We start from the raw sequence: 57,671 nt of genomic DNA, 5'->3' as shown, positions 1-57,671 counted from the left end.
ATGGCCTTTGCGCCGGGGCAGCATGTTCCGGTGCAAGTCCAGCTCGACGGCGAAGCGGCGCTGATCCGCACCTACAGCCTGTCCAGCGCGCCTTCCGACGGTTATCTGCGCATCAGCGTCAAAGCGCAGGGCCCGGCCTCGCGGCACCTGCATGAGCGCGTCGTGGCAGGCGATGTGCTGAACGTGCGCCCGCCGATGGGCAGCTTCACACTGGACCAGCAGAGCACACGGCCGCTGGTGCTGATTGGCGCGGGTGTGGGTATCACGCCGTTACTGGCCATGCTGCGCGAGCAGTTGAGCAAGGGTCAGGCACGGCGCATTCATCTGTTCCATGGTGCACGCAGCCTGGCCGACCTGCCGTTCCGTGAGGAGCTGGCAAGCTTGCGGCAACAGGCCGGCGGCCTGCTGCACGTGCACCGCGCCCTGAGCCAGCCGGAAGAGGATGCACTGGCGGGGCGTGATTACGAGTTTGCCGGTCGGCTGGGTATCGAGCAGGTCAAGGCGACGCTGGCGCTGGACGACTACGATTTCTACCTGTGCGGCCCGGGCAGTTTTACTCAGGACCTGTATGAAGGGCTGCGCGGGGTGCATGTGCCGGATGCGCGGATCCATGCCGAAGCCTTTGGCCCGTCGACGCTCCGGCGGCACACCGACGATGACCAGCCCACCCTGCAGCAGCCACCTGCTGCCAGCGAGCCGGTACCGGTGTACTTTGCGGCTTCAGCCAAGGAGGCGCGCTGGGCGCCGGGTAGCGGGACGCTGCTGGAACTGGCCGAGGCTCGCGGATTGTCGCCGGAGTTCAGTTGCCGAGGTGGGTCGTGTGGTACCTGCAAGACCCGGTTGGTCAGTGGCCAGGTGCATTACCCGACCCCGCCGGCCGAGCTGCCGGAGGCGGGCTCGGTGCTGATCTGCTGTGCCGTGCCGGCCCGGGTCGAGGAGGGGGTGCAGGCGTTGGTGCTGGATATCTGATCGTGCTCGGTCCCCTGTCCAAAACGCTCAGATGAAAGATAATTCCGGTACTTCATAGCCCCAGGAGCCCGCATGGACCAGATCCACCTGATGAAGGTGTTCGTCGCCGTAGGCGAGCTGGAAAGCTTCGCCGCCGCTGCCCGCCGCCTGGACATCTCCCCAGCCGCGGTCACCCGTGCCGTCAGCGCCCTGGAAGATCAGCTGGGGGTCAAGCTGCTGCTGCGCACCACCCGTAGCGTACGCCTGACCGAAGCCGGTGGCCGCTACCTGGAAGACACCCGGCATATCCTCGCCAGCATCAACGAGGCCAACGAAGCCGCCGCCGGCATCAACGCCACGCCCAAGGGCGACCTGGCCGTCACTGCGCCCATCCTGTTCGGCAAGAAGTTCGTCATGCCGTGCATCGTCCACTACCTGCAGCAGTACCCCGAGGTTGACGTTTCCGCCTACTTCCTCGACCGCATCGTCAACATGGTCGAAGAGGGCATGGATGTGGCTGTTCGTATCGGCCCCTTGCCTGACTCCGGGCTCAAAGCACTGCGGGTGGGCAGGGTCCGGCGCATGCTGTGCGCCTCTCCCGAGTACCTGGCGCGCCACGGCGTGCCGAAGCACCCGTCCGACCTGGCGGAGCATGCGGTGATCGGCACCACCAACCTGTCGCCGCGAGCCGGCTGGCGTTTCGGAGTAACCGATGAGCCGACTCTGGTGCGCATGAAGCCTCGCTTGACAGTGACCAGCAATGACGGGGCAATCGCCGCTGCCAGCGGCGGGTTGGGCATTGCCCGCCTGCTGTCGTATCAGGTCGCGGAAGAGGTGGCCAGTGGGCAGTTGCAGGTGATCCTTGCCGAATACGAAGAGGCGCCGTGGCCAATCCATATACTGCACCGGGAGAGCAAGTACGGTTCGGCCAAGGTCCGCGCCTTCATTGACATGCTGGCGCAGGAACTGAGGGCTCGGCAGCTGGACTGATTCAATCCAATGCCGCGCCCGAGTCTCCCCAAGGGAATGGCGTGTTGTCCAAATGGTAAATGTTGATGTGGGGCTCCTCAGCCCTGGCCGCTCTCGGGTGGTCGAAGTTGCCGATTCAGGTGAACTGAATGAAGAAGAACCCGGCGTCATCGCCTTCCTTGCCACGGCGCGCCTGCATGTCCACGAACAGGTAGCCGTTACCTTCGCCAAACAGCCCAACATGTTGCGGACTGGCTTCGGCCACGTCGGCGTCCACCAGCTGCATCATGAACATGTAGCGCGGTGGTTCATAGATCGGGTCTTGCAGCCAGCAGGGCCGGCCGCTGGGTTTGCTCAGGCCGATCCCGCTGTCCTCGTCCTCATGCTCCTCGTCATGCTCCTCGTCGGTCATTTCTTCGAAATCGATGAACGCTCGCTCCAGCAGCAAGGGCGGGTTGCTGGACTCCAATGGCTGGCTGGCGAGCTCATGCAGGATGACCCGGGCAAAGCCACTGCTGATGACCTTCTGCAGCTCCGACTGCTGATTGACCGTATAGCGGCGCTGGAGCGGGCGGCTGAAGCTACCGTCCTGCTGTTGCTCGACGGCAAGGAAAACGGTGATAGCCATGCCTGGCGGGACGAACCGGGCTGGTTGGAACTGTTCGGTCAGGGTCAGGATGGGCGTCAGCAACCCACCGGTTTGCGGGTTGGCTGGCCACAAGGAGAGGTCCTTGAGCAAAGGCGCACCGCCGATCTGACCGAAGCCGCGATCTTGTTGAGACAACACGATTTTCTTCATGGCTAGTAACACCCTTTGCTTTTGGCGAACGACTTGGCGTAACGCCGGGCCGTCCTGAGTTGTTGGATTGTGACATCTCCCTGGCTGACCAGCGATTGGTAGATAGCCTTGGACATCAAACGGATCTCAAGCTTGCCGCTCTTGAGCATCTGGTTAGGCTTGAGGCCCATTGCCTTGCGCAACCGGTTCTCTGCGGCATGCACCTGGTCATGGTGCTTAGGCGTCAGGGCAATCGAAGGGTTGCCACGCATCCTGCGGTTTTTCGGTGCCAGACCGGCATCCTGTAAGAACTTGTTACGCAGAATTTCATGGGCTTCAAGGCCATCGCCTCGGTGCACCTTGGCACCATAGCCTGCGGTTTCGCCTTCTTTGAGCAGTCCCCACGGGTCAATCCATGTGAAGGGGTTCGGGGCATACTCGTAAAGGTTCAAACCACCGGCCAGACCGATTGGGTCAGGCTGGGTAAAGCGGCCTATCTCCGGGTCATAGAAGCGGAACAGGTTGTAGTGCAGGCCGATTTCGCGGTCCAGGTACTGGCCCTGAAAGCGCAGGTTCTGTTCTTCCGGCAGGCGGGTGGCGCGCTGTTCATCCCAACCTGCGCCCCAGGTCAGGTAGCGCGCCGACCACACGACCTCGCCGGTGTCATCGGTCAACTGCTCCGGCAGGCCGTTGATGTCATTGTGGTAATGCAGCACTTGCTGGTGAGCGCCCAGGCCATCCACCCGGGCCAGCGGTTCGTGGCCATCGTCTTCATACAGGTACAACGCCTGCCGGCCATTGTGCTGCTCACCTAGCAGGCGCAGGCCACTCCAGTTGAAGCGGGTGCGGCTGACCACCTGGCCGTCGAGCGTCGATTCGATCTTCTCCGTGCGCCGGCCCATCGGGTCGTAGCGCATGTCTATGATGCGCTCCCGCCCGGCTTGCAGGTTGCGTACCTGGACCAGCCGGTGCTCGGCGTCATAGCGAAAAAGCTGCGTGCCGCGTCGGCGGCTGCGCTTTTCCACCAGGCGACCGAAGCCATCGTAGCGATAGCGCTTGTCCTCGAAGGTGAGCACGCGGTTGTGCCGGACCAGCCCGGCACTGGCCGCCACCGGGTCGAGCAGGTTGCCAGCCGGGTCGTAGCGGAACGCTTCGCGCTGGCCGGTCGGGCTGTCCTGACGGCCCAGGACATAGCCGCAGCCATCGTGCTGAAAAGTCTGTAAATACCCGTTGCCCGGGTGTTGCACCTCGCGTACGGCCAGTTGGTCGGCTGCGTCGAACTGATAACGCTGCTGGTCTGGCGCCGGCAGCCGGCTGGGTTGCGCTGTCCGGCGGCGGAGCAAGGTGCGCAGGCGCCCGCCACGGTCGTACTGGCGTTGGATCGCCAGGTTGCCCTGCAGTCGCAGTGTTTCCCGGTGAACACGGTCACGCTCGAAATCGCACACCACCTTGCCATCGAGGTTGACCTGGTGCAGGTGCCCGCTACCGTAGTACAGGCGGTTGATCCAGCGGCCGTCGGGTACTCGCGTGCGGGTGAGGTTGCCGAGCGGATCGTACTGGTACTGCACGCTGCCCTGCGCGCTGTGTTCTTCGAGCAACTGGCCCAGTGCATCGAAAGCGAAGCCCAGTTCCTCGACCTGGCCATCCACGGCGGTACGGCGGATCGCAACCACGTTGTCCAGTGGGTCGTTGCAGTAGTCGGTGCGTCCCTCATCGGTGTGGCGGGTCAGCAGGCGACGGCCTGCGTCATATGCCATGCGGTGAATGATGGGCGCGTCCTCGCTGCCCGGCGCAGGCAGGAAGGTGACCTGGACAAGGTTGTCCAGCGGGTCGTACTGGTAGCGCCTCATGCCACCGTCCAGATCGCGCTCGGCAATCAGCCGGTCGCCTGCATCCCATTCGAAACCGTAGGCCTCGCCATTTTCGTTGTACAGCGCGAGCAGGCGCCCACAGTTGTCATGGTGGTAGCGTACCTGCCGGCCGAGCGCATCAATGCGCAGCTCCAGCTGGCCACGGCAGTTACGCCGGTATTGGGTAACGTGACCTGCCGTGTCGATGTGCTGGGTCAACAGGCCGCTGGCATCGAGGGCAAACGCTTCGCTGCGGCCATCGGGCAAGGTCACGCTGCGCAAGCGACCTTTGTCGTCATGCTGGTACTCGGTGCGCTCGCCCTGGGCGTCGGTAATCGATTGCAGGTGGCCCAAGGGGTCGTAGGCGAGGCGGGTCAGGTAGCCGGAGCAGTCCCGCTGTTCGACCACCAGGCCCCGTTCGTTCCAGCGCAGGTGGCGGCTGGAACCGTTGGCATCGATGATTTCGACTGGGTTGCCCTGGCTGTCATGGCGATAGCGGGTGTGCTGGCCCAACGGGTCGGTCTGGCGCGTGCAATTGCCGCGTTGGTCATAGGTGAAGGTCCAACGCTGCCCTGCCGGGTCTGTCTGGCTGCGCGGCAGCGACCAATGCTCGAGCCACTCGGTCGACTCGCTACGCCCCAGTGGGTCGACGGTCTCGGCAAGGTTGCCCGATTCATCGTAGAAGAACTGCCAGCGTCCATCCATGGGGTCGCTGGCCGCAAGCAACTGGCGCTCGTCATTCCACTCGAAGCGCCAGGTCCGCTCAAGGGCATCGGTATAGGTGGTGATCTGGTATTGCTGGTTCCAGTGGCGCACGGCAACGCGGCCAAGACTGTCGGTCACCCGGGTGATGCCTGCGGTCACGTCGTATTCGAAGGCGTAGCTGTCGCCGCCGTTGGTCCAGTGCCGCACCACCCGCCAACCGTCCTCGTGCTGCGCCCATTCGTAGAAACAGCACAGGCCGCCGCCGGTACGGTGTTCGATCATGCGTCGGGCGGCGTCATAGGCGAAACTGCGCAACGGCTGGCCTGTGCCATCCAGCACCTGCGCGAGGTCGCCATTGGCGTCATGGCCATAGCTGGCCAGGCGTTGCGATTCGCCGCTCGCCGCATGGAAGTCGATGTGGCTCACCCGTCGTGGCCATTGTTCGCCGTAGCCCAGGCTGACACGCACCTGGTCGAAGGTGTCGCGCAACTGGCAAAGGCGGCCCTGGTTGTCGTAGTCCAGATAGATCCGGTTGTCGTTGCGATCACCGATCTGGCTCAGGCGCAGTCGATCGGGCCGCCCCGGGGTCGGCTGGAACAACCGATACTCGCCTTCGCGGCTTTCGGTCAGCAGTTCGCCGTTGTGCGCCCGGCGTACGCTCAGCCCTTCACCGACGCTGAACACCGCATCACCCAAGGTAATGATGCCCATGTCCACCCGGCGTGCCTGCTCGTCGATCAGCACCAGGTGATCGTCTGCACCAACCTGCACCGAAACTTCGTAGGGCACGCTCCAGCCCGCGCCGAACAGGCCGTCGACCCTCTCGTCATGGCTGTTGTAGAAGCGTTGCCAGGCGATTGGCAGGGTTGCCTGCACGGTGAAGTCGAGGTCTTCCTCGCCACACAGGACCTTGCCGCCGGTGGCGGCATGTACCGGGTTGGGCGAACCGGCCATGGCCTGGGTGAGGGCGCCTGTCACCTGGCCGGTAACCACGCTGCTCACGCCACCCACCAACATGCAGCCGAACTTGCTGTAGAACTTGCCGCCACGCCCGCGCAGCAGCATCAACGCGGTCACTGCCAGGCCGATGCCCGGCGTCTTGCCGCTGCGAATCTCGCGCACCACGATCGGCTCGCCGCCGATGCGCACGTTGTTCGACACCAGGCCGCCATCGACGATCACCGCTTCGCAGGTGCTGCGGTCGCCGCTGCGGCAGGCCGGGTGGCCGTTGATCAGCACTTTGCTGGACCCCTCGGCCAGGTACTGCGGTGGCATCGGCGGGTGCTTGCTGCACAGTACCTTGTCGTCCGGGGCTGGCAAGGTATTGGCAGCGGGCGTGGCTACGGTCGGCCGCCACATCTGCGAGAAGAAGCCCTTGGCCATGTCGAGGAAGGTTTCTTCCTTCGCCTCGCCAGCTTCGGCGCCGGCCTGCTCCAGCGGTGCCGGCGGGCCGGTGACGACGCCGGCGGCACGTGCCGCGCGCTTGCCGTTGGTGCGAGTGTTAGGCGAGCCACTGATGATGTTGGCCTGCACCGACGGCGGGAACAGGAAATTGCCGATGCCCTCGCATAATCGGCTCAGGCCCGTATCGGCGCCGGTCTTGGCCATGACCACACCGACCACCAGGCCGACCACTGCGCCCAGCACGAAGCAACCCAGGCCACCGGTGGCCACGGTCAGGCCGAATGCCGCCGCCACGGCAGCGGTGGCCAGGGCGCCGATGGCCACCGTGGCGGCGATTTCCAGCACACCCCCGACGATGTCGGCCAGCATCGAGGTGTGCATCAGCGCGTCGCCTTCGCGGGCGGCCCACAGAGCGTCGGACATGGTGCGCGATCAGCCCAGGTTGTCGAAGTCGAGCGACTGCTTGATGCTTGCCCAGTGCGCCGCTTCGGTCGCACCCAGCGGGCTGGCCTTGACGTAGCTCAGGGCAAACATCTTGCGCGTGCCAGGCAGCACCAGGGCCAGCTGGTACTGATAGACCTTCTCCTGGCCCTTGCTGAACTGGCTGCTCAGCTCGATGGCGGCGATCGCCTGCCCGGCGCCTACCTGCACCGCCTGGGCGGGTTGCATGCGCAGGTCCTTGACCTGCTGCTGCAGGCGCTGCAATTGGCCATCGAAATTGCTCTGCAAGGTTTCGCCTTCGGCCAGCAGGCTGCGGCTGATGATCAGCGAGGTAGCCAGCGCCTCGAAGCGCAGGATGTTGATACTGCTGTCCTGCACGGCGGCATCGGGCAAGGCCAGGCGGAATTCGTTGACGCGATAACTCATGACAGGTCTCGTTACTGGTCGGAGCCGGAGAAGATCGCCTTCACCGAGTCGTCGATGGTCTTTTTCACGCCCTGGTTGTCGGGCGCGGTCTGCGCACCACTGCCGACGTTCAGGTCGAGGGTGCCGTCGGTATTGATCTCGCCGTTCTGCCTGGCATGGAAGCTGAACTGCTCGCAGCTGATATTGATCTGGCCGCTGGCGTTGAGCTCGATCACGCTCTTGCCGCACACCAGGCGCAGGTTTTCGCCCACTTCGATCAGGTAGCTGGTGCTGACGCTATCGGTCTTGCTGGCGCCGACCAGCAACATGTCGTCGCGGCGCACGGCGCGGATGCGGTCCTGGCCTATGGTGATGGTTTCCAGCATGCCCACCGTCTGGGTACGGTTGATGCCGACGGCCAGCGTCTCGCTCTGCTCGACCACGGTGTCCATGTTGCGCTCGGCATGTACGTAGATCTGCTCGGCGCCCTTTTTGTCCTCCATGCGGATTTCATTGAAGTTGGCCGGGCTGCCACCTTTGCTCGAGCGGCTCTTCATGCCGCTTTGCGTAGCATTGGCGGGCAAGTCGTAGGGCACGCTCTGTTCGGCGTTGTAGACGCGGCCAGTGATGATGGGCCGGTCGGGGTCGCCTTCGAGGAAGCTGACAATCACCTCCTGGCCGATGCGCGGGATCTGCATCGAGCCCCAGTTCTTGCCGGCCCAGGCCTGCGATACGCGGATCCAGCAGGAACTGTTCTCGTTGGACTGGTCGTGGCGGTCCCAGTGAAAGTGCACTTTCACCCGGCCATACTGGTCGGTCCAGATCTCCTCGCCAGCGGGGCCGACCACCACGGCGGTCTGCGGGCCCTTCACGATCGGCCGCACGGTGCTGCCCTGCGGGCGGAAGCTCTGTTGTGCGTCGATGCAGCTGAGGTTGCTTTCGAATTGCGCTGCGCTGCTGCCGGTGCCGCTTTCCAGACGCTCCTGATGCACGTAGTAGCGTGCGCCGACGATCAGGTACTCGCGGTTCTGGTCCTGGCGGGTGAAACCGCTGAGGCTGAACAGGTGGCCACTGCCCAGGCCGCGGGCGTTGCCGCGCAGCTCGACCCGCTCGTGCAGGCTCTGCAGCGATTCCAGGCGGGTACGCGCATAGTGTTCGCCATCCTGGCTTTGCTGGTAGGCGCCGGGGTAGTCGTACAGTGGGTAGTCACCGGCCTGGTGCGGGCGTGGCATGGCCGAGCGCACGTCGATGCGTGCGCTGGGGCGCTGGAAGTCGTAGTCGTTGAGCTCCAGCGAACCAGGCTGGACTTCCTGGGCCAGGTGCCAGTCGTTGATGTGGTCACGCTCGCGGTGCTGCCCGTCCGGCGGGTAGTAGGGCACGCTTTCGTAACCAGGCACCTGCGGGTGAGCGCCATAGGCGTCGGCCAGCACCAGCACGTGGCGCTGCGCTTCGTGGCGGAAGAAATAGTAGATGCCTTCTTCTTCCATCAGCCGGCTGACGAAGTCGAAGCTGGTCTCGCGGTACTGCACGCAGTATTCGCGTTCGCGGTAGCTGCGGCTCAGGGCATCCTCGAAGTCGGAAAAGCCCAGGTCGCGAAACACCTGCTTGATGATCTGCGGCGCGCTCAGGTGCTGGAAGATGCGGCAGTCGCTGGTGCGGGTCAGCAGCCACAGCCAGGGGCGCAGGGTGACCCGGTAGCTGGCGAACTGGCCCTGGTCCACCGACTGGCTGCAGCGGGCGACGATGCCATGGAAGTAGCGTGAGGTGCCCAGGCCCTGCTGCACGCTCAAGCTCATCGGCTTGCCCAGCAGGGCATTGAGGTCGATGGCCGGGTCGTCGCTGGTCAGCTGCAGCTCATAGTCGAACAGGCGGCCGAGCTCGTCGCTGCCACCCATTTCGGCCAGGATCAGCTTGTCCGGCCCCAACGGGCTGTTGATCTGCGCCAGGCGCGTGAACTGCGTGAACAGCATGGTCCGTCCTGTCAGTCGGCTGCGCCGAAGTCATAGTGCAAGTCGTTTTCGCGGCGGCTGATGCGCACGCTGGCCAGCGGCTTGCCTTCGAGCATGCGGGTAAGGAACTCGCGGCTCATGTCCGGCAGCAGGCCGTTTGTGAGGATGGCGTCGATCATGCGGCCACCGCTTTCTGTTTCGGTACAGCGCGAAACGATCAGTTCCACCACCCCTTCGTCGTAGGCGAAGCCGACCTTGTGCGTGCCTTCCACGCGCTTGCGGATGCGCTCCAGTTGCAGGCGGGTGATGGCCTTGAGCATGGCGTCGCTGAGCGGGTAGTAGGGGATTGTCACCAGGCGGCCGAGCAGCGCCGGCGGGAAGATTTCCAGCAGCGGCTTGCGCAGCTGGCTGGCCACCGCGTCTGGGTCGGGCAGGGCCTGCGGGTCGCTGCAGGTGCGCGCAATGAGCTCGGTACCGGCGTTGGTGGTGAGCAGAATCAGTGTGTTGCGGAAGTCGATCTGGCGACCTTCGCCGTCCTCCATCACGCCCTTGTCGAACACCTGGAAGAAGATCTCGTGCACATCCGGGTGAGCCTTTTCCACCTCGTCCAGCAGCACCACGCTGTACGGCCGGCGGCGCACGGCCTCGGTCAGCACCCCGCCTTCGCCGTAGCCGATGTAGCCAGGTGGGGCGCCCTTGAGGGTCGAGACGGTATGGGCCTCCTGGAACTCGCTCATGTTGATGGTGATCAGGTTCTGCTCACCGCCGTACAGCGCCTCGGCCAAGGCCAGTGCGGTCTCGGTCTTGCCCACGCCAGAGGTGCCGGCGAGCATGAACACGCCAATCGGCTTGTTCGGGTTGTCGAGGCCGGCGCGGGAGGTCTGGATGCGCTTGGCGATCATTTCGAGCGCGTGGTCCTGGCCAATGATGCGCCTGGCCAGCAGGCTGTCGAGGTTGAGCACGGTCTCGATCTCGTTGCGCGCCATGCGTCCCACCGGAATCCCGGTCCAGTCGGCCACCACCGAGGCGACTGCCTGGTAATCCACGGTCGGCAGGATCAACGGGCTCTCGCCCTGCAGGGCGCTCAGGCGCCGTTGCAGGTCGGCCAGCGTTTCGCGCAGTTCAGGGTTGCCTGGCACCTGCGCGTCCTGGTCGACCACCCCGGCCTGGTCGCGCAGCTGGGCGCGGGTGGCCAGCAACTGGTCGACCAAAGCTTTCTCTTCAGCCCAGCGGCTTTCCAGCGTGGCCAGGCGTTGGCGCTCTTCGGCCAGCAGGGTGTCGGCCTGGGCCTGGCGCTGCCCGGTAGGCACGCCGATGGCGGCTTCACGAGCGATGATCGCTTGCTCGACCTCCAGCGCCTCGATACGCCGGCGGCTGTCGTCGACCTCGGCCGGCACCGCGTGCAGGCTGATGGCCACGCGCGCGCAGGCGGTATCGAGCAGGCTCACCGACTTGTCCGGCAGCTGGCGCGCCGGGATGTAGCGGTGCGACAGCTTGACTGCGGCTTCGAGTGCTTCGTCGAGGATCTGCACCTGGTGGTGCTGCTCCATGGTCGATGCCACCCCACGCATCATCAGCAGCGCCTTGGCTTCGCTCGGCTCGTCCACCTGCACCACCTGGAAGCGACGGGTCAGGGCCGGGTCCTTCTCGATGTGCTTCTTGTACTCGGCCCAGGTGGTAGCCGCCACCGTGCGCAGGCTGCCACGGGCCAGTGCCGGCTTGAGCAGGTTGGCCGCATCGCCGGTGCCGGCAGCGCCACCGGCACCGACCAGGGTATGCGCTTCATCGATGAACAGGATGATCGGTTTGGGCGAGGCCTGCACATCCTCGATCACCTGGCGCAGGCGTTGTTCGAACTCGCCTTTCATGCTGGCGCCAGCCTGCAGCAGGCCAACGTCCAGGCTGCGCAGCTCAACGTCCTTGAGCGCCGGCGGCACGTCGCCAGCGACGATGCGCAAGGCGAACCCTTCGACCACGGCGGTCTTGCCGACACCAGCTTCACCGGTAAGGATCGGATTGTTTTGCCGGCGCCGCATGAGGATATCGACCAGCTGGCGGATCTCTTCGTCACGGCCGACGATAGGGTCGAGCTTGCCGCTTCGGGCCTGTTCGGTAAGGTCGACGGTAAAGCGCTTGAGCGCCTCCTGCTTGCCCATCGCCGCAGGCGCCACGGCGCCGCTGGCCTCGCCAGGCTGCGCAGCGCTGAAGCCGTCGGTGGCGGCCAGGTGGTTCTCCGGTGAGTCTCCCACGTACTCGTCGAAGCGTTCGCTCAACGCCTCGACCTTCAGCTTGGCGAACTCGCTCGACAGCCCCAGCAGGGCATGGCGCAGGCCAGGTGTCTTGAGGATGCCGACCAGCAGGTAGCCGCTGCGCACCTGGCTCTCGCCGAACATCAGGCTGCCGTATACCCAGCCGCGCTCGACGGCTTCTTCCACCTGCGAGGAAAGGTCGGTGATCGAGGTCGAACCGCGCGGCAGCCGGTCCAGCGCATCGGTCAGGTCGCGGGCCAGGCGCGCCGGCTCGATATCGAACTGGCGCACGATACGGTGCAGGTCGCTGTCCTGCAGTTGCAGCAACTGGTGCAGCCAGTGCACCAGTTCGACATAGGGGTTGCCCCGCAGCTTGCAGAACACCGTTGCGGCCTCGATGGCCTTGTAAGCGATGCTGTTGAGTTTGCCGAACAGCGCGGCGCGGCTGATTTCACCCATGGTCCTGGTTCCTTGTATGGTGGGCGGCGGCCGGCTGGTCGGCGTAATACCGGGCCAGCTTCAGGTCGCGTGCATCGTGCGGAGGGCGGCCAAGCCAGGTATCGAAGCCCAGGCGTTGGCCGGCATTGAGTTGCAGCGCAGGCACCTGGTCCTGCGCGAGGATCAGGTTGAGGTCCCAGTCCAGTTCCTGGCCCAGGTATTCGGCGACCCATGCCGCCAGTTCGACGAAGGCCTGCCCGCCGGGCAGCAGGGCGTGGTACTGGTCGAGGCTGAGCGGGCCGAGGCACAACCGGAACTTGTGCTGGCGGTCCCAGGCGTAGCGGCCCAGGCACAGGTCCACGCCCAGGCGGTTGGCGCGCACGCCGAGCTGGCTGCGTTCGGGCAGCTCAAGCCACTGGCCGACGTATTCTTCCAGCGTCACAGGCACGCCGAAATAGCCGCTCAGTATGCTGCACAGGCCGTCCGGGTAGCGTGTTTGCGCGCTCAGGTGGCCGGACCAGTGCAGTTTGGCGGTGTCGGCCAGTGCGCCCTTGCCTTGCAGTTCGGGTTGGCCACGGCCACTGAGCGCCGCCAGGCGCGCGGCCCAGTAGTCATCCCCCGGGCGATCGTGGCTGACGGTCGGCCGGGCTTCGGCCCAGGCACGGTAGAACAGGCTCAGCAGGCGGTGATGGAAGACGTCCAGAAACGCCTTGCTGGTCGAATCGGCATGGTTGCGCTGGCGCTCGCGCATGTATTCGGTCAGGTGCAGTGGCAGCGGCCCGTTGGGGCCACCGAGGCCGAAGAAGAACTGCTCCAGGCGCGCCGGCTGGTTGCCGTCGGCGCTGACCGAGGCCAGGGTCGACGGGGCGAACCCGCAGTCCAGGCGCTGGCCCAGGCGCACAGGCTCGTCGGCCAGGCGCAGGGAATGACCGAAGCGTGGCAGCTCGGGGTATTGCGCTTCGAGGCGGCGCAGCGCCTGGAAGAAATCGTACGCCCAGGGCTCGTCCTGCATGGCCTGCAAGGTGTTCATAGGGTCGGCCTGCGCCCCGGTTTGGCCGACCAGCGCATGATCTCGCCGCGTTCGCTGGTGCGCAGTACCGTTTCGGTGAAGCTGTTGATCGACACGTAGCGGGTCAGGAAACGCTCGAACACCGCGCCGAGCAGGAACACGCCGGTGCCGCGGAAGGCGTTTTCGTCGAAGGTCAGGGTTATCTCCAGGCCACGCCCGAAAACGATCGGCCCGGGCATCGGCAGGCGTCGGGTGCAGGGCTTGCTGCTGACGTCGCGCAGGCCGTCGATCTGCAGGTTCAGGGCGCTGTCCTGCGGGTCGCCATACAGGCGCAGCAATTCGCGCAGGGCGGCGGCGCCCTGGCCGTGCTCGGCCAGCGACAGGTAGTTCAGCGACAGCTGGCTGATCAGGCGCCAGGCGCGGTTGTCATGGGCATGGCTGGCCTTGGGCCGGCTTGGGCCGGCCAGGCAACGCACGCCGGCGACCGGTGCGCTGTCGGCCAGGCTGAAGTCGCTGCGCCCGTCGCCAACACTCATGAACAGAGGCAGGTCGCGGTTGCTGCACAGGGCGCTGATACCCAGCTGGCGCAGGTCGTGGCGGTAGGGGGCCTGCTGGCCGTCGACCAGGCTGATGAACGTTTCGCTGCCCATGTAGCTGGAGCGGGTGCCATTGCGACGCTGGTCGCTGGACAACACCCGCGGCTCCCGGCGCACTATGTAGTAGGCCTGGTCGCGGCCGTAGCGCGACGGGTCGCGCACCGCGTAGAACGGCAGGAATTCCTGATCCGGCCCGGTGCCGTGGCCGGTGACCCGCTGCAGGGAATGGATCTCGAAATCGGTGGGCCGGGTGCGGTCGGCGATCACGTGGTGTTCATGCACCCGATCGGAAAGGTGCAGGCGGTCGACACGGCGCGGGAACAGGTTGATCGCCGGGGTGCAGAACGGCACGAACTGGCTCGCGCCGACGCTGCTCTCCAGGCTCTGGTCGAAGCGTTCGAACAATACCAGCACTTCCAGCGTCTGGCCGGTGCAGCGCTGTACGGCCTGCTCCAGCCCGGCAAAATCGACGAACAGGAAGCGCTGCGGCAGGGCGAAGTACTCCTGCAGCAGGCGGTAGCCCTGGAAGGCCTGGGGCACCACCGGCAACGCCGCTTCACGGTCATCGAAGCCACACGGGCGCAGGGCCTGTTCGACCGGAATACGTTCCACCCAATCGGCGCCGGGTTGGCGCACGAACACCGCACAGGCACTGCCCAGCAGTTGCTCGTAGAGACGGAACGGGGTCTCGTCGGCGCCGTTGAGGTACAACGGCAGATGGCTGAGCGGCAAGCTGGCGAACGGCAACTCGGCGCCACTGCGCAGGGTCAGGCGCAGGCCGGCGCGGGCTTGCGGTACGCTGCTGGCCAGGCGCCCGAGCACCGCGCCGGGGTTACCGAAGTACTCGGCGCGGGCTACCTGCAAGGGCCACAGGGTGACGTCCTGGGTACTGCGGAACTCGCACGGGGTCTGCGAGTTGCGCCCCAGGTTGGCGCGTAGCACGCTGTCGCGCGGCAGGCGGAACCCGGCGGCCAGGGACCCCTCGTCGGGGTCGGTCTGCAGTTGCACCACGGTCATCGACGGGGTCGGCGCCAGGTAGTGCGGGTAGGCGATCTCCAGCAGGTTGTGGGTGAAGGTCGGGTACTCGGCATCCAGCTTCAGCTGCACCCGCGCGGTGAGGTAGGCGAAGCCTTCGAGCAGGCGCTCGACATAGGGGTCGGCACACTCGATCCCGGACAGCGTCAGGCGCCCGGCGATCTTCGGGTATTCCCGGGCGAACTCCGCCGCACTCTCGCGGATGTGCTGCAGCTCCTGGTTGTACAGCTCGAGCAGGCGTGGGTTCATGCACGCCTCCGGCGTTCGGCAGGGGCGACGCGCACATGGCCGGACTCAAGGTCCACCTCGGTCTGCAGCAGCAACGGCAAGGCCGCTGGCTGGGCCCAAAGGTCGCCTTCGATTTCGAAACTCAGGGCGTTGGCATTCATCTCGCCGGGTGCGGCCTGGGCACGCACCTTCAGGGTATGGGCGAGGATACGTGGCTCGTAGGTGGCGATGGCCTGGTGGATGATGCGCTCCAGGGCGGCCAGGTCGATGTTCGAGGCGCTGTTGCCGGCCAGGGCCGGCAGGCCGTAGTTGATCACCGAAGCCCCGGCGGGGGTGCCCAGGGTGGCGGCGCTGTCGAGCAGCGAAGTGGTGTTGAGCAACCAGGCGAGGTCGCGCAGTACCGAGGCCTTGAGCTGGTGCAGGCTGAGCACGCGCTTGTCCGGTGCTTCCTGCGGGTTGCCCGGGTCGTCGTCGGTCAGGCGGTCCAGCAGCGAGGGCTGCAGACGGTCGCGGGCGGCGATTTCGGCTACCACTCGAACAGCCCCACGAAGTTCTTCTGGTCTACAGGGCCGTTCGAACAGCTGGCGCCACGTGCCAGGATGGAAGGCTCCAGACGTTCGCCCAGCTGGCGAACAGCCTGGTACTGGCTCTCGCAACGGCCGGGTTGTGACGGGTCTGGCTGCACATGGCTGACAATGATGATCTGCGCGCCATCGAACTGCTCCACGCGAGGCTTGCCGCCATCTCGCTCCGGGCTGAGCTGGCAGGGCCAGGGCATCTCCAGTTGCAACAGCGAGGCATCGGCCTTGCGCAACGCGCAGCGGCCTTCGTGGTTCACCAGTACAAGCTTTTTCCCGGCAAGGTTGACCTCCGGCGCCGCGTTCGAGGAAGGAGCGGGTGGCTGTGCACAGGCATTCAGGGCGAACGCGACCAGCAGGGCGGGCATGGCTTTGGGCGCACGTTTCATTTCAGCTCCCAGAACCAGACGGCCTTGGAACGATGGGCCTGGTCGGCGAAATAGCCTGTGACCCGGCCTCTGTCCCACAGGTCGATGTGATCGCCGGTACGGTTTTCGAATGCCTGCCCGGCACGGGCGAAGCAGTCCTTGAAGAAGATGATGCCGCGCTTTTCGCCGAGCTTGAGGCGGTCGCTTGCGCTGCCGCTCAGTTGCAGCGGGGCGCCGAGATGGTGCTTCCACAGCCAGTTGGCCAGCGACTCGGCACCCCGCGCATGGCCATGGGCACAACGTGGTTCGCTGTAGGTACCGGCGTTCACCTTGATGGTGTGCTCGCCGTTGAGCGCGATGCTCATGCGAATGGCGCACTGGTTGTCCCAGCCGCCGTCGCAAGGCGAGGAGTCGGTCGGGTAGGCATTCCAGAGGTTGATGAAAGAAGGCTTGGCCATGGGGTTCACCGTGAGCGGGTGAGGTGGGGGAAGGCGCCCGCGCCAGCCAAGGCGGCGCGGGCGCGGTCGGTCAGATCTTGACGTTGGAGCGGATGTTCCAGCCGTACTTGATCGGGCCGCCTTCCTTGGTGCCGTCGGCTTTCTGCGGCTGATAGTCGACGGTGACCTTGGCGAAGTTCAAGGTCACGTGCTCGGTCAGGCGGTCGTCGCTGCCCGAGCCACCGGTGCTCAGCGAGCTGATGATGACTTCTTCAAGGTTGATGATCAGGTACTCGACCTGGCTCTCGCCCCCGGCCTTGCGCACGGTCAGCTTGACCTTGTCGATGTGCTTGCCGCTGGAGCAGTGGGCCATCAGGTTAGGGCTGGACTTGTCGATGTACTTGGTGATCGACAGGTCCTGGATGTTGACCTTGCCCGAGCCGCCGCCGCTGCCCATGTGCATGTTGCCGGACTGGGACATGCCCCAGCTCCAGTTGAGCACGTCGATTTCGTCCTTGTGGGCCTTGTCGTGGGACTCGCCCTTGATGTCGCCGATCTTGATGAAAATATCTACAGCCATGGTGTCCTCGGTATTACATGTCAGGTTGGCGGTTGGGTGCAGTTGGGGCTGTCAGGCAGCCCCCGGGGCTGTCAGGCAGCCCCCGGGGCTGTCAGGCCCCTTTGGCCGAAGGCAGCTTCGATACCAGGCGCAGCGACACGGTCAGCCCTTCGAGCTGATAGTGCGGGCGCAGGTAGAAGCGCGAGTTGTAGTAACCCGGGTTGCCTTCGACGTCCTCGACCACAACCTCGGCCGCTGCCAGCGGGTGCTGGGCCTTGGTGGTCTCGGTGGAGTGCGCCGGGTCGCCGTCGACGTAGTTGAGGATCCAGTCCTGCAGCCAGCGCTGCATCTCGTCCTTTTCCTTGAACGAGCCGATCTTGTCGCGAACGATGCACTTGAGGTAGTGAGCGAAGCGGCAGGTGGCGAACAGGTACGGCAGGCGCGCGGCCAGGTTGGCGTTGGCGGTGGCGTCCGGGTCGTCGTACTCGGCCGGCTTCTGCAGCGACTGGGCACCAATGAAGGCAGCGAAGTCGGTGTTCTTCTTGTGCAACAGCGGCATGAACCCGTTCTTGGCCAGTTCCGCTTCGCGGCGGTCGGAAATGGCGATTTCGGTCGGGCACTTCATGTCCACGCCACCGTCGTCGGTGGGGAAAGTGTGCGCCGGCAGGCCCTGTACTTCGCCACCCGACTCAACGCCACGAATGCGCGAGCACCAGCCGTAGTACTTGAACGAGCGGTTGATGTTCACGGCCATGGCATAGGCGGCGTTGGCCCAGGTGTACTTGCTGCTGTCGGCGCCGTCGGTGTCTTCTTCGAAGGCAAACGCCTCGACCGGGTCGGTCTTTGCGCCATAAGGCAGACGCGCCAGGAAGCGCGGCATGGTCAGGCCGATGTAGCGCGAGTCTTCGGACTCACGCAGCGAGCGCCAGCCAGCGTATTCCGGGGTGGTGAAAATCTTGGTCAGGTCGCGCGGGTTGCTCAGTTCCTGCCAGGAGCCCATGCCCATCACGGTCGGCGAAGCGGCGGCAATGAACGGCGCGTGCATCGAGGCGCAGATCTTCGACATCTCGCCCAGCAGCTCGACGTCGGGTGGCGACTGGTCGAAGTAGTAGTCGCCGACCAGGCAGCCATAAGGTTCGCCGCCGAACTGGCCGTACTCTTCTTCGTACAGCTTCTTGAACACCGGGCTCTGGTCCCAGGCGGTGCCCTTGAATTTCTTCAAGGTCTTGTGCAGCTCGGTCTTCGAGACGTTGAGCACGCGGATCTTCAGCTGCTCGTCGCTCTCGGTGTTGTTGACCAGGTAGTGCAGGCCACGCCAGGCGCTTTCCAGCTGCTGGAAGTCGTTGTGATGGATGATCTGGTTGACCTGTGCGGTCAGCTTGGCGTCGATGGCGGCAATGATCTGCTCGATCGAGCCAATGGCATCGTTGGACACCAGGCTGGTCTGCGCCAGGGCCTGCTCGGCCAAGGTACGCACGGCGCTTTCCACCGCTTCCTTGGCACGTTCGGTCTTGGGCTTGAATTCCTGCAGCAGCAGGGCGGCGAACTCGCTCGGGTCCTGGGTGGCAGCTTCCGGCTGGGCCTGGGCGTCGCGCAATGGATCGTTCATGGGCTGTCTCCTCAGGCCTTGGGCTCGTTGTCGACGGGTTTCGGTGCGCTGGCCAGGGCTTGCAGCAGGGCCGGGTCCTTGATGGCCTTGAGGATGATGTCCTCGGCACCGGTCTTGCCGTCCATGTAGGTCAGCAGGTTGGCCAGTTGGGTGCGGGCCTCGAGCAGCTGGTTGAGGGCGTCGACCTTGCGTGCCACGGCGGCCGGGCTGAAGTCGTCCATGCTCTCGAAGGTGATGTCCAGGCTCAGGTTGCCTTCGCCGGTCAGTTCGTTGGGCACGTTGAAGGCCACGCGTGGCTTCATCGCCTTCAGGCGCGAGTCGAAGTTGTCGACGTCGATTTCCAGGAACTTGCGCTCGGCCACCGCTGGCAGCGGCTCGGCCGGCTTGCCGGCAAGGTCCGACAGCACGCCCATGACGAACGGCAACTGGACTTTCTTCTCGGCGCCGTAGAGCTCGACGTCATATTCGATCTGCACCCGCGGCGCACGGTTGCGCGCGATGAATTTCTGGGAGCTGTCTTTCGCCACGTTGTTCCTCCTGGTCGCCGGTACGGCGGCGCTGTTCGTTGCGGGCGTCGGTGTTGATGCGGGCCGAGGACGTCAGTTGTCCTCGGGGCCGCGCAGGTTCTCGAATTGCGACCAGCCATCGGGGATCAGGTCGCGCACAATGGTTGCGAAATCGGCATGGACCAGCTTCTTCGCCCGGTGTAGCAGTACCGGCAGTGGGCTTGATGGTTCGTGGCGGGCGTAGTACTGCAACAGGCGGTCAAGGCTCTGCTGCACGTCTTCGCGGCTGTTGACTTCGCCGGGGCGGGCAGCCGGCCGTGTGCCGGGGCCGGCGCTGGCGGTCGCCTGCTGTTCGTCATCGCGCTCCGCAGCCGGCGTGTCACCGGCTTGCGGGGCAGGGCCCGCACCGTCGGGGCAGTAGTCAGCCAGTACCTGCTGCACCAGGCGCAGCGGCTGGCGCAAGGCTGACAAGTCGATACCGCTGGCCGACCCGACCTGGTCGTTGACTCGGCTCTCGATGGCGTCCACGGCCTCGCGGGCCAGCTGTAGCGCTTCTTGGCATTGCTGCAGCTGCTCGGGGGCGGCATCACGCAGGGCGGCGGCCAGTTCCTCGGCGCTGAGCTGTTCGCTGGCGAAATGCTGAACGCCTGCGGCGTGCAGCGCCGCGCGCAGGGTAACCGGGCCGAAGGCACGCGAGCGCACCAGTACCGCGTCACGCAGCAGCGCGATGTTGGTGTCGCAGGCCAGGCCGGCCAGGGCGTTGACCCGTACCGTGGGGTCATTGTCGTCGGCGGCGTCCAGTTGCGGGTGCAGGTGCAGCCAGTACTCGCCGAGCAGATCGCGGATCAGTTCCAGGCTGGCGGCAAGCCCTGGGAGGCCGTGCAGGGCCAGGTTGGCCTGAAGCAGGAAATGGGTGATGCGCAGGTCTTTGCTGCGTTGCAGCAAGGCCGTGCTTGCCTGCTCGATATCGCGCCACTGCGGTGGCTCGGCAGGCTGGACGGCGTCGCCCATGACGCGCTCGGGGCGGCCCTGGGCGTCACGTTCCAGTTGCAGAAACTCGGCGTCATATTCCAAGTCATCGCCGCAGGGGAAGTCAGCGGAAACAGCGGCGAGCAGCGGCGATGCATTCACCAGAATTCGATCTCCATATCGGCCCTTGGTGAGGGCGTGTTGTTGTGCGAAGTTGCAAATGTGAACTGGCGCACAAACTTTCCAAAGAGTGCCGGGGTGATATCATGGTGATATTATTTTGGCACTTCGAAGTTGCGCATTTATGGTTTATTTATTCGCGCGTGTCAAGGTAAGCTACGCGCCCTCGAGTGCCAGCTGTGAATTCGTTGGCAGTAACCGGGCACCGCTCGTCCGATTCCATTCAGTTAACCTCGGCGTTAGCGTTGAATAGCCGTCGTATGTTCGGTTGCAGGCGTGAAGCCCCGTAAATCAAGGGGTTCAGCCATATTTGAGTGGCTGTTGAAAAATAACTCAAATGGATGGATCGGTGTTTTAAATGGATGCATGGAGGCGTGATGGCACTTTGCCTAACTATCACTAGTTACCACAAGATTACTCCCGGGCAATGCCCGGAGATGCGGCTGGAAACCGGTGCCATCACGCTTGGCCGTGCGGCGGATAATGACTGGGTACTTCCAGACCCCGAGCGGTTGGTATCGGCCCGGCATTGTGTGATCCAGTTCAAGGACGGGCGATATTTTTTGACCGATGACAGTACGAACGGTGTGGAATTAGTTCGTGCTGGTATTCGCTTGCGTCGCGGTAACAGTGAGCCGTTGCTGGATGGCGAAGTTATCCGTATTGGGGAATACGAGATACAGGCGCGCATCGACGCGAACCTGCCCGGCACCCTGGATGGCGAACCCCAGGCACACAGTTTCGAGGCGCTGATGGCCAACCAGGTGGCGGCCCCGGCCATTCCCGCCCCGCCGATTTCCGGTGCGCCGGCTGCGTTCCTGCAAGGCGCTTCGAACCACGACACGCTGCCTGACCTGTTCGACTTCCTTGGCCCCTCGAGTGTGCCGCCGGTCAGCCAGCCCGACCATGTGCCGGCTCAGCAGCACGACTTTCGCCCGCCAACCCCCGTGGCGGTGCCTGCCCCGACCGTCGAACCGGCTGCGCCGGAGATGATCCCGGAAGACTGGAACCTGTTCGGCTCGGCACCGGCACCGGCACCGGCACAGACCCCGACTGCGCCGCCTGCGCCAGCCATTCCGGCAGTGCCTGCACAGCCGGCTGCGAGCGCTCCGGTCGCAGCACCCACCGCTGCGCCTGCGCCAGCTGCAAGCAGCGATGCGTTGCTGCAGGCGTTCCTGCGCGGCGCCGGTGTCGAGCACTTGCGCATCGACGCCGCCGACGCCGCCGCGCAGATGGAGGCTATAGGCCAAAGCTACCGCTTGATGGTGGAGGGCCTGATCGACGTATTGCGTGCACGCAGCAGCCTGAAGGGCGAGTTCCGCATGCAGCAGACCACCATCGCCCCGGTGCAGAACAACCCGCTGAAGTTCGCCCCAAATGCCGACGAGGCGTTGCTGCTGTTGCTGCGTCACGGCAACCAGGCGTTCATGGCGCCGGACCAGGCCGTGCGTGAAAGCTTCGATGATGTGCGCGCCCACCAGCTGGCGGTGATGGCGGGCGTGCAGGCCGCCATCAAACACCTGCTTGCGTGTTTCCAGCCGGCGCGCCTGGAGCAGCGCCTGGCACCTGCGGCTGGGCTGGCCAAGTTGTTCGGTGGCTCGCGCCAGGCCCACTGCTGGCAGCAGTTCACCGAGCTTTACGGGCAGATCTCCCGTGAAGCCGAAGACGATTTCCAGGAACTGTTCGGCCGCGAATTCAGCCGCGCCTACGAGGCCCACAGCAACCGTTTGCAACGTAGTTGAGCGCACCCAGGAAGACCACGGTACGTCAAGAGGACAAGGATGAAAGCAATAAGACTGGTCGCAGCCCTGAGCCTGGTGCTGCTGGCCGCCTGCAGCAAGGACTCGCCGGTTGCCCCCGCTGCCGACAGTGCACCGGACAGCGCCGCCGTGACCCTGTATTTCAGTGCCGCCGAGGGGCTGAACCCAGGCCCTGGCGGCACGCCTGCGCCGGTACGGGTGCGCCTGTACGAGTTGAAGAACAGCGCGGCATTTGCCCGCGCCGACTACTTCGCCCTGGCCGAGCGCGCCCAGGCCACCCTCGGCGCCGACCTGATCGACCAGGACGAAGTGCTGTTGCAACCCGGCGGGCAGTTGCGCGTGGAGCGTCCGCTCGACCCTGCCACTCGCCACATCGGCCTGGTGGTCGGTTACCGCGAGATCGACCAGGCCCAGTGGCGCAGCGTGCTGCCGGTGCCGCCGCGGGACTATCAGATCAGCCTCGATGTGCGTGCCGTGCGCAGCGCCGTGGCCACCCCACAACCTGAACCTGCCCGCTAGGCAATCGGAGTCCCCATGTCCTGGAACAATCGCGTGGTGTGGTCGGAAGGCATGTTCATCACGACCCAGCATTTCCAACAGCATGATCGCTACCTCGAACACTTGGTCGACGCCCGCAACCGGCCGCTGAACGCGGCCGCCTGGGGGTTCTCCGAGCTGCTGCTCGATCAGGGCCTGCTTGCCCAGGGCAAGGTGGCGATTATCAGCGCCCGCGGCTTGCTGCCCGATGGCACGCCGTTCGACATTCCCCGCGACGACCTGCCACCCGCGCCGCTGGAAGTGCCCGACGATCTGCGCGATGGCGTTGTCCACCTGGGGCTGCCACTCAAGCGAGCAGGGGCCCGCGACACCGTCGACGAGGGCGAAGCCCTCGCTGGCGCCCGTTACATCAGCCGAGTCAGCGAAGTGCGTGACGACAACGCGCCGTTCGAGAACCGTGCCCCGCTGGCCCTCGGCAGCCGCGCCCTGCGCCTGCTGCGCAGCGAGGACGGCCTGAGCGACTACGCCGCCCTCGGCATGCTGCGCATCCGCGAAAAGCGCGCCGACCGCGCGCTGGTGGTGGATGACAGCTACATCCCGCCGGTACTCGACGTGGCGGCCAGCCAACAACTGTCCGGTTTCTGCGGCGAGCTGCTGGGCCTGTTGCACCAGCGTGGCGAAGCGCTGGCGGGCAGGGTGGTCGCCTCGGCCAATGGCGGGGCGTCGGAGATTGCCGACTTCATGCTGCTGCAACTGGTCAACCGCGCCCAGCCGCTGGTCGAGCACCTCAACCAGCTGAGCCCGCTGCACCCCGAGCGGCTGTACAGCGAGCTGGTGGCCCTGGCTGGCGAGTTCGCCACCTTCACCCGCGATGGCCGCCGACCGCACAGCTTCCCGGTCTATCAGCACGACGACCTGGCGGCGACCTTCGCGCCAGTGATGGCCGCCTTGCGCGAGGCCCTGTCGACGCTGATCGACAGCAAGGCGGTGGCCATCCCCATCGTCGAGAAGGCTTACGGCATCCACGTTGGCATGCTTGCCGACCGCAGTTTGCTCGACAGCGCCAGTTTCGTCCTGGTGGTGCGTGCCGATGTGCCCAGCGAGACGCTGCGCAGCCGCTTTGGCCAGCAGAGCAAGATCGGCTCGGTGGAGCACATCCGCGACCTGGTCAACCTGCAACTGCCGGGCATCGGCCTGTTGCCGTTGCCGGTGGCGCCCCGCCAGATCCCGTTCCATGCCGGTTCCACCTACTTCGAGCTCGACCGCGGCAGCGAGCATTGGAAGCAGTTGCAACACTCCGGTGGCTTTGCCTTCTACGTCGCCGGCGAGTTCCCCGGCCTGAGCCTGGCCTTCTGGGCCATTCGAGGATAACCCGTGATGCACCCGGACGATCCGCAGGCCAACGACCGTACCCAGTTCATGCCGCGCCCCGGTGGCCGTGCTGCCCCGCAACCCGCCGCGCCAGCGCCGCAGCCGACACCGTTGCAGGTACCGGCCGAGCCCCTGGCGCCTGGCCAGGGCGTGGGTCTCAACCCACTCGAGCAGGCGGCCGGGCCGTTGCTGGCCTTGCTTACCCGCCTGCGCAACACCATCGCTCATTCGGCGCCGGCCAGCCTGCGAGCGCAGTTGCTGGCGTATCTGCGCCAGTTCGAGACCCGTGCCGAAGCCGCCGGGGTGGTGCGCAACGAAGTGCTGCTGGCGCGCTATGCGCTGTGCACCGCGCTGGACGAGGCGGTGCTCAGCACGCCGTGGGGCAGTGCCAGCGACTGGAGCCGCCAGAGCTTGCTGATCACGGTGCACAACGAGGCCTGGGGCGGTGAGAAGGTGTTCCAGCTGATGGAGCATTGCCTGCAGAGCCCGCGCGAACGCCTCAACCTGCTGGAGCTGTTGTACCTGTGTACCAGCCTAGGCTTCGAGGGCCGCTACCGGGTCATGAACGATGGCCGCGCCCAGCTCGAAGCGCTGCGCGAGCGCACCGCTGCGGCAATTCGCAGCGCCCGTGGCGAGCGTGAGCGCGAACTCTCGCCACACTGGCGTGGGGTGGCCGTCAGCCGTGACCGCCTGGCCCAGTTCGTGCCGCCATGGGTGGGCCTGGCGGTGGCCGTGGCATTGCTGTTGCTGCTGCTGTTCGGCCTGCGCCTGAAGCTGGCCGCCGATGCCGAGCCGGTGTTCCGGGGTATCCACGCACTGGGCGAAATCCCGGTACAAGCCATGGACCGCCCGGTGCTGCAGCCCAAGCCAGTTGAGCGCCCGCGCCTGGCCGGGTTCCTCGCCGATGACATCAAGGCCGGCCGGGTTTCCGTCGAAGACGCGGTCGACCGTTCGGTGGTGACCATTCGCGGCGACGAGCTGTTCGCCAGCGCCAGCGCCAGCATCAAGGGCGATTTCCAGCCGCTGATGCTGCGCATCGCCGAGGCTGTGGCCAAGGTCAAGGGCAATGTTCGGGTCACCGGGCACAGCGACAACCAGCGCATCGCGACGTTGCGCTTCCCATCCAACTGGGCGTTGTCCCAGGCGCGCGCCGAAGAAGTCAAGGGCATCCTCGCCGCGCGCACCGGGCAACCCGAGCGCTTCAGCGCGCAAGGGCTGAGCGACACCGAACCCCTGGCGTCGAACGACACCGCGCAGGGCCGGGCGAAGAATCGCCGGGTTGAAATCACCGTTCTGGCGGAGGGCGTCGAGTGAAGGCGTTTTTCAGTTTTGTCATTCGCTGGGTTATCCCGCTGCTGGGCCTGATCGCCCTGAGCCTGATCATCTGGTTCGTCGGGCCATTGCTGGACATGCTGGCGTCGCCCACGCCACGCTGGCTGCTGATCGTCCTGTTGTTCGCCCTGTGGGGCGGCTACCGCGCCTGGCGCATCGTGCAGGCGCGCCGGCAGGCGGCCAAGGTCATGCAGAGCCTGGCCGCAGAAACCGCCCCGGACCCTGCCAGCGTGGCCACCACCGAAGAGCTGGCGGCGCTGCGCCAGCGCATGGACGAGGCCCTGGCCCTGTTGAAGAAGGCCCGCCTGGGCGGTGACGAGCGTCGCAACCTTTACGAGCTGCCGTGGTACGTGATCATCGGCCCGCCCGGCTCGGGCAAGACCACCGCGCTGGTCAACTCCGGCCTGCACTTCCCGCTGGCGGCGCAACTGGGTGAGGGCGCCATCCGCGGTGTGGGCGGCACGCGCAACTGCGACTGGTGGTTCACCGACCAGGCGGTGCTGCTCGACACTGCCGGCCGCTACACCACCCAGGACAGCCACGCCCAGGTCGACAAGGCGGCCTGGCTGGGTTTTCTCGACCTGCTCAAGACCCAGCGCTCACGCCGCCCCATCGACGGTGCATTCATCGCCATCAGCCTGTCCGACCTGCTGCTGGGCAGCGACGCCGAGCGCGCCGCCCACGCCGTGGCGATCCGTGCGCGCATCCAGGAGCTGTACAGCCAGCTGGGCGTGCGCTTCCCGGTGTACCTGATGCTGACCAAGCTCGACCTGGTGCCGGGCTTCATGGAGTTCTTCGACAACCTGGGCAAGGACGAGCGTGCCCAGGTATGGGGCATGACCTTCCCGCTGGATACCCTCGAGCAGGGCGCTGACGGCCCGTTGGCGCAGTTCGACAACGAGTTCGCATTGCTCGAACGGCGGCTCGGCGAGCGCCTGGTCGAGCGCCTGCAACAGGAACGCGACCCGGCCCGACGCGACCTTATCTACGGTTTCGTGCAACAGTTCGCCGCCTTGCGTGGCAACCTCCACGCTTTCCTCGACGGCATCTTCAAGCCCAACGCCTTCGAGGCGCGGGCGTTGCTGCGCGGTGTGTATTTCACCAGCGGTACCCAGGAAGGCAGCCCCATCGACCGACTGATCGGCAGCATGGCCCAGAGCATGGGCCTTGACCGTGCGCACCTGGCACGCCAGAGCGGTAGCGGGCGCAGCTATTTCATCGAGCGGCTGTTCACTGCCGTGGCCTTCGCCGAGCGCGGCCTGGTCGGCAGCAACCCCAAGGTGGAGCGGCGGCGCCGTTGGATCGCCCGTGGTGCGCTGGCCCTGAGCGTAGCCCTGGTGCTGCTGGTCGGGACCTTGTGGGCCCTCAGTTACCGGGCCAACCAGCAATACATCACCGAGGTCGACAGCCGCCTTCAGCCACTGGGCAAAAGCGTGCAAGGCCTCAGCCCTGCGCAGCGCAACGTGGTCGACGTGCTGCCGCTGCTCAACGCCGTCCGCCACTTGGCCGACAACCCTCCCAGCTGGGCCGAGGGCCTGGGCCTGTATCAGGGCGACATGCTCGAAAGCGAATCGCAGAGCCTGTACCGCAAGCTGCTGATCGCCATTTTCGCCCCTCGCCTGGTCACCCGTATCGAGGAACAGCTGTATGCCGGGGGGCCGTCCGACTACCTCTACGAAGGGCTCAAGGCCTACCTGATGCTCGCCGATGCCGAGCATTACGACCCAGACTTCATCAAGGCCTGGATCACCCTCGACTGGGAGCGCCAGTTACCCCGCGACCTTGCGCCTGACCTGCGTCAAGCCCTGGGGCAGCACCTGGCGGCGCTGTTCGAGAAACGTCCGCCGAACGCACGCCTGGACCAGCGCCTGATCGACGACACCCGTCGCCAGCTGCAGCAGTTGCCGGTGGCCCAGCGTGTTTACGACCGGGTCAAGCGCCAGAAGCTGCCAGGCGGGGTCGAAGACTTCCGCGTCAGCGACGCCGCCGGGCGTGATGCCGCCCTGGTGTTTCGCTTCAAGAGCGGCAAGCCGCTGAGCGAGCCGCTGCCCGGGCTGTTCACCGTTCAGGGCTACCGGCAGGCATTTCTCGCCGCCAGCCTGGCGCAGAGCACCACGCTGGCCGAGGAGCGCTGGGTGCTGGGCCGCACGCCGGGCGAAGCGGGCGATGCCAAACGCCTGGCCGATGATGTGCAACAACTCTACTACCAGGATTACATTCGTCACTGGGATGCCCTGCTCGACGACCTGGATGTCGTGCCTGTCACCAGCGTTGGCCAAGCCGCCGATGTGCTGCGGGTGCTGTCCGGGCCGACCTCGCCGCTGAAGCAGCTGCTGCAGGCGGTGGCCCGTGAAACCAACCTGGCGCAGCCGACCACGCTCGACAAGGTCCAGGACAAGGCCGAGCAGGCCGGTGTCGACCAGTTGCGCCAGCGCCTTGGCGGTCTGCTTGGCGACGCGCCGCTACCCGTTGACAGCCCAGCAGCCCGTACGCAGGACCCGGTGACCGCGCACTTCGCCGAACTGGCCGCGCTGGTTGGCAGCGGCGAAGGCCAGCCCGCCGCCATCGACGGCTTGCTCACCGACCTCAATGCGCTGTACGTGCAGGTCAGCGCCATGGTCGGTGCCAGCGGCGATGCCTTGCTCGGCGAAGCCAAGAACCAGGCCCAGGCTGCGGCGCAACGGGTAGCCCTGGGTGCTGCGCGCCAGCCCAGGGTGGTGCAGAACCTGGTCAGTTCGGTACTCGGCTCGACCCATGGCATCGTCATGGGCGGGGTGCGTAACCAGCTCAATGCCGCCTGGGCCAGCGAAGTGCTGAATGTCTACCGCCAGTCGCTCAGCGGCCGCTACCCGCTGGTGGCCGGCAGTTCGCGTGACGCCACCCTGGAAGACTTCGGCCAGTTCTTCGGGGTCGGCGGGGTGATGGACAACTACTTCCGCAAGTACCTGCAGCCCTACGTCAATACTTCCAGCACGCCCTGGAGCTGGCAGCCGGGCGCTGCGCAGAAACTCGGGATCAGCGGCAATGTGCTGTACACCTTCCAGCGCGCGGCGACCATCCGCGATGCGTTCTTCCGCAGCGGTAACGGCCTGCAGCCAAGCGTGCGTTTCGAGCTCAAGCCGGTGGCGATGGACGCCAGCATCACCCAGTTCCTGCTCGATCTGGACGGTCAGCAGGTCAGCTACGACCACGGCCCGAGCCGCCCGGTGGCGTTGCAGTGGCCCAACCCGAACAGCATCGGCGTGGTTCGCCTGTCGATCGCGCCGCCATCGGCCAGTGGCCGTTCGGGGCTGACCGTGGAGGGCCCATGGGCGTGGTTCCGCCTGCTCGACCAGGCCGACCTGGTGGCTGGCAGCTCGCCGGAGCGTTTCAACCTGCGTTTGCGCGTGGATGGCGCCAGCGTGTCGTACGAGCTGCGTGCCAGCAGCGCTTTCAACCCGTTCCGCAGCCGAGTGGTCAGCGGTTTCAGCCTGCCGGAGCATCTGTGAACGACGTGGGTTTCTACGGAAAACTGGCCTGCCGCGGCGACTTCGTCAGCCGTGGCTTGCCGCAGACCTTCATCCAGCCCTGGGACCAGTGGCTGGCCGCCGGTATCCAGGCCAGCCAGCAGGCGCTTGGCGAGGCCTGGCTGCAGGCCTACCTGGTCAGCCCGTTGTGGCGCTTTGCCCTGGCGCCTGGTGTGTGTGGCCCGGATGCGGTGGTTGGCGTGCTGATGCCGAGCATTGACCGGGTGGGGCGGTATTTTCCGCTGAGCGTGGCGCAGGTGCTGGAGCCCGGGGTGGCGATCGCAGGCATCGTTGGCGGGGCCGATGAGTGGTTCGAAGGTGTCGAGGCGGCGTTGCTGGGCACGCTTGAAGCGGATGCAGCCTTCGAGCACTTCGAGGCAGCCTTGCAGCCTTTCGACCAACCCCGGCCGCTGCTGCAGGGGGCACGTGTGGCCGTGGGCGGGTTGCAGCGGCTGGACGGCATCACACCGCAGGGCAGGGCGTTGGCACTGGCCGAATGCGCCTGCGAGGGCATGAGCCTGTGGTGGGGGCTGGGCAGCGAGCGGATCGCACCTGGCCTGCTGCGTAGCCAGGGCCTGCCGCGCAGCGACCAGTTCGCCGCGTTCCTGCTAGGCAGCGAGGCAATACCAGCATGAGCCGGGTGCACTACAGCGCGGCCAGCTACAGCCATGTAGGCATGGTCCGCAAGATCAACGAAGACGCCTGCCTGGAGCTGACCTGGGATGGCCTGTGGGCCGTTGCCGACGGCATGGGTGGGCATGCCGCCGGTGACTATGTGAGCAGCCTGGCCGTGGACAGCCTGCGCCAGTTGCCGCTCGTCGATGGGCTGGAGGATTTCACCCAGGCCCTGCGTGACACCCTGGCACGGGTAAACCGCGCCGTGCGCGAGGAGACCTTGCGCCGGGGCGTGGCGATGATGGGCAGCACGGTGGTGGTCCTGGCGGCCCGTGGGGACCGCGCCGTAGGCCTGTGGGCCGGGGACAGCCGGCTGTATCGGCTGCGCGATGGCTGCATCGAGCGACTGTCGCATGACCACAGCTACGTCCAGGAACTGCAGGACAGCGGCCTGCTCAACGAGGCCGAAGCCCGCGTGCACCCGCGCGGCAACATCGTCACCCGCGCCATCGGCGTCGAGGACCAGCTTGAGCTGCAGGCGGTGGATGTGCAGGTAAAGCCCGGCGACACCTATCTGCTGTGCAGCGACGGCTTGAACAAGACCGCCGAAGACCACGAGATCGCCGACGTGCTCGGCCACGCCGACCCCTATCAAGTGGTTCGCAGCCTGGTGCACCTGGGGCTGACCCGTGGCGCCCCTGACAACATCACCGCCGTGGTGGTGAAGGCGAATTGAAGAGCACACCGAACATGCAGATTCCCGGATTCGACATCGACAGCGAGATTGGCCAGGGCGCCATGGCCAGTGTCTATCTGGCCACCCAGCGCTCGCTGCAGCGCAAGGTGGCGCTGAAGGTGATGGCCGCGAGCCTTGCCGCCGACCCCACCTTCTGCGAGCGCTTCCTGCGCGAAGGGCGCACCTTGGCGCGGCTGGCGCACCCGCACATCGCCACCATCCATGACATCGGCAACGTCGGCGAGCTGTACTACATGGCCATGGAGTACCTGCCCAGCGGCACCCTCAAGGAGCGCATCGCCGCCGGGCTTGCCCCCGAGCAGGGCTTGCTGTACGTGCGGCAGATCGCCCAGGCGCTGGGTTATGCCCACGGCCAGGGGCTGGTGCACCGCGACGTGAAACCGGCCAACATCCTGTTCCGCGCCGACGGCACGGCAGTGCTCTCGGACTTCGGCATCGCCAAGTCGCTGGATGACCGCACCCAGTTCACCCAGGCTGGCTTCGCCGTCGGCACCCCGAGCTACATGAGCCCGGAGCAGGCGCGGGGCATGGACATCGACGGCCGCGCCGACCTGTATGCGCTTGGGGTGGTGCTGTACGAGATCCTTGTCGGCGAGCTGCCCTACCGTGGCACCGATGCGTTGTCGACCGCACTGGCCCACCTGACCGAGCCCCTGCCGGAGCTGCCCATCGAGCACGGGCGCTACCAGGACATCCTGCGCAAGCTGCTGGCCAAGGACCCCGATCAACGCTTTGCCGATGCCGACGCGTTGCTGGCTGCACTCGACCGCTTGCCTGCCGATGACCAGGACACCACGGTGATCCGGCCTTTGCCGGCCGCGATGCCGGGCAAGGCCGACCTTGGCGGGCTGACGCCGGTATCCATCGATATTCCGCAGGTCGCGGTCGAGCCGGTCGCCTCACCCGCGCCTGCAACGCAGCCGTCGCGGTCCGGGCCTGCTGCGCCGCCGAAACCAGCCTCGGGCATGCCGGCCAAGGCCTTGCTGGCCGTGGCCATCGCCGCGGCGCTGGGCCTGGGCGCGACCTTATTCTGGTTGCGCAGTGACAGCGACCAACCGGCTGCGCAGCCACCGGTGGTGCAAACCGCGAGCGACCCGCTTACGGCAACCACTCCGCCGCCAGCTGCCAGCGAAGACGGCCGGCCTTTGCTGATGCCGGGCAAGAAAACCCTGTTCCAACGCGTGCTGACCAAGCCCGAAGCGCAATTGCGGGCACTGCCCGGTGACAGCGCGGGTGAGCCACTGCCGGCGTTCTCGGTACTGTACGTGTACCAGCGCAAGGACATCGATGGCCAGCCATGGCTGGAAGTGGGCGCCTCCAGCAGCGGCCAGCGCGACGGCTGGTTGCCGGCTGCACAGACCAGCGACTGGAAGCAAAGCCTGGTACTGAAGTTCACCGAGCGTTCCGGCCGTTCACCGGTGATGTTCATGCGCCAGGCCGACGACCTGCAGCAGCTGCTCGATGACACCGGCAAGGCCCGTGCCGACCTGCTCAAGGCGCAGAACGAGCCCGATCAGGTGCCTCAGGTGCTGGCCCTGGAGCCGGCCGCCAGCGCGGTGCCGCAGAACCAGTTCTACCTGATGCCGATCTTCGACTACCGCGAAAGCTTCGGCGCCGACGGCCAGCCGGTGCAGTTGCTCAACGTCGCCTCCATCGACCCCGGCAGCAGCGTTCGCGGCCAGGCGGCCACGGCTGCTGGTGCGGCCGTGGCGACGGACAACCGCTTCCGTACCGGCATCGTCCTGGTGGTCGACACGTCCGTGTCGATGCAACCCTACATCGACCGCGTGCGCCAGGTGGTCAGCGAACTGCAGGCGCAACTGGCTGCGCAGGGCGAGCTGGACAACGTCAGCTTCGGCCTGGTGGGCTTTCGCAACAGCGTCAAGCGCACCCCGGGCCTGGACTACCTGAGCAAGACCCTGGTCAGCCTGGAGGAGGGCCGCGATCCGGCGCGCTTCCTCAAGGCTGCCGCGCAGGTCAAAGCCACCAGCGTCTCCAGCCATTCGTTCAACGAAGATGCCTTTGCCGGCGTGATGCAGGCCGTGGAGGGCATGGACTGGTCGGGCTATGGCGGGCGCATCGTCCTGCTGGTCAGCGATGCCGGTGCCCTGCGCAAGAACGACCCTTACAGCAGCACACAGATGAACGAGGCCGAGGTTCGCCAGGCTGCGTTGAGCAAGCAGATCAGGATCTACGCCCTGCACCTGCGTACCCCGGCCGGCGCGAAAAACCATGGCGCTGCGGAAAGCCAGTACCGCGTACTCACTGCCGACAGCAACCCACAGATCGGTGACCTGTACGTGGGGGTGCCGGGCGGCGATGTGGGCGCCTTTGGCGAGCGCGTGCGCGAGATCGGCTCGACGTTCGCCGAACTGGTGCACCAGGTGCGTGAACAACAGCCACAGCCGTTGCCCCAATTGGGTTCGGGCGCGAGCCTGGCGGCGAAGTCCCAGGCAATCGGTTATGCCATGCACATGGACTTCCTCGGCCGTAACGGCGCCAGCCAGGCGCCGCAACTGGTCAGCGCCTGGGCCGCCGACCATGACCTGGCCAACCCGGCGTTGCCGAGCCTGCAGGTGTGCGTGATGCTGACCAAGCTGCAACTCAATGACCTGCAGCAGTCGCTGAAGCTGATCGTCGACGCCGCGCGCAAGACCCGCAGTTCGCCGGGTGATTTCTTCAACGAGATCGCCAGCGCGAGCGCCTACATGAGCCGCGACCCGGGCGCCCTGCGCAAGGGCGCAAACCTGGCCCAGGGCGGGGTACTGGGCGAATACCTCGAAGGCCTGCCGTACCGCAGCAAGTCCCTGAGCATGACCGAGGACCTGTGGCTGTCGCTGTCGGTGGCCGAACAGGAGGATTTCATCGACGAACTGGACTCGAAGATCCGCCTGTACGAAACCTTCCACAACGACATGGCCAACTGGGTGCGCTTCGGCAAGGCCGAGCCGGGCGATGCCCTGTACCGTGTACCGCTGTCGACGTTGCCGTGATGATCAGCCTGCACGCGGTGCGCAAGACGCGCGGCCAGGGGGCCCAGCGCTACAGCCTGCAGATCGACCGGCTGCAGCTGGCTGCAGGGGCACGGGTGGCGCTGGTCGGCCCCAGCGGCTGCGGCAAGAGTACCTTGCTCGACCTGCTGGCGCTGGTGCTGGCGCCGGATGCCGCCGAGGGCTTCGTCTTCGCCGGCACCGATGTGGCTGGCCTGTGGCGCCAGCGCCGCCTCGATCAGTTGGCGGCGCTGCGCAGCCGCCAGCTGGGCTATGTGCTGCAGGCCGGTGGGTTGCTCGGTTTCCTCGATGTGCGTGGCAATATCCGCCTGCCACGGCAGCTGTTGGGGCTGGGCGAGGACGGCAGCGTCGAACGCCTGGCCGAGGCGCTGGATGTGCATGACCAGCTGGCCAAGAAGCCCGCCGCGTTGTCGCTGGGGCAACGTCAGCGGGTCAGCTGCGCCCGGGCCCTGGCGCATGCGCCGGCCTTGTTGCTGGCCGACGAGCCTACCGCTGCGCTGGACCCGGTGAACGCCGAGCGGGTCATGCAGTTGCTGCTGCGCGAAGCACAGGCGCGCCAGGTGACCTGCGTGCTCGCCACCCATGACGAAGCGCTGGCACGCCGGGCCGGGTTGAGCGTGCTGCGCATGGCCTGCCGGCGCGATGCCGACGGCGGCGTCACCGCCACCTTGGCGCAGGCCGTCTGATGCGCCCGTGGCTGATCGCCGGCCTGGCCTGGCAGGACTACCGCAACGATGCGCGGCTGTCGGCGTGCAGCGTGCTGGCGCTGGTCGCGGTGATCGCGCCGTTGCTGGTGCTGTTCGGGCTCAAGTTCGGCCTGGTCGGCAGCCTGACCGAGCGCCTGCAACGCGACCCGAGCGTACGCGAGATCATTCCCTTGGGCGGTGGCCGTTTCCGTGCCGATTTCATCGATGCCCTGGGGCAGCGCCCGGACGTCGCTTTCGCCATCGCGCGGACCCGGCAGATCGCCGCCACTGCAGAGCTGCTGCTGCCTGCCAAGGGGCGTGCGGTAACCGTCGAGATGCTGCCGACCGCTGCCGGTGACCCCTTGTTGCAACAGGTGCCACCGCCGCAGGGCTTGCAGCAGGTGGTACTGAGCTTTACCGCTGCCGAGAAGCTCGGTGCCGCTGCCGGTGATGAGCTGCAGGCCAGCTTCAGCCGGCAGCAGGCCGGCCAGGTGCAATGGCGCCAGACGCGCCTGCAGGTAGCCGCCGTGCTGCCGTTGACGGCGTTCGAGCGCGATGGCCTGTTTGCTTCCCTGGCCCTGCTCGAAGCGGTCGAAGACTACCGCGACGGGCGCGGCGTGCCGGCGCTGGGCTGGCCGGGTGAGGGCCCAGGCACTGATGCGCAGCGGATATACCCGGCGTTTCGCCTGTATGCCCGTGGGCTGGCTGATGTCGAGACGCTGCGCACCTATTTTGCCGAACGCAGGTGGCTGGTATCGACCCAGGCTGCGCAGATCGCCCAGGTGCAGGCCCTGAGCCGCAACCTGGACCTGCTGTTCTGGATCATCACCAGCCTGGCCGTGGCCGGTGCCGTGGCAGCCGTCGCCGCTGGCGCGGTGGCGGCGGTACAGCGCAAGCAGCGTGAGCTGGCGGTGCTGCGCCTGCTGGGGTTCGGCACGGCCGCGCTGCTGCTGTTCGTGGTGCTGCAGGCGCTGTACAGCGGCGTGCTGGCGGCCGCAGTTGCCGCCGCTCTGTACCTGCTGGCCGAGCAGGGCCTTAACCGGATCTTCACGCAGGTGCCAGGCGAATACGCCAGCCATCTGTTGCCCATGCATTACTTCGTTGCGTTGTCTGCGGTGCTGCTGGCCAGCACAGCCGCTGCTGCCCTGGGCGGCTGGCGGGTGACGCGCATCGATGCCAGTCAAGGAATCCGTGATGTCTGAACTTCGCTTGGGGGCTGCGGCCCTGCTTCTGACAACGCTGGGCCTGGCGGCCTGTTCGCCGGGTACCGACGAGCCGCCTGCCAAGTCGGCCAAGCCGGCCAACGCCGCTGCCGCCAGCGCCCCGGCACAGCCGGTCGACACCAGCAAGCTGGACAACCCCAAGCCTTTGCCAGGCGACGTCAGCCTGCCGCTGCCATGCGGCGGCGAACTGGTGCTGCGTAGCGTCTATGTGCTGGCCCAGGGCAGCCTGGACGACCGCGAGGTCAACCTCGGCTACCCGTTCAGCGAGGGTGAGGCCGGCTACCAGCAGTCGTTCATTTCCGGTTATCGGCGTGACTTCATCAATGGCCAGTTCAGCCTCCAGGACCTTTCGCCCGCCTGGCAGAAGGCCGTCGCCCCCAACCTGCCCGAACTCGACCAGGCTGGCCCGCTCAAGCCGATGATGTATTTCATTGGCAAGTACGAGGTCAGCGCCCGGCAGTACGCCCAAGTGATGGCTCAGGCCCAGTCGCTGGCCAGCGGCGAGGCGCCGCCGGCCTGCCAGCCCGATACCACGGCAGCCGGGCGCCTGCCCAAGGTCAAGCTGTCGCGCTTCGAGGCCGAGCGCTTTGCCGCGGTGTATAGCGCCTGGTTGCTCAAGCATCACCGCGACCTGCTGCCGGTCAGTGGCCGGGGCAGCAAGGCCGAGGACGGCGGGGTCGGTTTCGTGCGCCTGCCCACTGAAGTGGAGTGGGAGTTCGCTGCCCGTGGTGGCTCTGCGGTCAGCCGACAGGAGCTGGAAGGGCGGCTGTTCCCGCGCAAGGTCCAGGGCAGTGACAGCGACGGGCCGCTTGGCGACTGGGCGGTGTTCAACCAGGTGGCTGGCGGCACCGGGCAGGCCGCACGCCTGATGCCGATCGGTACCCGGCTGCCGAACCCGCTGGGGCTGTTCGATGTGATCGGCAATGCTGCCGAAATGGTTCAGGAGTCGTTCCAGCTGGTGCATGCCGGCCGCTTGCAAGGCGCCTATGGCGGCTTTGTGGTCAAGGGCGGCAACTACCTGGAAGGCGAGGGCACGCTGTTTACCGGCATGCGCCGCGAGTACCCGCTGTTCGGCGCTGACGGTACCGAGCAGCGCAACGAGACCACGGGCTTCCGGGTGGCCATCGGCGCCCTGTCGGCGCCCCGTTCGCGTTACCAGGAGCTGTTCGAGCAGTGGCAGAAGGAAGGGCGCCTGGCCAGCCTGACCGACGATATCGATGCCGTACAGGACCCGACCAAGCGCCTGGACAGCATCATCGCCGCCACCGCCGACCCGCGCCAGCAGGCCGAGCTGGGGCTGGTCAACGAAGAACTCAAGCGCAGCGTTTCGCTGATCGGCCGCCAGCGCGAAGAAGCTGCCGGCAACCTTATCCAGTCCGCCGCGCTGGTGGCCGAGACCATCAACAACTACAACATTCGCCTGACCAACCTGCGCAACACCCAGGCCGAGGCGAAGGCGCGTGGCGACCAGACCACCGTGAGCATGTATGCCGCAGCCATCGCCAACGGCCGCGCCGCCCTCGATGGCGCCGTGGCGATCTACATCGACAACCTGGCCAGTGGTACGCGCTACACCGACGCGGTGATCCAGGCGCAGTTCCAGCGGGTAAAGGAAGAACTCAACCGCAAGCCGGTCCTGGGCAAGAGCCTGGTAAGCCGCGCGACCCTGTTCGTTCGCCACGTTGGGGAGTACCGCCAGAACCGGCGGGCCGACCCGGCGACGATCCTCAAGGAGCTCCTGGCATCGGCCGCCGCGCGGCCTTCGTAGTGGCTTCTGCCTGACGCAACCGCGGGGCGGCATGAAGCCCCCCGTTTTAACCACCCCACGTGAGAAAGTGACATGTCCAAGACCATCTTCACGGCTACCCATGCCCGTTCCGCCCTGCTGCTCGCTGCCGGTTTCAGCACCGTGCTGCTGGCGGGCTGCTCCAGCTCCCCGGTATCCAAGGTTGGTGCCACGACCAAGGTCGAGTACTACCCGAGCTGCTACGAGCCTGTGCAGCACCTGCGCTCCACCGACGGTGACATGACCCGCTCGGTTGCCACAGGCGCCGTCATCGGGGCCCTCGGCGGTGCCTTGACCGGCGCCCTGGTCGACGGCGACAACCGCGGCCGCAACGCCGCCATCGGTGCGGCGGGTGGTGCCCTGGTGGGCGGTGCGGCCGGTTACTACACCGAGCGCCAGAAGCAGATCAGTGACGACAAGCAGCGCATTGCCTCGTACGCCACCGACATCGACAAGAGCGCTGCCGACCTGGACCGCACCACGGCCTATGCCAAGGCCTCGCAGAGCTGCTACCAGCGTGAGTTCACCAGCCTGATCGACGGCCGCAAGGCCAACCGCATCAACGACACCGAAGGGCGCAAGCGCCTGGCCGAGATCGTCTCGGGCCTGCAGGAGTCGAACAAGCTGTTGGCCACCGTCAATGGCCGTGTTGCGGAAAACCTCGACAATTACACCCAGGCCTACGAGCAGGACCTCAAGCAGGTCGGTGTGGCTCGTACCGATGTGGCAACCGTGGCTGAGCCGCCTAAGACCACCACTGGCAAGAAGAAGACCCAGGCCGTCAAGGTGAACAAGAACGTGCCGCAAGAGGCTGTCGCCACCGAGAAGACCCTGCAGAAGGCTACTACCAAGAAAGCCGAGGCCCAACAGGTGGCCAATGCTGGCGTCGACCAGGTCAACAAGATGTGCCGCAGCCCCGACATGGGTGACTGGGCGCCGGTGCCTTGCCCGAACGTGTAATCCACGCACCGTTGCGCTCGCGCTGGTGCACGTGCAGCCCTCGCGCAGGTCGCCTGACCTGCCTGGGCCGTGCGTGGGCCGGCGCAGCGGCTTTACGATTCAAGGAGAGTTGTCGTGACTGATCTGATGTCCGGCGCCCTGGGCGGCTATCGGCAGCAAATGGCCCGTCAGCGGCTGTTGTTGACCGTCGACCAGCAGAAGCTGTTCAGGGCCATCGATGCCGACCCGGGTATCGTGGGTGCTGGTGTTGTCTATATCGATGCCGAGTACAACGTGATCGTCCTGCGCGAATTCAAGCCTATCTGCAGCATTGCGCCCAAGCGTGTGATTCTGCAGGAGGCAGCACCTTACAAGTCGCCTGAACAGTTCATGACCCAGCTGCAAACCGGCGCGCGTGAGCGCAAGGTGATGGCAGAGGCCGTGAACGCCAGTTTGGGTTGCCTCTCGGCCTACCTTGGTTGGGTCGTCATGTTCAGTGGCACCATTGCCGTACCGTTCACTGGCGGCGCCAGCATGGTGTTGACGGCGGTCGGTTATGCCGCCGCGGCTGCGGGTACCGGGCAGTGCATGATGGGCGGGTACCGAGTGTTCAACGAAGTGTTCGACCCAGGGCAGAACGACTGGCTCGACAGTAACGACACGGTCCAGACCGTGATGAGCATACTGGACGGCGTCGCGCTGGCAGGTGTGGGCGCATCGAGCCTGAACACCGTGCGGTTCCTGCAGGCTCGCAAAGCGGCGACCGGCAAGGGCTGGAGGGAGCTGTTCCATAGCCTGTCGCGGCAGCAACGCAAGGCGCTGGCCGAGGAGCTTCTGCTCATCAAGCATCCGTCGCTCACCGCCAAGCAGCTCAAGTTGAAGCAAGCGGCGGGTACTGCGATCAAACGCTTTACCCCTACCGAAATTCAGCATGCCACGCGTACCTTGATCAAAGACTCGATAGGCGGCTTGTCGGGCTTTGGCAGCAGTAGCTTCGTGCAATCGGTTGCCGTGGGGCTTTACGAGGAGATTGACGAATGACCCATGGCCAGGAGCTGCAAGCATTTCTTTCCCGCTATTTCGGCATATTCATCGCCGAGTTCATGCTGTCCTGCTTTGCCATTGGCGGCTGTGTTTCGCTGGTGTTCTCCACTTATCTGCGCAGCCCGGACCGGTCGCTGTCGGTACTGGCGTTGGCGCTGGCAGGGATGGTGAGCGCCGCTTCGCATATCGCCCTGGTGCGTGGCTACGCTTGGGGCCTGTGGGGGCTGATCGGGCTGAACGGGCTGGCGGTATTGGCCGCGTTGCCCAGCTACGGCTACCGGCCGCACATGGGCGGTTACGTCTCGGTTCTGCTGTTCGGGCTGCTGGCCTTGCTGGTCATCAATACCCAGCGCTACCGGGAAATGCGCGCGCGCCTGCTCGGCTACCGGGAGACGCGCAGGGCCAACCGCCAGGCGGCGAAAGCTGCCAAGTAACGTGTTTTCGCTGATGTGACGAGGCTTCTGGATGAATTTGCGCCGCATGCGTATCGGGTTCGCTGGTTTGCTGTTGCCATTGCTTGCTGCGTGCAACGGGCACAAGGTCGAGCGCGTGGTGGTTTATGAGAACAATGTCCATCACTGGCGCATCGAGCACGTGGTGGCGCACAACTGGCCGGTGGGGCCACGTCAGTACTATGAAGTGTTTCTCAAGGACCGCTTGCTGATCCTGCCTGCCAATGTCTTCGACGACGAGCGCGACATTAGTGAGTTCGTTGCTGCGGGCGGTTTCGACATCAGCAACTGGCGCAACGACACGATCATCGTGGCGTTCGAGAACGTGCAAAAGCGCGAGGGCGGCAACGAGCATTTTGTCCGCTCGCTGATGATCACCCCGGAGTACAAGGAGGGGGAAGTGATACTGACTGACATGGCGACCCATATGCAGATCGTGGTGCAGCGGGTGGAGCCGGTTGGGGAGGGGAAGTAGCAGGGCAGTGGTGGTTGTAGCAAGCAAATGAACTAGCTGTGGATGTCACCGGCATTTGTGGGGAGCGGGCAACGCGGTGTATGGCACCGGCTGCGCCGGTGTTCGCGGCTAAAGCCGCTCCCACAGGTACAGCGTTAATCCGAAGCCAGCGCAGTACCTGTGGGAGCGGGCAAGCCAGCGAAGCAGGCGACGCGGTGCATGGCACCGGCTGCGCCGGTGTTCGCGGCCACGACCGCTCCCACAGGTACAGCGTTAATCCGAAGCCAGCGCAGTACCTGTGGGAGCGGGCAAGCCCGCGAAGCAGGCGACGCGGTGCATGGCCGCTCCCACAGGTGCAGCGTTAACCCGAAGCCATCGCAGTACCTGTGGGAGCGGGTTCACCCGCGAAGAGGCCCGCCCAGGCAAACCCGCCGCTTAAACCCCATGCAACCGCAGCGCCCGCTGCGCACACTCCCGCCAACTCAACTTCGGCTTCTCTACCGACGGCAGCTGTTGCACTTCCCCAGCCAGTACCACCGGCATATCCCGCATCCTCACCCAAGGCTCACTCTGCCAATACAACAACGTCGCGCTCCGCCCCCCAGGCCAGCACATCTGCCCCAGTCGCGGACCATCCTCCACCCCGTCCTCCTGCCGATCACGCAGCACCGCCACCACCTCATGCGTCAGCCACCAGCGCAAATGCCGGTTCTCCGGTACATGGTGATGCGCCAACAAGGTATAGGCCCCGGATTCGCTGACCATCGTGGTTTCCTGGTACTTGCCATAGCGCAGCAACTGCACGGAGCGGTACTGATCCGGGTCGAGCTTGCGCATGCAGTGTTCGTCATAGAAGTGACCACTCATCCGGCCAAGTTCGTGGGCGCAGAACCAGGCTTGGGATTCGAGCCAGAGGGTGTGGAGGGGGCGGTTGTGGCGGGTGAAGAGGGTAGGTGTATTGAAACTGTCCATCTTGGCCATCCTGATTTGGAGAGCCGCTGCTAACGGGAACGGAATACCGCTGCGTGAGCGTTCTTAAGCGCCGAGAGACGTTATCGCGACGATACAAAAGTCACAATGAGAACCTTGTAGGAAGCTTCCTCTTCGGCTTTTTTCCTGCCAATAAAAAAGGCTGCCAATCGGCAGCCTTCTCTATGCTCGCTCGGATATCAATCCCAGCTCAACGCCCCACCAGTCTGATACTCGATCACGCGGGTCTCGAAGAAGTTTTTCTCTTTCTTCAAGTCCATGATCTCGCTCATCCAAGGGAACGGGTTGGTAGTCCCTGGGTACTCTTCCTTCAGGCCAATCTGGGTCAGGCGACGGTTGGCGATGAACTTGAGGTAGTCTTCCATCATCGCTGCGTTCATGCCCAGCACGCCGCGTGGCATGGTGTCACGGGCGTATTCGATCTCCAGCTGGGTCCCTTGCAGGATCATCTGGGTCGCTTCTTCCTTCATCGCCGCGTCCCACAGGTGCGGGTTCTCGATCTTGATCTGGTTGATCACGTCGATACCGAAGTTCAGGTGCATCGACTCGTCACGCAGGATGTACTGGAACTGCTCGGCCACGCCGGTCATCTTGTTGCGGCGGCCCATGGACAGGATCTGGGTGAAGCCGCAGTAGAAGAAGATGCCTTCCAGTACGCAGTAGTAGGCGATCAGGTTGCGCAGCAGTTCTTTGTCGGTTTCGACGGTGCCGGTGTTGAATTCCGGGTCGGAGATGGCGCGGGTGTACTTCAGGCCCCAGGCGGCTTTCTTCGCTACCGACGGGATCTCGTGGTACATGTTGAAGATCTCGCCTTCATCCATGCCCAGCGACTCGATGCAGTACTGGTAGGCGTGGGTGTGGATCGCCTCTTCGAAGGCCTGGCGCAGGATGTACTGGCGGCACTCCGGGTTGGTGATCAGGCGGTACACGGCCAGGGCCAGGTTGTTGGCTACCAGCGAGTCGGCGGTGGAGAAGAAGCCGAGGTTGCGCATGACGATACGGCGCTCGTCTTCGGTCAGGCCGTCCATGCTCTTCCACAGGGCGATGTCGGCGGTCATGTTGACCTCTTGCGGCATCCAGTGGTTGGCGCAGCCGTCCAGGTACTTCTGCCAGGCCCAGTCGTACTTGAACGGTACCAGCTGGTTGAGGTCGGCGCGGCAGTTGATCATGCGCTTTTCGTCAACACGCACGCGGGCGCTGGAGCCTTCCAGCTCGGCCAGGCCTTCGGCGATGTCGAGGTCGTTCAGGGCAGCCTTGGCGCGCTTGACGGCGTCGGAGTCGTCGGCGGTGGCGGCACGGGCTTCCAGGGCGGCGGCACCACCGGCGCTGTCGAGCTTGTCGAGGGTGGCGGCGGCAGCGGCCTGCGCAGGGGTGTTGCCTTTGGCGGCTACTTCGCCGTCTTCTTTATCGAATTCGTCCCAGCTCAGCATGGTGAGATTCTCCTGCTTGAGGGCCATCTGTGAAGTATGGCCGGTGGATCTTGGTTGCGTTGCTTTGGCCCCGGATGGGGTACAGCAGTGCACGCAAATCTGAGTGCCCTTTGAGGGGCTGGCCTGGGCTTTGGCGCCCGGGCCTATTGTGTTTGGCTGTGGGGCGGGAGGCGGCAGTGCCGGCCTCTTCGCGGGTAAACCCGCTCCCACAGGGTTCCGTGTGGCTACACGGAAAAGAGGCTTCCCGGGGGAAGCCTCAGCCAAGCCTTACTGGCAGGCTTCGCAATCCGGCTCGTCGATCGCGCAGGCCTTCGGCACTGGCGCTGGGCCCGCTGCCTGGACCGGGGCGCTGTCGCCACCGCTGGAAACGGCGTTGAGCTTGCCGGTGTTGATGGTCGACTTCTCGGTGCTGGTCGCGGCCAGGGCACGGAGGTAGTAGGTGGTCTTCAGACCACGGTACCAGGCCATGCGGTAGGTCACGTCAAGCTTCTTGCCCGAGGCGCCGGCGATGTACAGGTTCAGCGACTGGGCCTGGTCGATCCACTTCTGGCGACGCGAGGCGGCATCGACGATCCACTTGGTCTCGACTTCGAACGCGGTGGCGTACAGGTCCTTCAGCTCTTGCGGGATACGCTCGATCTGCTGCACCGAACCATCGTAGTACTTCAGGTCGTTGATCATTACCGAGTCCCACAGGCCACGGGCCTTCAGGTCGCGGACCAGGTACGGGTTGATCACGGTGAACTCGCCCGACAGGTTCGATTTCACGTACAGGTTCTGGTAGGTCGGCTCGATGGACTGCGACACGCCGGTGATGTTGGCAATGGTCGCGGTCGGCGCGATGGCCATGATGTTCGAGTTACGAATACCTTTCTTGACGCGTTCGCGCACCGGGGCCCAGTCCAGGGACTCTTCCAGGTTGACGTCGATGTACTTGGCGCCACGGGCCTCGATCAGGATCTGTTGCGAATCCAGCGGCAGGATGCCCTTGGACCACAGCGAACCCTGGAAGGTCTCGTACGCACCGCGCTCGTCGGCCAGGTCGCAGGACGCCTGGATGGCGTAGAAGCTGACCGCTTCCATCGACTTGTCGGCGAACTCGACGGCAGCATCGGAGCCGTACGGAATGTGCTGCAGGTACAGCGCATCCTGGAAGCCCATGATGCCCAGGCCGACCGGGCGGTGCTTGAAGTTCGAGTTACGCGCTTGCGGCACCGAGTAGTAGTTGATGTCGATCACGTTGTCGAGCATGCGCACGGCGGTGTTCACGGTGCGTTGCAGCTTGGCGGTGTCCAGCTTGCCGTCGACGATGTGGTTCGGCAGGTTGATCGAGCCCAGGTTGCAGACCGCGATCTCGTCCTTGTTGGTGTTCAGGGTGATCTCGGTGCACAGGTTCGAGCTGTGGACCACGCCCACGTGCTGCTGCGGCGAACGCAGGTTGCACGGGTCCTTGAAGGTCAGCCACGGGTGGCCGGTCTCGAACAGCATCGACAGCATCTTGCGCCACAGGTCTTTGGCCTGGATGGTCTTGAACACCTTGATCTTGTTGTACTCGGTCAGGGCTTCGTAGTACTCGTAGCGCTCTTCGAAGGCCTTGCCGGTCAGGTCGTGCAGGTCTGGCACTTCCGAAGGCGAGAACAGGGTCCACTTGCCGTCATCGAAGACACGCTTCATGAACAGGTCAGGGATCCAGTTGGCGGTGTTCATGTCGTGGGTACGACGACGGTCATCACCGGTGTTCTTGCGCAGCTCGATGAATTCTTCGATGTCCAGGTGCCAGGTTTCCAGGTAGGCACACACGGCGCCCTTGCGCTTGCCACCCTGGTTGACGGCAACGGCGGTGTCGTTGACCACTTTCAGGAACGGAACCACGCCCTGCGACTTGCCGTTGGTGCCCTTGATGTAGGAGCCCAGTGCACGCACAGGGGTCCAGTCGTTGCCCAGGCCACCGGCGAATTTCGACAGCATGGCGTTGTCGTGGATCGCGTGGTAGATGCCCGACAGGTCGTCTGGCACGGTGGTCAGGTAGCAGCTGGACAGCTGTGGGCGCAGGGTGCCGGCGTTGAACAGGGTCGGGGTCGAGGCCATGTAGTCGAAGGACGACAACAGGTTGTAGAACTCGATCGCGCGGGCTTCCTTGTCTTTTTCTGCCAGTGCCAGGCCCATGGCCACACGCATGAAGAACACCTGTGGCAGCTCGAAGCGCACGCCATCCTTGTGGATGAAGTAGCGGTCGTACAGGGTCTGCAGGCCCAGGTAGGTGAATTGCTGGTCACGCTCGTGGTCGATGGCCTTGCCCAGGCGGTCCAGGTCGTAGCCTTTCAGGGCCGGGTCCAGCAGCTCGAACTCGACGCCTTTGTCGATGTAGGCCGGCAGGGCCTTGGCGTAAAGGTCGGCCATTTCGTGGTGGGTGGCGCTCTCGGCCACGTTCAGGAAGCCCAGGCCTTCGGCGCGCAGGGTGTCCATCAGCAGGCGGGCGGTCACGAACGAGTAGTTCGGCTCGCGCTCGACCAGGGTACGGGCGGTCATCACCAGGGCGGTGTTGACGTCCTTGATGGCCACGCCGTCGTACAGGTTCTTCAGGGTGTCGCGCTGGATCAGGTCGCCATCGACCTCGGCCAGGCCTTCGCAGGCTTCGCTGATGATGGTGTTCAGGCGGGCCATGTCGAGCGGCGCCAGGCTGCCGTCGGCCAGGGTGATGCGGATGCTTGGGTGCGGCTCGACCACGGACTCGGTGTTGACGCGGGTGGCACGCTCCTTGGCGCGCTGCTCGCGGTAGATCACGTAGTCACGGGCGACCTTCTGCTCGCCGGCGCGCATCAGGGCCAGTTCGACCTGGTCCTGGATTTCTTCGATGTGGATGGTGCCACCCGATGGCATGCGACGCTTGAACGTGGCGGTGACCTGCTCGGTCAGGCGCGCGACGGTGTCGTGGATGCGCGACGAAGCGGCGGCGGTGCCGCCTTCAACTGCGAGGAACGCCTTGGTGATGGCCACGGTGATCTTGTCGTCGGTGTAGGGGACGACAGTGCCGTTACGCTTGATCACACGCAGTTGGCCGGGAGCGGTGGCGGCCAGATCCTGGTTGGAATCGGCGGCCTGCGGCACCTTGGCCTGCGGGTTCTCGCGAGTTGTGTCGGTTTGCATGAGTGGGTGTCTCCACAGTTTCTATATTGTTCAGGCGCCTTTTGGGCGCCCACCGTTCCGTCCACTTGCTCGATGGCCTGGCGGGGATGGGCAATGCATGCGCATCCGCCCGCGCGGGCGTACCAACTTCGGGACAGACTCAGGAATAAGGGCAATTGGCTCGCCGCTCCCTGGCCGAAGTCAAAGGTTCTGGGCCGGGCCCAAAAACTGTTGCTGATGGGTACCAGGCCTGGCCTGTAACACCCATACCCGAACAAGGCCCTGCAAGGGCTTGCCTCGGTCGCCTCCGCAGGAGCGGTTTGGCTGCTGGAATCACTTGAAGTTCACCCGAAAAAATCGCTTGATTTTGCGGGTTGACTTTTATGTGTGATTTTGCACGAAACCCTATATCTAGTGGTTCGCTGCGATCGGGATACAAGATAATGCGGTATCGGGGGCTTTGCAAGGCGAGCGCCTGTGGATAACTTGTGCGTACTTTGTGAGTGAATGGTGGGTATTCGCTGTAGGCCTTGTGCCAAGTGGTTTGCAGTATTTTTCTGCGCCTTGTTGCCCCGGGGCAGAATTTTTCGGGCGCGAACCCTATCACAAAAAACGGTTCAGTCGAGGGGCTGCTGGCAGGTTGGCAGTGCCGGATAGCAGCCGTAGTATTCCGAGGGGATGTTGCTTTTTGGTTAAAGGGTTATGTTGCCTGTGCTGGCCCTTTCGCGGGTGAACCCGCTCCCACAGGTACTGCACAGGGGTCGAAAGCGGTGCGGTCCTTGTGGGAGCGGGTTCACCCGCGAAAAGGCCGGCGCAGGCCATAGAAAAACAACAAACATAGGCAAAGCCATGGACCACCTCGCACCTCGCATCCTTATCGTCGAAGACGACCAGCGCCTGGCCGAGCTCACCGCCGAGTACCTGCAGGCCAACGGCTACGAAGTCAGCGTCGAGGCCGATGGCGCCCGCGCCGCGCGGCGCATCGTCGACAGCCAGCCCGACCTGGTCATTCTCGACCTGATGCTGCCCGGCGAGGACGGCCTGAGCATCTGCCGCCGGGTGCGCAGCCAGTACCCCGGCCCGATCCTTATGCTGACCGCCCGCAGCGATGAACTCGACCAGGTCCAGGGCCTGGACCTGGGCGCCGACGACTACGTCTGCAAACCCGTACGCCCACGCCTGCTGCTGGCACGCATCCACGCCCTGCTGCGCCGCAGCGAAGCACCAGACAGCAAGCGCCAGGACCTGGCCTTCGGCGCGCTGCGCATCGACAATCGCCTGCGCGAGGCGCATCTGGGTGAACAGCTGATCGAGCTGACCGGCGCCGAATTCGACCTGCTCTGGCTGTTGGCCAGCAACGCCGGGCGGGTGCTGACGCGCGAGCAGATCTTCACTGCTCTGCGTGGCGTCGGCTACGACGGCCAGGACCGCTCCATCGACATACGCATCTCCAGGATCCGCCCCAAGATCGGCGACGACCCGCTCCAGCCAAGGCTGATCAAGACCCTGCGCAGCAAGGGCTATCTGTTCGTCGGCGAGGCCCCATGAACAACTCGATCTTCCTGCGCATCTATGGCGGCATGCTGGCCGTGCTGGTGCTGGTGGCCCTGCTTGGCGGGCTCAGCCTGCACCTGGTCAACGAAGTGCGTGCCGCCCAGCACCGCGAGGGCCTGGCCCAGGGTACCTTCAGCCTGATGGCCGACAACCTGGCGCTGCAGAACGACACCGAGCGCAAGCGCTCGCTGCTGATCTGGGAGCGCCTGCTTGGCGTGCCGCTGGCGTTGCAACCGATGACCGCGCGCACGCTCGATGGCGGCCAGCGGGCGCGCCTGTACCGCGGCCTGGTGGTGGTCGAGAAGACCGGCCCCCATGCGGCCCAGGTGCTGCGCAAGGTCGGCCAGGAAGACCTGATGCTGGTAGCGCAGATCAAACAGATCAGCGAGCAACTGGCGCGGGCCACGCTCTATCTGCTGGCTGACGAACTGGTGCGCTACCCGGTGACTGAACAACAGCAGCGCCTGGCACAGATCAAGAAAGAAAAGGGCTTTGGCTTTGGTGTGGCCCTGCAGCGCATCGAGCGGGTGAGCCTGGACGATGACCAGCGGCGCCGGGTCGAGGAGGGCGACACGGTCATGGCCCTGGGCAAGGATGGTGACTCGATCCGCGTGTTCGCCGGGCTGGCTGGTTCGCCCTGGGTGCTGGAAATCGGCCCGCTGTACCAGCTCAACCCGTATCCGCCGCAGTTGCTGATCCTGATCACCTTTCTTGGCCTGTGCCTGATCGGCCTGGTGGTCTACCTGCTGGTGCGCCAACTGGAGCGACGCGTGTCGGGCCTGGAGATTGCTGCAACGCGCATCGCCCAGGGCAGCCTGGACACCCGCGTGCCGGCTGGCGATGCCGACTCGGTGGGGCGCCTGGCCGCGGCCTTCAACGGCATGGCCGAACACCTGCAGCGCTCGCTGACCATGCAACGCGAGCTGGTGCGGGCGGTTTCCCACGAGCTGCGCACGCCGGTGGCACGCCTGCGCTTTGGCCTGGAGATGATCGAAAGTGCCACCACCGAGCAGGCCCGGGCCAAGCACCTGGCGGGTATGGACGGGGATATCCAGGACCTCGACAAGCTGGTCGACGAGATGCTCACCTATGCCCGCCTGGAGCAGGGTGCACCGGCGCTGAAGTTCGAGCGGATCGACCTGGATGCCTTGCTCGACCGGGTGATCGAAGAGCTTGCGCCGCTGCGTGCCGAGGTACGGGTGGTGCGCGGTGAGTGCCAGGGTGCCGAGGGCGAAGGCGCCTGGGTCGAAGCCGAGCCGCGCTACCTGCACCGGGCCCTGCAGAACCTGGTAGGCAACGCCATGCGCCACGCCGAGGCCGAGGTGCGCCTGAGCTACCAGTTGGGGCAACAACGCTGCCGCATCGATGTAGAGGATGACGGCCCGGGCATTCCCGAGGGTGTCTGGGATCGAATCTTCACACCGTTCACCCGCCTCGACGACAGCCGTACCCGCGCCTCGGGCGGGCATGGCCTGGGCTTGTCTATCGTGCGGCGGATCATCTACTGGCACGCGGGCCGGGCCACGGTGGGGCGCAGCGTCGCGCTGGGTGGTGCCTGCTTCAGCCTGAACTGGCCGCGGCAGCAGGCACCGTTGTGACGGTCAGACGCTGACCAGGCTGAGCAAGTGGCCGTCCTGCAGGCAGAACTGGCCCTGCAGTTCGGCGCCATGCCGCCATTGCGGCGACAGGTCGGTGAGCAGGCGCAGGCGGGCCAGGCCTTCGGCAGACCAGTCCAGCACTTCGGCGTGCTCGAAGTAGAAGCGCTGGTGCGTCAGCGGGTAAAGCGTCTTGAACAGGCTTTCCTTCAGCGAGAAGGTCAGGGTGACGGCAAGGCCGAGCTGGCGGCGGTCCAGGCGCTCGAGTTCGGGTGGGGTGAGGATTTCACCCATCAGCCGCTCGGCACGCTGGTCATCCAGCAATGCTTCCTGATCCAGGCCCAGGCCCTGGCAACTATCCTCGGCGGCGACCACGGCGGCGGCCCAGCCTTTGCCGTGGGTGATCGAGCCGTGGATGCCGGCGGGCCAGATGGGTGAACGGTCCTCGTGGGTGCCGGGCACGTAGTCACGGCCGTCCAGGCGCTGCAACGCGGCGCGGGCACACACCCGGCCGGCGAGGTACTCGGCCTGGCGCTTGGGCACCGAACGCTGCAGGCTGGCGCCTGGCACGACACCGGCGCGCTGGAAGTCGTCGGGTGCCAGGCGGGCATGGTCGAAGTTGCAACTGACCAGCACCGCGCCGGGCAGTGGGCGGGGCAGGGGCCAGTGATGCTGGAGCGGGGCGCAGCAGGCGGGGAGTGTGTTCATGGGGCTATTGTGCCAGCCGAGGCGACGGTGTGGGAGATCGGATCGCAGGGGCCGCAAAGCGGCCCCTCGCGTTGTTTACTTGAACACCTTCTTGAAGAACGCCTGCATGTCCGCCCAGGAACTCTCATCCGCCGCCTTGTTGTAGCCGATATCCGGCCCGCCATGCTCGCCATGGCTCAGCCGGTCTGCATCCGGGTTGGTAAAACCATGCTTGGCCCCTTCGATACTGACCAACTCATAGTTGACCTTGGCTGCATCCATCTCGGCCTTGAACGCCTCCACTTGCTGCGAGGTAATCATGCTGTCTGCCGCGCCGTGCTCGACCAGGATCTCCGCGCGTACCACCCCAGGCCTGGCCGGGGTCTGGGTGGCCAGTGCGCCATGGAAGCTCACCACGCCATCGAGCTTTTCGCCGCGGCGTGCGGCATCCAGCACCACCTTGCCGCCGAAGCAATAACCCACCGCGCCCAACTGATGCTTGTTGGTGTTCGGCTGCAGTTTCAGCAGCTCCAGGCCAGCATCGAAGCGCCGCTCCGCGGCCTTGGGGTCTTTCATCGCCTCTGCCATGAACGCCTTGGCGTCGGCAGGGTGTTCGGTTTGCTTGCCGTCGCCATACATGTCGATGGCCAGCGCGTTGTAGCCCAGCGCCGCAAGCTCGCGGGCGCGGCGCTTGACGTAGTCGTTCAACCCCCACCACTCATGCACCACGACAATGCCGGGGCGCTTGCCTTCGATAGCATCGTCATAGGCGTAGTAGCCGACCAGGCGGTTGCCGTCGGCGTCCTGGTAGGGGATCTCGCGGGTTTGTACCGCCGCTTGGGCGAGGGCGGCGCAGCACATCAGGGTCAAGGCCAGCAGGGCACGCATGGTCACTACTCCTTGTTCTGCAAACGGTTCGTTCAGCCGGGGTTCAGCCAGGGTTCAGTCGCGGTTCAGGGTGCCCTGCTTACTCTAGCTTCCAGACCGAAACAGCGCACTCAACTGGAGTATCCAGCCATGAAAACCTTCAACACCCTGCTTGCCGCCATGGCCGTCTGCGCCGCTGGCATCACCACCGCCCAGGCCGCTGACGACAACTTTGCCAGCCTGACCTACGGCCAGACCAGCGACAAGGTTCGCAAGTCCGGCCTGCTGCAGCGTAACACCGACCACCTCAACGCCGATGGCATCATCGGCAAGGACGACACCTGGGGCGTGCGCGTGGGCAAGATCAATGATCAGGGCCGCTACTACATGACTTACGACAACGTCTCGGGCGACCACAGCGGCCTGAAGCTGCGCCAGGAGAACCTGCTGGGCAGCTACGACCTGTTCCTGCCGGTAGGTGACACCACCAAGCTGTTCGGCGGTGGCAGCCTGGGCGTGACCAAGCTTACCCAGGACTCGCCGGGTGCCAGCCGGGATACCGACTACGGTTACGCGTATGGCCTGCAGGCCGGTGTGATCCAGGACATCACCGACAAGGCTTCGGTGGAACTGGGCTACCGTTACCTGCGTACCAACGCCGCCACCGAAGTGGGGGCGCACGGCGGGCCGAAGGACGGCACCCTGCGCCTGACCAGCAGCGCGCAGACCTACCTGGCTGCAAGCTACAAGTTCTGACGGGCTAGCCAGGTTATCCTGTACCGGCCCTTTCGCGGGCACGCCCGCTCCCACAGGGACTGCACGAGCCTTGGAACCTGTGCGATCCCTGTAGGAGCGGGCGTGCCCGCGAAGAGGCCGGTACAGGCAATACATATCAAGGAGCTGCACATGAAACTGCTGGTGGTCGAGGACGAAGCCCTGCTTCGCCATCACCTCTACACCCGCCTGGGCGAAAGCGGCCATGTGGTCGAGGCGGTCGCCGATGCCGAGGAGGCGCTGTACCAGGCCGGGCAGTACCACTTCGACCTGGCCATCATCGACCTGGGCCTGCCCGGCATCAGCGGGCTGGAACTGATCACGCGCCTGCGCAGCCAGGACAAGACCTTCCCCATTCTCATCCTCACCGCTCGCGGCAACTGGCAGGACAAGGTCGAGGGCCTGGCCGCCGGTGCCGACGACTATCTGGTGAAGCCGTTCCAGTTCGAAGAACTCGAGGCACGCCTGAACGCCCTGCTGCGCCGCTCCAGCGGCTTCACCCAGTCGACCATCGCCGCCGGCCCGCTGGTGCTGGACCTGAATCGCAAGCAGGCGACGCTGGACGAGCAGCCCCTGGCCCTGACTGCCTACGAATACCGCATCCTCGAATACCTCATGCGCCATCACCAGCAGGTGGTGGCCAAGGACCGCCTAATGGAGCAGCTGTACCCGGGTGACGAAGAGCGCGACCCCAATGTCATCGAAGTGCTGGTCGGCCGCCTGCGGCGCAAGCTCGAGGGCGAGCACGGCTTCAAGCCCATCGACACCGTGCGCGGCCTGGGCTACCTGTTCACCGAGCGCTGTCGATGATCCGTTCGCTGCGGGTGCGCCTGATGCTGGCGGCCGCAGTGCTGGCGCTGCTGTTCATGCTGGCGCTGCTACCGGCCTTGCAGAAAGCCTTCAGCCTGGCCCTGCAGGAGTCGATCGAACAACGCCTGGCCTCGGATGTGACCACGCTGATTTCCGCTGCGCGCATCGAACACGGCCAACTGCAGATGCCGACGCTGCTGCCGGACGAGCGTTACAACCTGCCGTACACCGGCCTGCTCGGCTATATCTTCGACCGCGACGGCAAGCTGGTCTGGCAGTCGCGTGCCACCGCCGCGCAGAACATCAACTACCGCCCGCGCTACGACGGCCGTGGCAACGAATTCGCCCGCATTCATCAGGCCGATGGCGAAGAGTTCTTCGTCTATGACGTCGAGATCAAGCTGCTGGGTGGCCAGAGCGCCGCCTACAGCATCGTTGCCCTGCAACCTGTGCGCGAATACCAGCACACCCTCGATGGCCTGCGCGAAAAGCTCTATCTGGGCTTTGGCGCGGCCTTGCTGGCGCTGCTGGTGCTGCTGTGGGCCGGTTTGACCTGGGGCCTGCGTTCGTTGCGCCGGCTCAGCCGCGAGCTGGACGACGTGGAGTCGGGTGTACGGGACGGCCTGAGCCGCGAACACCCACGGGAGCTGCTGCGCCTGACCGGTTCGCTGAACCGCCTGTTACGCAGCGAGCGCGAGCAGCGTCAGCGCTACCGTGATTCGCTCGATGACCTGGCGCACAGCCTGAAGACGCCGCTGGCGGTATTGCAGGGGGTGGGCGAAAGTCTGCAGCAGCGTAACGGCGAGCGCGAGCAGGCACGTGTGCTGCAGAGCCAGATCGAGCGCATGAGCCAGCAGATCGACTACCAGCTGCAGCGTGCCAGCCTGCGCAAGAGCGGCCTGGTACGCCATAGCGTGTTGCTGCGGCCGTTGCTCGACAGCCTGTGCAGCACCTTGGCCAAGGTGTACCGAGACAAGCGGGTGGACGTGACGCTGCAACTGCCCGATGAGGCGCAGGTGCCGATGGAGCAGGGCGCGTTGCTGGAGCTGCTGGGCAACCTGCTGGAGAACGCCTACCGCCTGAGCCTGGGCCAGGTGCGCGTGAGCCTGGAGCAGGCGCCTGGGCGGTTGACCTTGTGCATCGAGGACGACGGGCCGGGGGTGCCGGCGGACCAGCGTGAGCGGATTCTGGAGCGTGGGGAGCGGCTGGACAGCCAGCACCCGGGGCAGGGGATCGGGCTGGCGGTGGTCAAGGATATCGTCGACAGCTATGACGCCGAGCTGAGCCTGGGGGATTCGCCCCTGGGCGGCGCGGCGTTCAAAATCACTTTCCATCTGGATTGATTTGTAGCCTGTACCGGCCCTTTCGCGGGTGAACCCGCTCCCACAGGTACTGCACAGGTCCTGAGCCCCGCGGGCACCCTGTGGGAGCGGGTCTACCCGCGAAGAGGCCGGAACAGGCAAACCGCAATGGGCGGATTCCCGCCAATGCCCCTGTACAAATCCCGCCACCGGGCGGAAATCCGCCAGCCTTCCTCAGGAAAATCGCCCCGTCGTTGGGCGTTTATCCCTCACAAATACAGCCTTTGCACCCTTGATGGGCATTTTGGCACCACCCTTGCTATTGATCCTCGCAGAGGCCTGCCCAGGCAGCTCGAACACAACGACAAATCCCTCCGGGTGCAGGAGGGTTAGCGATTCAGGTGCCCCATCGCCCTGGGAAGGGTGAGCCGGCACACTTGAGGAAAATTAGCCATGACGACACGTCAGCCGCTGTACAAATCCCTGTATGTCCAGGTGTTGGTCGCCATCACCATCGGCATCCTGCTCGGCCACTACTACCCGGAGACGGGCGTCGCCCTCAAACCCTTGGGTGACGGCTTCGTCAAACTGATCAAGATGGTCATCGCTCCGATCATCTTCTGTACCGTGGTCAGCGGCATCGCCGGCATGCAGAGCATGAAGTCGGTCGGCAAGACCGGCGGCTACGCGCTGCTGTACTTTGAAATCGTCTCCACCATCGCGCTGATCATCGGCCTCGTCGTCGTCAACGTGGTCAAGCCGGGCGCTGGCATGCACATCGACGTCAGCACCCTGAACGCCAGCAGCGTGGCTGCCTACGCCGCCGCCGGCGCGCAGCAGACCACCGTCGGCTTCCTGCTCAACGTCATCCCCAACACCGTGGTCGGCGCCTTCGCCAACGGCGACATCCTGCAAGTGCTGATGTTCTCCGTGCTGTTCGGCTTCGCCCTGCACCGCCTGGGCAGCTACGGCAAGCCGGTGCTGGACATGATCGACCGCTTCGCCCATGTCATGTTCAACATCATCAACATGATCATGAAACTGGCCCCGATCGGTGCCTTTGGTGCGATGGCCTTCACCATCGGCCAGTACGGCGTTGGCTCGCTGGTGCAACTGGGCTACCTGATGGCCTGCTTCTACATCACCTGCCTGCTGTTCGTGCTGGTGGTGCTGGGTGGTATCTGCCGCGCCCACGGCTTCAGTGTCCTCAAGCTGATCCGCTACATCCGTGAAGAACTGCTGATCGTGCTGGGCACTTCCTCCTCTGAGTCGGCCCTGCCACGCATGCTGGCCAAGATGGAGCGCCTGGGTGCTAAGAAGTCGGTGGTTGGCCTGGTCATCCCGACCGGTTACTCGTTCAACCTCGACGGCACCTCGATCTACCTGACCATGGCTGCGGTGTTCATCGCACAAGCCACCGACACCACCATGGACATCACTCACCAGATCACCTTGCTGCTGGTGCTGCTGGTGGCTTCCAAGGGCGCTGCCGGTGTTACCGGTTCGGGCTTCATCGTCCTGGCTGCCACCTTGTCGGCCGTTGGCCACCTGCCGGTTGCCGGCCTGGCGCTGATCCTTGGCATCGACCGCTTCATGTCCGAAGCCCGCGCCCTGACCAACCTGGTTGGCAACGCCGTTGCCACCGTGGTTGTAGCCAAGTGGGTGAAGGAAATGGACAACGACAAGCTGGCATCGGAGCTGGCCTCCGGTGGTGCGCCGCTGGTCGATACCCGTCCGACCGACGACCTGGGCGTGGCTGAAGGCCCGGCTCGCTGATCGCGGGATAGTGAAAAGAAAAAGGCGACCTCAGGGTCGCCTTTTTTGTGGGTGATTATTGTGCTTTCAGGCCCGGCCCTATCGCCGGCAAGCCAGCTCCCACAGGGACCCCACAATGTCAGGCCTGTGGTGATCCTGTGGGAGCTGGCTTGCCGGCGATAGCGCCGGGCCTGTGATCCTCAATCTTTCACCACCTCCAGCACCCGGATCACCTCCGGTTGCGGGTAGTGCCAACGCACCTGCACATCCCAGAACTTCACCCCATACACCCGCTCGGCCGGCGGCACCTGGTAGGCCGGCCGTGGGTCCTGCGCCAGGCATTGCTCGATCAGTTCGACCAGCGGTTCACCCAGGCGCAGTGCATGTTCGCGGGCCTGGGGCAGGGCGTTGTCGCCCCACTGCACGGCGATCGCGGCAGGTGCTTGGTTGGCCATCTGGTTGCTGGCGCCAGCGATGCTGTCGGCGTACGGCACATACGGCTTGATGTCCAGCACCGGCGTACCGTCGAGCAGGTCGATGCCAGACAACAGCAGGCGCCCTGGCTCGACGCCTTCCAGGCGTACCACTGACTGGCCGATGCCATTGGGCCGGTGAGTAGCGCGGGTGGCGAACACCCCCATGCTCTTGTTGCCCCCCAGGCGTGGTGGCCGCACCTTCAGGCGGGGTTTGTCTTCCAGTGCCTGGTGGAACAGGAACAGCAGCCAGACATGGCTGACCTGCTCCAGCCCTTCGACCGCATCGCCCTGGTCGAACGGCGGCAGCAGCTCGAGCACGCCGCGTGCAGCGGGCGCCAGTTGCGGCTGGCGCGGGATGGCGAACTTCTCCTTGAAACAGGAGCGGATGATGCCGACCGGGGTAACCGTATGCTGCATGGCCAATCAGCCGCGCACGCGCAGGGTCAGGCCCTTGAGGAAGTTGCGCAGCAGCTGGTCGCCGCACGGGCGGTAGTTGTCATGGCCGGCCTTGCGGAACAGCGCGCTGAGCTCGGGCTTGCTGACCGGGAAGTTGACCGACTTGAGGATCGCATGCAGGTCGTCTTCCTTGAGCTCGAAGGCTACCCGCAGCTTCTTGAGGATGAGGTTGTTGGTCACCGGCAGCTCGATCGGCTGCGGCGGGCGGCTGTCATCCTTGCCGCGACGGTGGATCACCAGGCCGTCGAGAAAGTGCGCCATGACCCGTTCAGGGCAACGCACGAAGCCTTCCTCGTCTTCCTTCTTCAGGTAGGTGGCCAGCACCAGGGGATGCACGTCGAGGCCGGATAGCCCGATGATTTCGGCCATCTTGGCGTCATTCACCTTGAGCATGTAGCGCAGGCTGCGCAGGACGTCGTTGTGGTTCATTGTTGCAGAATCCTGTTCAGGTGCCGCACCTGCGGCGCGGCGTATTGCTTAGAAACGTTCGGTAGCGGCCAGGTAGCGCCACTGGCCCAGGGGCAACTTGCCCATCGACACGCCACCCAGGCGAATGCGGCGCATGCCCACCAGCTCCAGGCGCAGATAGGCGCACAGCTCGGCGATCTGCCCTGGCTGCGGATTTTTCAGGGCCATGCGCAGGTGGGTCTCGTTCTGCCAGCTGGCCTTGGCTTTGGGCAGCTCGCGGTCATTGCGGGTGGCACCGCGCGCCAGGCGTTCCAGCGCCTGGGGCGTGGTCTCGCCGCGTACTTCAACGATGAATTCCTGTTCCAGGCGGCGCAGGTCGGCGTCGATCTTGCGGGTTACCCGCCAGTCCTGGGTGAATACCTGCAGGCCGCTGGCACCGCGCTCCAGCGGCGCCACGCAAGCCTGCCGGGCAAAATGCCCGTGCAGTGCGCGAACACCTTCGCGGTGGGCTTCGCTGAGGCTGCCCATGTTCATGCTTGCGCGGGCGGTTTCGCTGTCCAGGCTGGCCGGCTGGTTCAGCAGCAGGGTTACCGGTTCCAGCGTTTCGGCACGGGCACCAGGTAGCAGTTCGACGCGCTGCTGCTCGACCTTGAACTGCGGTTGCTCGACCACCACGCCATCGACCGTGACCCAGCCGCCTTCAATGTACAACTCGGCCTCGCGGCGGGAGCAGCCAAGCTGCTCGATAAGGCGTTTGGACAGGCGGACGGGTTCGGACATGACGGCGATTCGCAAAGGCAGGGAAAGACCTGCATTGTACCTGCCCGCGCGGCAGAGGGGCTGGGAATCTGTTCCATTTACGCCGTTTTGCGCAGGCGCAGGTGCAGCAGCGGGTAGGGTTGCCCCAGGCCGTCGGTTTCCGAACGGCCGATCACCTCGAAGCCTTCATGCAAATAGAAGCCCAAGGCTTGTTGGTTCTGTTCATTGACGTCCAGGCGCTCGGCATTGAGTTCGTCGATCGCATAGTGCAGCAGGCGCTTGCCGACCCCTTTGCCACGGTAATCCGGTGCGACGAACAGCATGTCCACGCGCCCGTTGGCGACCCCGGCGAAGCCGCAGATGCGCTGGCGGTCCTTGCAGCAGATCAACATCACTGCATCAAGGTAGCGACGCAGCACCTGGTCGCGCAGCAAGACGATGTAGCAATCCGGCAGGAAGTCGTGGGTGGCGCGTACCGAGTCCTCCCACACCTGTACCAGTTCGCCGTAGTCACTAAAGCGCGGGGTTTGCAGCGTCAGTACCGAATGCATGCCGGTGTTCCTCCATGACGGTAAGGCAAACATAGCAGGGCAACCGCCGGTCGGCTTCTCCGGGCGTTGCTTGAACGTCGGGGGGCCGCAGTCTATTACTTTGTCGTGGGAAAAATTCCCACAGAAGAAAAAGCAGGAACCGAACACAAGATTCCGGTTCGATCTGGCGTTTCTCATGGCGACGACCTGGAGACGAAATATGCAAATCCATGTGCTGTTCAAAAAGGCGCTATTGGCGGTTGCCGTTGCTGGCGTGCTATCGACTTCCATTGTTCTGATCCCAGACTCGATATCCAGTGGTTCCAGCGCCTATGCCAAGGATGGTGGCGGCGGAGGTGGTCACGGAGGCGGTGGAGGCCAAGGCGGTGTAGGGGGTGGCCACGGCGGTGGCGGAGATGGAGGTGGCCATGCCGGCAACAGTGGGCGCGGCCATGACGGCTCCTCGAACTCTGGGCGCAGCGGCAACCACGCTGAGGCGGGTGATGATC

At 65.2% G+C, this 57,671-nt stretch carries 46 protein-coding genes and 1 pseudogene (1 of these 47 running past the window's edge); 23 read left to right on the top strand and 24 right to left on the bottom strand.

Annotation, left to right across the window (positions count from 1 at the left end):
• Both IRZ77_RS20580 and IRZ77_RS20575 read left to right on the top strand, forming a co-directional pair.
• Positions 1–969 carry the end of a pyridoxamine 5'-phosphate oxidase family protein gene (locus IRZ77_RS20580; RefSeq protein ID WP_046616255.1) on the top strand. It extends 1,068 nt beyond the left edge of the window, so only the last 969 of its 2,037 coding nucleotides appear in the window; its start codon lies off the left edge, out of view; the stop codon is at positions 967–969.
• A gap of 72 nt (positions 970–1,041) precedes the next feature.
• On the top strand, positions 1,042–1,938 hold the full coding sequence (locus IRZ77_RS20575; protein WP_046616254.1) for a LysR family transcriptional regulator: 897 nt from the start codon (positions 1,042–1,044) through the stop codon (positions 1,936–1,938).
• A gap of 115 nt (positions 1,939–2,053) precedes the next feature.
• Here IRZ77_RS20575 and IRZ77_RS20570 read toward each other — a convergent pair whose 3' ends face one another.
• From IRZ77_RS20570 to tssA, 14 genes are all read right to left on the bottom strand, one after another.
• Complete coding sequence (locus IRZ77_RS20570) at positions 2,054–2,716, bottom strand: hypothetical protein (protein WP_108481710.1); 663 nt, start codon at positions 2,714–2,716, stop codon at positions 2,054–2,056.
• Positions 2,717–2,718: 2 nt separating this feature from the next.
• Positions 2,719–7,077, bottom strand: coding sequence for an RHS repeat-associated core domain-containing protein (locus IRZ77_RS20565; RefSeq protein WP_108481709.1), 4,359 nt, complete (start codon positions 7,075–7,077; stop codon positions 2,719–2,721).
• Between the two features lie 9 nt (positions 7,078–7,086).
• Complete coding sequence (locus IRZ77_RS20560; RefSeq protein ID WP_046616253.1) at positions 7,087–7,521, bottom strand: DcrB-related protein; 435 nt, start codon at positions 7,519–7,521, stop codon at positions 7,087–7,089.
• An 11-nt stretch (positions 7,522–7,532) separates the two neighbouring features.
• On the bottom strand, positions 7,533–9,470 hold the full coding sequence (locus IRZ77_RS20555) for a type VI secretion system Vgr family protein (protein WP_046616252.1): 1,938 nt from the start codon (positions 9,468–9,470) through the stop codon (positions 7,533–7,535).
• Between the two features lie 11 nt (positions 9,471–9,481).
• On the bottom strand, positions 9,482–12,157 hold the full coding sequence (tssH, locus tag IRZ77_RS20550) for a type VI secretion system ATPase TssH (protein WP_196174303.1): 2,676 nt from the start codon (positions 12,155–12,157) through the stop codon (positions 9,482–9,484).
• Positions 12,150–13,166: a type VI secretion system baseplate subunit TssG gene (tssG, locus tag IRZ77_RS20545; protein ID WP_196174301.1), complete on the bottom strand. Its 1,017-nt coding sequence runs from the start codon at positions 13,164–13,166 to the stop codon at positions 12,150–12,152. The genes tssH and tssG overlap by 8 nt, the downstream gene beginning before the upstream one ends.
• On the bottom strand, positions 13,163–15,025 hold the full coding sequence (gene tssF / locus IRZ77_RS20540; RefSeq protein ID WP_085600961.1) for a type VI secretion system baseplate subunit TssF: 1,863 nt from the start codon (positions 15,023–15,025) through the stop codon (positions 13,163–13,165). The genes tssG and tssF overlap by 4 nt, the downstream gene beginning before the upstream one ends.
• Complete coding sequence (gene tssE / locus IRZ77_RS20535) at positions 15,022–15,537, bottom strand: type VI secretion system baseplate subunit TssE (RefSeq protein ID WP_025340319.1); 516 nt, start codon at positions 15,535–15,537, stop codon at positions 15,022–15,024. The genes tssF and tssE overlap by 4 nt, the downstream gene beginning before the upstream one ends.
• Positions 15,531–15,971 carry a hypothetical protein gene (locus IRZ77_RS20530; protein WP_181381659.1) on the bottom strand — a complete coding sequence of 147 codons (441 nt, stop codon included), beginning with the start codon at positions 15,969–15,971 and terminating at the stop codon, positions 15,531–15,533. The genes tssE and IRZ77_RS20530 overlap by 7 nt, the downstream gene beginning before the upstream one ends.
• A complete protein-coding gene (locus IRZ77_RS20525) occupies positions 15,968–16,408 on the bottom strand; it encodes a type VI secretion system amidase effector protein Tae4 (RefSeq protein ID WP_025340317.1) in 441 nt (146 codons plus the stop codon). Before IRZ77_RS20525 ends, IRZ77_RS20530 begins: the two co-directional genes overlap by 4 nt.
• A 70-nt stretch (positions 16,409–16,478) precedes the next feature.
• Positions 16,479–16,967, bottom strand: coding sequence for an Hcp family type VI secretion system effector (locus tag IRZ77_RS20520; protein WP_046616247.1), 489 nt, complete (start codon positions 16,965–16,967; stop codon positions 16,479–16,481).
• 91 nt (positions 16,968–17,058) lie between these two features.
• Entirely contained in the window at positions 17,059–18,555 is a 1,497-nt protein-coding gene (gene tssC, locus IRZ77_RS20515) for a type VI secretion system contractile sheath large subunit (RefSeq protein ID WP_046616246.1), read from the bottom strand.
• An 11-nt stretch (positions 18,556–18,566) separates the two neighbouring features.
• Positions 18,567–19,082, bottom strand: a complete 516-nt coding sequence (gene tssB, locus IRZ77_RS20510; RefSeq protein ID WP_025340314.1) for a type VI secretion system contractile sheath small subunit — start codon at positions 19,080–19,082, stop codon at positions 18,567–18,569.
• A gap of 72 nt (positions 19,083–19,154) precedes the next feature.
• Positions 19,155–20,192, bottom strand: a complete 1,038-nt coding sequence (gene tssA / locus IRZ77_RS20505) for a type VI secretion system protein TssA (RefSeq protein WP_196174299.1) — start codon at positions 20,190–20,192, stop codon at positions 19,155–19,157.
• A gap of 395 nt (positions 20,193–20,587) precedes the next feature.
• Between tssA and tagH the strand changes: the two genes are divergently transcribed.
• From tagH to IRZ77_RS20430, 15 genes are all read left to right on the top strand, one after another.
• A complete protein-coding gene (tagH, locus tag IRZ77_RS20500; protein WP_196174298.1) occupies positions 20,588–21,952 on the top strand; it encodes a type VI secretion system-associated FHA domain protein TagH in 1,365 nt (454 codons plus the stop codon).
• 39 nt (positions 21,953–21,991) lie between these two features.
• Positions 21,992–22,489 (top strand): type VI secretion system lipoprotein TssJ, encoded by a 498-nt coding sequence (tssJ, locus tag IRZ77_RS20495; protein ID WP_196174295.1) that lies wholly within the window; start codon positions 21,992–21,994, stop codon positions 22,487–22,489.
• A gap of 15 nt (positions 22,490–22,504) precedes the next feature.
• Positions 22,505–23,839 (top strand): type VI secretion system baseplate subunit TssK, encoded by a 1,335-nt coding sequence (gene tssK, locus IRZ77_RS20490; protein ID WP_046616241.1) that lies wholly within the window; start codon positions 22,505–22,507, stop codon positions 23,837–23,839.
• 6 nt (positions 23,840–23,845) lie between these two features.
• Positions 23,846–25,153 carry a DotU family type VI secretion system protein gene (locus tag IRZ77_RS20485; RefSeq protein WP_196174293.1) on the top strand — a complete coding sequence of 436 codons (1,308 nt, stop codon included), beginning with the start codon at positions 23,846–23,848 and terminating at the stop codon, positions 25,151–25,153.
• On the top strand, positions 25,150–28,659 hold the full coding sequence (gene tssM / locus IRZ77_RS20480) for a type VI secretion system membrane subunit TssM (RefSeq protein ID WP_196174291.1): 3,510 nt from the start codon (positions 25,150–25,152) through the stop codon (positions 28,657–28,659). Before IRZ77_RS20485 ends, tssM begins: the two co-directional genes overlap by 4 nt.
• Positions 28,656–29,312 (top strand): type VI secretion system-associated protein TagF, encoded by a 657-nt coding sequence (tagF, locus tag IRZ77_RS20475; RefSeq protein WP_046616238.1) that lies wholly within the window; start codon positions 28,656–28,658, stop codon positions 29,310–29,312. The genes tssM and tagF overlap by 4 nt, the downstream gene beginning before the upstream one ends.
• On the top strand, positions 29,309–30,028 hold the full coding sequence (locus IRZ77_RS20470; RefSeq protein ID WP_046616237.1) for a PP2C family protein-serine/threonine phosphatase: 720 nt from the start codon (positions 29,309–29,311) through the stop codon (positions 30,026–30,028). Before tagF ends, IRZ77_RS20470 begins: the two co-directional genes overlap by 4 nt.
• A 14-nt stretch (positions 30,029–30,042) precedes the next feature.
• Positions 30,043–33,042 (top strand): serine/threonine-protein kinase, encoded by a 3,000-nt coding sequence (locus IRZ77_RS20465; protein WP_196174289.1) that lies wholly within the window; start codon positions 30,043–30,045, stop codon positions 33,040–33,042.
• Positions 33,042–33,746 carry an ATP-binding cassette domain-containing protein gene (locus tag IRZ77_RS20460; protein ID WP_085600968.1) on the top strand — a complete coding sequence of 235 codons (705 nt, stop codon included), beginning with the start codon at positions 33,042–33,044 and terminating at the stop codon, positions 33,744–33,746. The genes IRZ77_RS20465 and IRZ77_RS20460 overlap by 1 nt, the downstream gene beginning before the upstream one ends.
• Positions 33,746–34,948 (top strand): ABC transporter permease family protein, encoded by a 1,203-nt coding sequence (locus IRZ77_RS20455; protein ID WP_196174287.1) that lies wholly within the window; start codon positions 33,746–33,748, stop codon positions 34,946–34,948. Before IRZ77_RS20460 ends, IRZ77_RS20455 begins: the two co-directional genes overlap by 1 nt.
• Positions 34,941–36,737 (top strand): formylglycine-generating enzyme family protein, encoded by a 1,797-nt coding sequence (locus IRZ77_RS20450; protein WP_046616233.1) that lies wholly within the window; start codon positions 34,941–34,943, stop codon positions 36,735–36,737. The genes IRZ77_RS20455 and IRZ77_RS20450 overlap by 8 nt, the downstream gene beginning before the upstream one ends.
• A 72-nt stretch (positions 36,738–36,809) precedes the next feature.
• On the top strand, positions 36,810–37,715 hold the full coding sequence (gene tagQ, locus IRZ77_RS20445; protein WP_046616232.1) for a type VI secretion system-associated lipoprotein TagQ: 906 nt from the start codon (positions 36,810–36,812) through the stop codon (positions 37,713–37,715).
• Positions 37,716–37,841: 126 nt separating this feature from the next.
• Positions 37,842–38,735, top strand: coding sequence for a hypothetical protein (locus IRZ77_RS20440; RefSeq protein WP_046616259.1), 894 nt, complete (start codon positions 37,842–37,844; stop codon positions 38,733–38,735).
• Positions 38,732–39,172, top strand: a complete 441-nt coding sequence (locus IRZ77_RS20435; protein ID WP_046616231.1) for a hypothetical protein — start codon at positions 38,732–38,734, stop codon at positions 39,170–39,172. Before IRZ77_RS20440 ends, IRZ77_RS20435 begins: the two co-directional genes overlap by 4 nt.
• Before the next feature lie 31 nt (positions 39,173–39,203).
• The gene (locus tag IRZ77_RS20430; protein ID WP_153671171.1) at positions 39,204–39,665 is read left to right on the top strand and encodes a hypothetical protein; all 462 of its coding nucleotides are present in this window, start codon (positions 39,204–39,206) and stop codon (positions 39,663–39,665) included.
• A 414-nt stretch (positions 39,666–40,079) separates the two neighbouring features.
• Here IRZ77_RS20430 and IRZ77_RS20425 read toward each other — a convergent pair whose 3' ends face one another.
• The 3 genes from IRZ77_RS20425 to IRZ77_RS20415 form a co-directional block, all read right to left on the bottom strand.
• Complete coding sequence (locus IRZ77_RS20425) at positions 40,080–40,616, bottom strand: BRO-N domain-containing protein (protein WP_196174285.1); 537 nt, start codon at positions 40,614–40,616, stop codon at positions 40,080–40,082.
• A gap of 197 nt (positions 40,617–40,813) precedes the next feature.
• Positions 40,814–42,064: a ribonucleotide-diphosphate reductase subunit beta gene (locus IRZ77_RS20420; RefSeq protein ID WP_015271500.1), complete on the bottom strand. Its 1,251-nt coding sequence runs from the start codon at positions 42,062–42,064 to the stop codon at positions 40,814–40,816.
• Positions 42,065–42,331: 267 nt separating this feature from the next.
• Entirely contained in the window at positions 42,332–45,211 is a 2,880-nt protein-coding gene (locus IRZ77_RS20415; RefSeq protein ID WP_046616228.1) for a ribonucleoside-diphosphate reductase subunit alpha, read from the bottom strand.
• An 828-nt stretch (positions 45,212–46,039) separates the two neighbouring features.
• Here IRZ77_RS20415 and IRZ77_RS20410 point away from each other — a divergent pair.
• On the top strand, positions 46,040–46,738 hold the full coding sequence (locus tag IRZ77_RS20410) for a response regulator transcription factor (RefSeq protein WP_108481163.1): 699 nt from the start codon (positions 46,040–46,042) through the stop codon (positions 46,736–46,738).
• A complete protein-coding gene (locus IRZ77_RS20405) occupies positions 46,735–48,342 on the top strand; it encodes an ATP-binding protein (RefSeq protein ID WP_153671174.1) in 1,608 nt (535 codons plus the stop codon). Before IRZ77_RS20410 ends, IRZ77_RS20405 begins: the two co-directional genes overlap by 4 nt.
• Positions 48,343–48,345: 3 nt before the next feature.
• On the opposite strand, the gene IRZ77_RS20400 is transcribed toward IRZ77_RS20405, so the two are convergent.
• Both IRZ77_RS20400 and IRZ77_RS20395 read right to left on the bottom strand, forming a co-directional pair.
• The gene (locus IRZ77_RS20400) at positions 48,346–49,047 is read right to left on the bottom strand and encodes a 4'-phosphopantetheinyl transferase family protein (RefSeq protein WP_196174283.1); all 702 of its coding nucleotides are present in this window, start codon (positions 49,045–49,047) and stop codon (positions 48,346–48,348) included.
• A gap of 75 nt (positions 49,048–49,122) precedes the next feature.
• A complete protein-coding gene (locus IRZ77_RS20395; protein WP_046616224.1) occupies positions 49,123–49,914 on the bottom strand; it encodes a dienelactone hydrolase family protein in 792 nt (263 codons plus the stop codon).
• 129 nt (positions 49,915–50,043) lie between these two features.
• On the opposite strand from IRZ77_RS20395, the gene IRZ77_RS20390 reads away from it, so the two are divergent.
• The 4 genes from IRZ77_RS20390 to IRZ77_RS20375 all read left to right on the top strand — a co-directional run bounded on the left by IRZ77_RS20390 (position 50,044) and on the right by IRZ77_RS20375 (position 54,554).
• On the top strand, positions 50,044–50,649 hold the full coding sequence (locus IRZ77_RS20390) for an outer membrane beta-barrel protein (protein WP_013973837.1): 606 nt from the start codon (positions 50,044–50,046) through the stop codon (positions 50,647–50,649).
• 150 nt (positions 50,650–50,799) lie between these two features.
• Positions 50,800–51,477, top strand: coding sequence for a response regulator (locus IRZ77_RS20385; protein WP_025340281.1), 678 nt, complete (start codon positions 50,800–50,802; stop codon positions 51,475–51,477).
• Complete coding sequence (locus IRZ77_RS20380; protein WP_153671176.1) at positions 51,474–52,820, top strand: ATP-binding protein; 1,347 nt, start codon at positions 51,474–51,476, stop codon at positions 52,818–52,820. Before IRZ77_RS20385 ends, IRZ77_RS20380 begins: the two co-directional genes overlap by 4 nt.
• A 411-nt stretch (positions 52,821–53,231) precedes the next feature.
• Positions 53,232–54,554: a dicarboxylate/amino acid:cation symporter gene (locus IRZ77_RS20375; protein ID WP_019098118.1), complete on the top strand. Its 1,323-nt coding sequence runs from the start codon at positions 53,232–53,234 to the stop codon at positions 54,552–54,554.
• 179 nt (positions 54,555–54,733) lie between these two features.
• Here IRZ77_RS20375 and tsaA read toward each other — a convergent pair whose 3' ends face one another.
• The 5 genes and pseudogenes from tsaA to IRZ77_RS20350 all read right to left on the bottom strand — a co-directional run.
• Positions 54,734–55,426, bottom strand: a complete 693-nt coding sequence (gene tsaA / locus IRZ77_RS20370) for a tRNA (N6-threonylcarbamoyladenosine(37)-N6)-methyltransferase TrmO (RefSeq protein WP_108481167.1) — start codon at positions 55,424–55,426, stop codon at positions 54,734–54,736.
• A 6-nt stretch (positions 55,427–55,432) separates the two neighbouring features.
• Positions 55,433–55,894, bottom strand: coding sequence for a YehS family protein (locus IRZ77_RS20365; RefSeq protein WP_013973832.1), 462 nt, complete (start codon positions 55,892–55,894; stop codon positions 55,433–55,435).
• A 48-nt stretch (positions 55,895–55,942) separates the two neighbouring features.
• Positions 55,943–56,653 (bottom strand): rRNA pseudouridine synthase, encoded by a 711-nt coding sequence (locus IRZ77_RS20360; RefSeq protein ID WP_046616220.1) that lies wholly within the window; start codon positions 56,651–56,653, stop codon positions 55,943–55,945.
• 77 nt (positions 56,654–56,730) lie between these two features.
• Complete coding sequence (locus IRZ77_RS20355) at positions 56,731–57,183, bottom strand: GNAT family N-acetyltransferase (RefSeq protein ID WP_108481168.1); 453 nt, start codon at positions 57,181–57,183, stop codon at positions 56,731–56,733.
• 256 nt (positions 57,184–57,439) lie between these two features.
• Positions 57,440–57,671: pseudogene (locus tag IRZ77_RS20350) on the bottom strand (hypothetical protein); the annotation flags it as partial.

The organism is Pseudomonas pudica (genome assembly GCF_015680405.1).
In the GTDB taxonomy this organism is placed as follows: Bacteria; Pseudomonadota; Gammaproteobacteria; order Pseudomonadales; family Pseudomonadaceae; genus Aquipseudomonas; species Aquipseudomonas pudica.
Note: the sequence above shows the minus strand (reverse complement) of the source record. Positions and strands in the feature narration are given on the sequence as shown.

Coding starts and splice junctions, on each gene's coding strand:
- IRZ77_RS20575 (WP_046616254.1), top strand. CDS start 1,042: ATGGACCAGATCCACCTGATGAAGGTGTTCGTCGCCGTAGGCGAGCTG.
- IRZ77_RS20570 (WP_108481710.1), bottom strand. CDS start 2,716: ATGAAGAAAATCGTGTTGTCTCAACAAGATCGCGGCTTCGGTCAGATC.
- IRZ77_RS20565 (WP_108481709.1), bottom strand. CDS start 7,077: ATGTCCGACGCTCTGTGGGCCGCCCGCGAAGGCGACGCGCTGATGCAC.
- IRZ77_RS20560 (WP_046616253.1), bottom strand. CDS start 7,521: ATGAGTTATCGCGTCAACGAATTCCGCCTGGCCTTGCCCGATGCCGCC.
- IRZ77_RS20555 (WP_046616252.1), bottom strand. CDS start 9,470: ATGCTGTTCACGCAGTTCACGCGCCTGGCGCAGATCAACAGCCCGTTG.
- tssH (WP_196174303.1), bottom strand. CDS start 12,157: ATGGGTGAAATCAGCCGCGCCGCGCTGTTCGGCAAACTCAACAGCATC.
- tssG (WP_196174301.1), bottom strand. CDS start 13,166: ATGAACACCTTGCAGGCCATGCAGGACGAGCCCTGGGCGTACGATTTC.
- tssF (WP_085600961.1), bottom strand. CDS start 15,025: ATGAACCCACGCCTGCTCGAGCTGTACAACCAGGAGCTGCAGCACATC.
- IRZ77_RS20530 (WP_181381659.1), bottom strand. CDS start 15,971: ATGAAACGTGCGCCCAAAGCCATGCCCGCCCTGCTGGTCGCGTTCGCC.
- IRZ77_RS20525 (WP_025340317.1), bottom strand. CDS start 16,408: ATGGCCAAGCCTTCTTTCATCAACCTCTGGAATGCCTACCCGACCGAC.
- IRZ77_RS20520 (WP_046616247.1), bottom strand. CDS start 16,967: ATGGCTGTAGATATTTTCATCAAGATCGGCGACATCAAGGGCGAGTCC.
- tssC (WP_046616246.1), bottom strand. CDS start 18,555: ATGAACGATCCATTGCGCGACGCCCAGGCCCAGCCGGAAGCTGCCACC.
- tagH (WP_196174298.1), top strand. CDS start 20,588: ATGGCACTTTGCCTAACTATCACTAGTTACCACAAGATTACTCCCGGG.
- tssJ (WP_196174295.1), top strand. CDS start 21,992: ATGAAAGCAATAAGACTGGTCGCAGCCCTGAGCCTGGTGCTGCTGGCC.
- tssK (WP_046616241.1), top strand. CDS start 22,505: ATGTCCTGGAACAATCGCGTGGTGTGGTCGGAAGGCATGTTCATCACG.
- IRZ77_RS20485 (WP_196174293.1), top strand. CDS start 23,846: ATGCACCCGGACGATCCGCAGGCCAACGACCGTACCCAGTTCATGCCG.
- IRZ77_RS20470 (WP_046616237.1), top strand. CDS start 29,309: ATGAGCCGGGTGCACTACAGCGCGGCCAGCTACAGCCATGTAGGCATG.
- IRZ77_RS20465 (WP_196174289.1), top strand. CDS start 30,043: ATGCAGATTCCCGGATTCGACATCGACAGCGAGATTGGCCAGGGCGCC.
- IRZ77_RS20460 (WP_085600968.1), top strand. CDS start 33,042: ATGATCAGCCTGCACGCGGTGCGCAAGACGCGCGGCCAGGGGGCCCAG.
- IRZ77_RS20455 (WP_196174287.1), top strand. CDS start 33,746: ATGCGCCCGTGGCTGATCGCCGGCCTGGCCTGGCAGGACTACCGCAAC.
- IRZ77_RS20450 (WP_046616233.1), top strand. CDS start 34,941: ATGTCTGAACTTCGCTTGGGGGCTGCGGCCCTGCTTCTGACAACGCTG.
- tagQ (WP_046616232.1), top strand. CDS start 36,810: ATGTCCAAGACCATCTTCACGGCTACCCATGCCCGTTCCGCCCTGCTG.
- IRZ77_RS20440 (WP_046616259.1), top strand. CDS start 37,842: ATGTCCGGCGCCCTGGGCGGCTATCGGCAGCAAATGGCCCGTCAGCGG.
- IRZ77_RS20435 (WP_046616231.1), top strand. CDS start 38,732: ATGACCCATGGCCAGGAGCTGCAAGCATTTCTTTCCCGCTATTTCGGC.
- IRZ77_RS20430 (WP_153671171.1), top strand. CDS start 39,204: ATGAATTTGCGCCGCATGCGTATCGGGTTCGCTGGTTTGCTGTTGCCA.
- IRZ77_RS20425 (WP_196174285.1), bottom strand. CDS start 40,616: ATGGACAGTTTCAATACACCTACCCTCTTCACCCGCCACAACCGCCCC.
- IRZ77_RS20420 (WP_015271500.1), bottom strand. CDS start 42,064: ATGCTGAGCTGGGACGAATTCGATAAAGAAGACGGCGAAGTAGCCGCC.
- IRZ77_RS20415 (WP_046616228.1), bottom strand. CDS start 45,211: ATGCAAACCGACACAACTCGCGAGAACCCGCAGGCCAAGGTGCCGCAG.
- IRZ77_RS20410 (WP_108481163.1), top strand. CDS start 46,040: ATGGACCACCTCGCACCTCGCATCCTTATCGTCGAAGACGACCAGCGC.
- IRZ77_RS20405 (WP_153671174.1), top strand. CDS start 46,735: ATGAACAACTCGATCTTCCTGCGCATCTATGGCGGCATGCTGGCCGTG.
- IRZ77_RS20400 (WP_196174283.1), bottom strand. CDS start 49,047: ATGAACACACTCCCCGCCTGCTGCGCCCCGCTCCAGCATCACTGGCCC.
- IRZ77_RS20395 (WP_046616224.1), bottom strand. CDS start 49,914: ATGCGTGCCCTGCTGGCCTTGACCCTGATGTGCTGCGCCGCCCTCGCC.
- IRZ77_RS20390 (WP_013973837.1), top strand. CDS start 50,044: ATGAAAACCTTCAACACCCTGCTTGCCGCCATGGCCGTCTGCGCCGCT.
- IRZ77_RS20385 (WP_025340281.1), top strand. CDS start 50,800: ATGAAACTGCTGGTGGTCGAGGACGAAGCCCTGCTTCGCCATCACCTC.
- IRZ77_RS20380 (WP_153671176.1), top strand. CDS start 51,474: ATGATCCGTTCGCTGCGGGTGCGCCTGATGCTGGCGGCCGCAGTGCTG.
- IRZ77_RS20375 (WP_019098118.1), top strand. CDS start 53,232: ATGACGACACGTCAGCCGCTGTACAAATCCCTGTATGTCCAGGTGTTG.
- tsaA (WP_108481167.1), bottom strand. CDS start 55,426: ATGCAGCATACGGTTACCCCGGTCGGCATCATCCGCTCCTGTTTCAAG.
- IRZ77_RS20365 (WP_013973832.1), bottom strand. CDS start 55,894: ATGAACCACAACGACGTCCTGCGCAGCCTGCGCTACATGCTCAAGGTG.
- IRZ77_RS20360 (WP_046616220.1), bottom strand. CDS start 56,653: ATGTCCGAACCCGTCCGCCTGTCCAAACGCCTTATCGAGCAGCTTGGC.
- IRZ77_RS20355 (WP_108481168.1), bottom strand. CDS start 57,183: ATGCATTCGGTACTGACGCTGCAAACCCCGCGCTTTAGTGACTACGGC.